58 protein-coding genes and 2 pseudogenes (2 of these 60 running past the window's edge) are annotated in these 57,671 nt (G+C 29.2%); 26 read left to right on the top strand and 34 right to left on the bottom strand.

The window, feature by feature from the left end; translation table 11 throughout:
* The 4 genes in view from MC378_RS09590 to mgtE are tightly spaced (at most 15 nt apart) and all read left to right on the top strand, a layout consistent with a single transcriptional unit that may run on beyond the window.
* Positions 1-1,074: the 3' portion of a tetratricopeptide repeat protein gene (locus MC378_RS09590; protein WP_242178543.1), read on the top strand. The gene continues 687 nt to the left of window position 1, outside the view; only the last 1,074 of its 1,761 coding nucleotides appear in the window; its start codon lies off the left edge, out of view; the stop codon is at positions 1,072-1,074.
* Positions 1,075-1,089: 15 nt separating this feature from the next.
* Positions 1,090-1,419: a DUF4286 family protein gene (locus MC378_RS09595; protein ID WP_242178544.1), complete on the top strand. Its 330-nt coding sequence runs from the start codon at positions 1,090-1,092 to the stop codon at positions 1,417-1,419.
* Between the two features lie 3 nt (positions 1,420-1,422).
* On the top strand, positions 1,423-2,226 hold the full coding sequence (gene rsmA / locus MC378_RS09600) for a 16S rRNA (adenine(1518)-N(6)/adenine(1519)-N(6))-dimethyltransferase RsmA (RefSeq protein ID WP_242178545.1): 804 nt from the start codon (positions 1,423-1,425) through the stop codon (positions 2,224-2,226).
* A complete protein-coding gene (gene mgtE, locus MC378_RS09605; RefSeq protein WP_242178546.1) occupies positions 2,216-3,568 on the top strand; it encodes a magnesium transporter in 1,353 nt (450 codons plus the stop codon). Before rsmA ends, mgtE begins: the two co-directional genes overlap by 11 nt.
* A gap of 234 nt (positions 3,569-3,802) precedes the next feature.
* On the opposite strand, the gene MC378_RS09610 is transcribed toward mgtE, so the two are convergent.
* The 4 genes from MC378_RS09610 to MC378_RS09620 form a co-directional block, all read right to left on the bottom strand.
* The gene (locus tag MC378_RS09610; protein ID WP_242178547.1) at positions 3,803-4,480 is read right to left on the bottom strand and encodes a response regulator transcription factor; all 678 of its coding nucleotides are present in this window, start codon (positions 4,478-4,480) and stop codon (positions 3,803-3,805) included.
* Complete coding sequence (locus tag MC378_RS09615; RefSeq protein WP_242178548.1) at positions 4,470-6,428, bottom strand: tetratricopeptide repeat-containing sensor histidine kinase; 1,959 nt, start codon at positions 6,426-6,428, stop codon at positions 4,470-4,472. Before MC378_RS09615 ends, MC378_RS09610 begins: the two co-directional genes overlap by 11 nt.
* Positions 6,429-6,469: 41 nt before the next feature.
* Positions 6,470-6,601 (bottom strand): hypothetical protein, encoded by a 132-nt coding sequence (locus tag MC378_RS15390; RefSeq protein ID WP_274704120.1) that lies wholly within the window; start codon positions 6,599-6,601, stop codon positions 6,470-6,472.
* 63 nt (positions 6,602-6,664) lie between these two features.
* A complete protein-coding gene (locus MC378_RS09620) occupies positions 6,665-7,192 on the bottom strand; it encodes an RNA methyltransferase (RefSeq protein ID WP_242178549.1) in 528 nt (175 codons plus the stop codon).
* 159 nt (positions 7,193-7,351) lie between these two features.
* On the opposite strand from MC378_RS09620, the gene mutS reads away from it, so the two are divergent.
* The gene (gene mutS, locus MC378_RS09625) at positions 7,352-9,925 is read left to right on the top strand and encodes a DNA mismatch repair protein MutS (RefSeq protein WP_420851008.1); all 2,574 of its coding nucleotides are present in this window, start codon (positions 7,352-7,354) and stop codon (positions 9,923-9,925) included.
* Positions 9,926-9,962: 37 nt separating this feature from the next.
* On the opposite strand, the gene MC378_RS09630 is transcribed toward mutS, so the two are convergent.
* The 4 genes from MC378_RS09630 to MC378_RS09645 all read right to left on the bottom strand — a co-directional run bounded on the left by MC378_RS09630 (position 9,963) and on the right by MC378_RS09645 (position 13,051).
* A complete protein-coding gene (locus MC378_RS09630) occupies positions 9,963-10,682 on the bottom strand; it encodes a 3-ketoacyl-ACP reductase (RefSeq protein ID WP_242178551.1) in 720 nt (239 codons plus the stop codon).
* A gap of 155 nt (positions 10,683-10,837) precedes the next feature.
* A complete protein-coding gene (locus MC378_RS09635; RefSeq protein WP_242178552.1) occupies positions 10,838-11,227 on the bottom strand; it encodes a RidA family protein in 390 nt (129 codons plus the stop codon).
* A 79-nt stretch (positions 11,228-11,306) separates the two neighbouring features.
* A complete protein-coding gene (locus tag MC378_RS09640) occupies positions 11,307-11,741 on the bottom strand; it encodes a hypothetical protein (protein WP_242178553.1) in 435 nt (144 codons plus the stop codon).
* Positions 11,742-11,785: 44 nt separating this feature from the next.
* Positions 11,786-13,051, bottom strand: a complete 1,266-nt coding sequence (locus MC378_RS09645; protein WP_242178554.1) for a D-alanyl-D-alanine carboxypeptidase/D-alanyl-D-alanine-endopeptidase — start codon at positions 13,049-13,051, stop codon at positions 11,786-11,788.
* A gap of 93 nt (positions 13,052-13,144) precedes the next feature.
* On the opposite strand from MC378_RS09645, the gene MC378_RS09650 reads away from it, so the two are divergent.
* Positions 13,145-13,426 (top strand): Sec-independent protein translocase subunit TatA/TatB, encoded by a 282-nt coding sequence (locus MC378_RS09650; RefSeq protein ID WP_242178555.1) that lies wholly within the window; start codon positions 13,145-13,147, stop codon positions 13,424-13,426.
* 21 nt (positions 13,427-13,447) lie between these two features.
* Here MC378_RS09650 and MC378_RS09655 read toward each other — a convergent pair whose 3' ends face one another.
* Positions 13,448-14,089, bottom strand: a complete 642-nt coding sequence (locus MC378_RS09655; protein WP_242178556.1) for an O-methyltransferase — start codon at positions 14,087-14,089, stop codon at positions 13,448-13,450.
* A gap of 370 nt (positions 14,090-14,459) precedes the next feature.
* The gene (locus tag MC378_RS09660) at positions 14,460-15,026 is read right to left on the bottom strand and encodes a sigma-70 family RNA polymerase sigma factor (protein WP_242178557.1); all 567 of its coding nucleotides are present in this window, start codon (positions 15,024-15,026) and stop codon (positions 14,460-14,462) included.
* Positions 15,027-15,235: 209 nt separating this feature from the next.
* Between MC378_RS09660 and panB the strand changes: the two genes are divergently transcribed.
* The 6 genes from panB to MC378_RS09690 all read left to right on the top strand — a co-directional run bounded on the left by panB (position 15,236) and on the right by MC378_RS09690 (position 18,742).
* Entirely contained in the window at positions 15,236-16,054 is an 819-nt protein-coding gene (gene panB / locus MC378_RS09665; RefSeq protein WP_242178558.1) for a 3-methyl-2-oxobutanoate hydroxymethyltransferase, read from the top strand.
* A gap of 63 nt (positions 16,055-16,117) precedes the next feature.
* The gene (locus MC378_RS09670) at positions 16,118-17,056 is read left to right on the top strand and encodes a 2-hydroxyacid dehydrogenase (protein WP_242178559.1); all 939 of its coding nucleotides are present in this window, start codon (positions 16,118-16,120) and stop codon (positions 17,054-17,056) included.
* 26 nt (positions 17,057-17,082) lie between these two features.
* On the top strand, positions 17,083-17,544 hold the full coding sequence (locus tag MC378_RS09675; protein ID WP_242178560.1) for a DUF1801 domain-containing protein: 462 nt from the start codon (positions 17,083-17,085) through the stop codon (positions 17,542-17,544).
* Entirely contained in the window at positions 17,541-17,930 is a 390-nt protein-coding gene (locus MC378_RS09680) for a VOC family protein (protein WP_242178561.1), read from the top strand. The genes MC378_RS09675 and MC378_RS09680 overlap by 4 nt, the downstream gene beginning before the upstream one ends.
* A 17-nt stretch (positions 17,931-17,947) precedes the next feature.
* Complete coding sequence (locus MC378_RS09685) at positions 17,948-18,331, top strand: hypothetical protein (protein ID WP_242178562.1); 384 nt, start codon at positions 17,948-17,950, stop codon at positions 18,329-18,331.
* 12 nt (positions 18,332-18,343) lie between these two features.
* Entirely contained in the window at positions 18,344-18,742 is a 399-nt protein-coding gene (locus MC378_RS09690) for a DoxX family membrane protein (RefSeq protein ID WP_242178563.1), read from the top strand.
* 143 nt (positions 18,743-18,885) lie between these two features.
* On the opposite strand, the gene MC378_RS09695 is transcribed toward MC378_RS09690, so the two are convergent.
* Genes MC378_RS09695 through MC378_RS09710 form a run of 4 tightly spaced genes read right to left on the bottom strand, consistent with a single transcriptional unit; the run spans position 18,886 to position 25,518 of the window.
* Entirely contained in the window at positions 18,886-19,743 is an 858-nt protein-coding gene (locus MC378_RS09695) for a class I SAM-dependent methyltransferase (RefSeq protein WP_242178564.1), read from the bottom strand.
* Positions 19,744-19,800: 57 nt separating this feature from the next.
* The gene (gene mnmG, locus MC378_RS09700) at positions 19,801-21,678 is read right to left on the bottom strand and encodes a tRNA uridine-5-carboxymethylaminomethyl(34) synthesis enzyme MnmG (protein ID WP_242178565.1); all 1,878 of its coding nucleotides are present in this window, start codon (positions 21,676-21,678) and stop codon (positions 19,801-19,803) included.
* 43 nt (positions 21,679-21,721) lie between these two features.
* Positions 21,722-22,135, bottom strand: a complete 414-nt coding sequence (gene ybeY, locus MC378_RS09705) for an rRNA maturation RNase YbeY (RefSeq protein WP_242178566.1) — start codon at positions 22,133-22,135, stop codon at positions 21,722-21,724.
* A gap of 2 nt (positions 22,136-22,137) precedes the next feature.
* Positions 22,138-25,518, bottom strand: a complete 3,381-nt coding sequence (locus MC378_RS09710) for a DUF4175 family protein (RefSeq protein ID WP_242178567.1) — start codon at positions 25,516-25,518, stop codon at positions 22,138-22,140.
* Positions 25,519-25,619: 101 nt separating this feature from the next.
* On the opposite strand from MC378_RS09710, the gene MC378_RS09715 reads away from it, so the two are divergent.
* The 5 genes from MC378_RS09715 (at position 25,620) to MC378_RS09735 (ending at position 30,335) form a co-directional block, all read left to right on the top strand.
* Positions 25,620-26,417 (top strand): hypothetical protein, encoded by a 798-nt coding sequence (locus tag MC378_RS09715; RefSeq protein ID WP_242178568.1) that lies wholly within the window; start codon positions 25,620-25,622, stop codon positions 26,415-26,417.
* A gap of 96 nt (positions 26,418-26,513) precedes the next feature.
* Positions 26,514-28,034 carry a glutamate--tRNA ligase gene (gltX, locus tag MC378_RS09720; RefSeq protein WP_242178569.1) on the top strand — a complete coding sequence of 507 codons (1,521 nt, stop codon included), beginning with the start codon at positions 26,514-26,516 and terminating at the stop codon, positions 28,032-28,034.
* 154 nt (positions 28,035-28,188) lie between these two features.
* Positions 28,189-29,115, top strand: a complete 927-nt coding sequence (locus MC378_RS09725) for an SPFH domain-containing protein (RefSeq protein ID WP_242178570.1) — start codon at positions 28,189-28,191, stop codon at positions 29,113-29,115.
* Positions 29,116-29,136: 21 nt separating this feature from the next.
* Complete coding sequence (locus tag MC378_RS09730) at positions 29,137-29,454, top strand: heavy metal-binding domain-containing protein (RefSeq protein WP_242178571.1); 318 nt, start codon at positions 29,137-29,139, stop codon at positions 29,452-29,454.
* A 2-nt stretch (positions 29,455-29,456) separates the two neighbouring features.
* Positions 29,457-30,335 carry a LytR/AlgR family response regulator transcription factor gene (locus tag MC378_RS09735; RefSeq protein WP_242178572.1) on the top strand — a complete coding sequence of 293 codons (879 nt, stop codon included), beginning with the start codon at positions 29,457-29,459 and terminating at the stop codon, positions 30,333-30,335.
* A gap of 201 nt (positions 30,336-30,536) precedes the next feature.
* Here MC378_RS09735 and tatA read toward each other — a convergent pair whose 3' ends face one another.
* From tatA to rnr, 3 genes are all read right to left on the bottom strand, one after another.
* Positions 30,537-30,734 (bottom strand): twin-arginine translocase TatA/TatE family subunit, encoded by a 198-nt coding sequence (gene tatA, locus MC378_RS09740; RefSeq protein WP_274704121.1) that lies wholly within the window; start codon positions 30,732-30,734, stop codon positions 30,537-30,539.
* Between the two features lie 56 nt (positions 30,735-30,790).
* Positions 30,791-31,480, bottom strand: a complete 690-nt coding sequence (locus MC378_RS09745) for a head GIN domain-containing protein (RefSeq protein WP_242178573.1) — start codon at positions 31,478-31,480, stop codon at positions 30,791-30,793.
* Between the two features lie 111 nt (positions 31,481-31,591).
* The gene (gene rnr, locus MC378_RS09750) at positions 31,592-33,811 is read right to left on the bottom strand and encodes a ribonuclease R (protein ID WP_242178574.1); all 2,220 of its coding nucleotides are present in this window, start codon (positions 33,809-33,811) and stop codon (positions 31,592-31,594) included.
* Between the two features lie 110 nt (positions 33,812-33,921).
* Between rnr and MC378_RS09755 the strand changes: the two genes are divergently transcribed.
* The 4 genes from MC378_RS09755 (at position 33,922) to MC378_RS09770 (ending at position 36,640) form a co-directional block, all read left to right on the top strand.
* A complete protein-coding gene (locus MC378_RS09755; protein ID WP_242178575.1) occupies positions 33,922-34,839 on the top strand; it encodes a diacylglycerol/lipid kinase family protein in 918 nt (305 codons plus the stop codon).
* Between the two features lie 108 nt (positions 34,840-34,947).
* Positions 34,948-35,121, top strand: coding sequence for a hypothetical protein (locus tag MC378_RS09760; protein ID WP_242178576.1), 174 nt, complete (start codon positions 34,948-34,950; stop codon positions 35,119-35,121).
* 602 nt (positions 35,122-35,723) lie between these two features.
* Complete coding sequence (gene rpiB / locus MC378_RS09765) at positions 35,724-36,158, top strand: ribose 5-phosphate isomerase B (protein WP_242178577.1); 435 nt, start codon at positions 35,724-35,726, stop codon at positions 36,156-36,158.
* Positions 36,159-36,199: 41 nt separating this feature from the next.
* The gene (locus MC378_RS09770; protein ID WP_242178578.1) at positions 36,200-36,640 is read left to right on the top strand and encodes a GNAT family N-acetyltransferase; all 441 of its coding nucleotides are present in this window, start codon (positions 36,200-36,202) and stop codon (positions 36,638-36,640) included.
* A 154-nt stretch (positions 36,641-36,794) separates the two neighbouring features.
* Here MC378_RS09770 and MC378_RS09775 read toward each other — a convergent pair whose 3' ends face one another.
* Genes MC378_RS09775 through MC378_RS09785 form a run of 3 tightly spaced genes read right to left on the bottom strand, consistent with a single transcriptional unit; the run spans position 36,795 to position 38,965 of the window.
* On the bottom strand, positions 36,795-37,364 hold the full coding sequence (locus MC378_RS09775) for a pseudouridine synthase (protein WP_274704122.1): 570 nt from the start codon (positions 37,362-37,364) through the stop codon (positions 36,795-36,797).
* A gap of 1 nt (position 37,365) precedes the next feature.
* Positions 37,366-38,163, bottom strand: coding sequence for an alpha/beta hydrolase (locus MC378_RS09780; protein WP_242178579.1), 798 nt, complete (start codon positions 38,161-38,163; stop codon positions 37,366-37,368).
* Between the two features lie 16 nt (positions 38,164-38,179).
* Positions 38,180-38,965, bottom strand: a complete 786-nt coding sequence (locus tag MC378_RS09785) for an aldose 1-epimerase (RefSeq protein WP_242178580.1) — start codon at positions 38,963-38,965, stop codon at positions 38,180-38,182.
* A gap of 105 nt (positions 38,966-39,070) precedes the next feature.
* On the opposite strand from MC378_RS09785, the gene recA reads away from it, so the two are divergent.
* A complete protein-coding gene (gene recA, locus MC378_RS09790) occupies positions 39,071-40,078 on the top strand; it encodes a recombinase RecA (RefSeq protein ID WP_242178581.1) in 1,008 nt (335 codons plus the stop codon).
* 102 nt (positions 40,079-40,180) lie between these two features.
* On the opposite strand, the gene MC378_RS09795 is transcribed toward recA, so the two are convergent.
* Genes MC378_RS09795 through MC378_RS09810 form a run of 4 tightly spaced genes read right to left on the bottom strand, consistent with a single transcriptional unit; the run spans position 40,181 to position 42,034 of the window.
* Complete coding sequence (locus MC378_RS09795; protein WP_242178582.1) at positions 40,181-40,333, bottom strand: PspC domain-containing protein; 153 nt, start codon at positions 40,331-40,333, stop codon at positions 40,181-40,183.
* A 24-nt stretch (positions 40,334-40,357) separates the two neighbouring features.
* Positions 40,358-40,723: a hypothetical protein gene (locus MC378_RS09800; RefSeq protein WP_242178583.1), complete on the bottom strand. Its 366-nt coding sequence runs from the start codon at positions 40,721-40,723 to the stop codon at positions 40,358-40,360.
* A 2-nt stretch (positions 40,724-40,725) separates the two neighbouring features.
* Complete coding sequence (gene dut / locus MC378_RS09805) at positions 40,726-41,157, bottom strand: dUTP diphosphatase (protein ID WP_242178584.1); 432 nt, start codon at positions 41,155-41,157, stop codon at positions 40,726-40,728.
* A 4-nt stretch (positions 41,158-41,161) separates the two neighbouring features.
* Positions 41,162-42,034, bottom strand: a complete 873-nt coding sequence (locus MC378_RS09810; RefSeq protein ID WP_242178585.1) for an alpha/beta hydrolase — start codon at positions 42,032-42,034, stop codon at positions 41,162-41,164.
* A gap of 93 nt (positions 42,035-42,127) precedes the next feature.
* Between MC378_RS09810 and MC378_RS09815 the strand changes: the two genes are divergently transcribed.
* Genes MC378_RS09815 through MC378_RS09825 form a run of 3 tightly spaced genes read left to right on the top strand, consistent with a single transcriptional unit; the run spans position 42,128 to position 45,096 of the window.
* A complete protein-coding gene (locus tag MC378_RS09815) occupies positions 42,128-43,123 on the top strand; it encodes an NAD(P)H-dependent glycerol-3-phosphate dehydrogenase (RefSeq protein ID WP_242178586.1) in 996 nt (331 codons plus the stop codon).
* Between the two features lie 43 nt (positions 43,124-43,166).
* Positions 43,167-43,826 carry a hypothetical protein gene (locus tag MC378_RS09820; protein ID WP_242178587.1) on the top strand — a complete coding sequence of 220 codons (660 nt, stop codon included), beginning with the start codon at positions 43,167-43,169 and terminating at the stop codon, positions 43,824-43,826.
* A 4-nt stretch (positions 43,827-43,830) separates the two neighbouring features.
* On the top strand, positions 43,831-45,096 hold the full coding sequence (locus tag MC378_RS09825; protein ID WP_242178588.1) for an MFS transporter: 1,266 nt from the start codon (positions 43,831-43,833) through the stop codon (positions 45,094-45,096).
* A gap of 56 nt (positions 45,097-45,152) precedes the next feature.
* Here the strand turns inward: MC378_RS09825 and MC378_RS09830 are convergent, their stop codons facing one another.
* From MC378_RS09830 to glpK, 5 genes and pseudogenes are all read right to left on the bottom strand, one after another.
* Positions 45,153-45,488 (bottom strand): hypothetical protein, encoded by a 336-nt coding sequence (locus MC378_RS09830; protein WP_242178589.1) that lies wholly within the window; start codon positions 45,486-45,488, stop codon positions 45,153-45,155.
* Between the two features lie 143 nt (positions 45,489-45,631).
* Positions 45,632-47,278: a glycerol-3-phosphate dehydrogenase/oxidase gene (locus MC378_RS09835; protein ID WP_242178590.1), complete on the bottom strand. Its 1,647-nt coding sequence runs from the start codon at positions 47,276-47,278 to the stop codon at positions 45,632-45,634.
* Positions 47,279-47,283: 5 nt separating this feature from the next.
* Positions 47,284-47,826 carry a pyridoxamine 5'-phosphate oxidase family protein gene (locus tag MC378_RS09840; RefSeq protein ID WP_242178591.1) on the bottom strand — a complete coding sequence of 181 codons (543 nt, stop codon included), beginning with the start codon at positions 47,824-47,826 and terminating at the stop codon, positions 47,284-47,286.
* 83 nt (positions 47,827-47,909) lie between these two features.
* Positions 47,910-47,972: pseudogene (locus MC378_RS15475) on the bottom strand (hypothetical protein); the annotation flags it as partial.
* A gap of 15 nt (positions 47,973-47,987) precedes the next feature.
* Positions 47,988-49,472 (bottom strand): annotated as a pseudogene (gene glpK / locus MC378_RS09845) (glycerol kinase GlpK).
* 92 nt (positions 49,473-49,564) lie between these two features.
* Here glpK and MC378_RS09850 point away from each other — a divergent pair.
* On the top strand, positions 49,565-51,040 hold the full coding sequence (locus MC378_RS09850) for a Na+/H+ antiporter NhaC family protein (RefSeq protein ID WP_242178592.1): 1,476 nt from the start codon (positions 49,565-49,567) through the stop codon (positions 51,038-51,040).
* A 405-nt stretch (positions 51,041-51,445) separates the two neighbouring features.
* On the opposite strand, the gene MC378_RS09855 is transcribed toward MC378_RS09850, so the two are convergent.
* The 5 genes in view from MC378_RS09855 to MC378_RS09875 are tightly spaced (at most 21 nt apart) and all read right to left on the bottom strand, a layout consistent with a single transcriptional unit that may run on beyond the window.
* Entirely contained in the window at positions 51,446-51,841 is a 396-nt protein-coding gene (locus tag MC378_RS09855; protein WP_242178593.1) for a hypothetical protein, read from the bottom strand.
* Positions 51,842-51,850: 9 nt separating this feature from the next.
* Entirely contained in the window at positions 51,851-52,447 is a 597-nt protein-coding gene (locus MC378_RS09860; protein WP_242178594.1) for a TetR/AcrR family transcriptional regulator, read from the bottom strand.
* 11 nt (positions 52,448-52,458) lie between these two features.
* Entirely contained in the window at positions 52,459-53,886 is a 1,428-nt protein-coding gene (locus MC378_RS09865) for an efflux transporter outer membrane subunit (RefSeq protein ID WP_242178651.1), read from the bottom strand.
* Positions 53,887-53,890: 4 nt separating this feature from the next.
* Positions 53,891-57,034: an efflux RND transporter permease subunit gene (locus tag MC378_RS09870; RefSeq protein ID WP_242178595.1), complete on the bottom strand. Its 3,144-nt coding sequence runs from the start codon at positions 57,032-57,034 to the stop codon at positions 53,891-53,893.
* 21 nt (positions 57,035-57,055) lie between these two features.
* Positions 57,056-57,671, bottom strand: the 3' portion of a protein-coding gene (locus MC378_RS09875; protein WP_242178596.1) for an efflux RND transporter periplasmic adaptor subunit. The gene runs 515 nt beyond the window's last position; the window shows 616 of its 1,131 coding nt (coding positions 516-1,131); its start codon lies beyond the right edge, outside the window — the gene reads right to left on this strand; it ends in the stop codon at positions 57,056-57,058.

Raw genomic sequence — 57,671 nt, forward strand, 5'->3', positions numbered from 1 at the left:
AAAAAAGCATTAATACAAGAAAAAGCTCTTTATCAAAGAAACTCAACAGATTTATCTGCGATTTTTAGTTTAGGAAAAAACGCTTTTAACAATAACGATTTTAGCGCGGCAAAAGAATGCTTTGATTTTATCAACCAAAAATCATTCTTAAAAGAAGAAAAAATTGATGCAAATTTATACTTAGCTAAAATTGCTGTTGCTACCAAAAACCCAGAAACAGAAAAGTTCTTTCAAACTTTGTTTACCCAATTTGGTAAAAACACAGCAACAATTAAATTACAGGTAGAATATGCCGATTTTTTAACTTTTCATCAAAACAAACCCCAAAAAGCTAAAGAAGTTTTAGAAGAAGCATTAACCTTTTCGCATTCCAAATTTGACAAAGCAAGAATTAAGTTAAAATTAGGAGATATTTTAGTTTTTACAGGGAAATATAATAAGGCATTGATCTATTTTTCTCAAATTCAAACACAACTTAAAAATCATGAATTGGCGCAACAAGCACGTTTTAAAGTAGCACAAACAAGTTATTTTAAAGGAGATTTTACTTGGGCAAAAGCACAACTAAAAGTGTTAAAAAGCTCTACAACACAGCTTATTGCAAATGATGCTGTAGATTTATTTTTAAAAATCACAGATAATGAACCTTTAGACTCTATTCCTTCTGGTTTAAAACAATTAGCAAAAGCAGAATTATTATCATATCAAAATAAAGATGATGAGGCTTTAGCAGAATTAGATCAATTATTTACAACTAAAGAAGTTTTTGCCAATGGCTTGGTTCCTGGTGAAGCAATTTATGATGATGTATTGCTTTTTCAAGCAAAATTATTTATCAAACAAAAAAAATACGAGGATGCAGTTTTAAGTTTTGCTAAAATTATTGCTGCAGATAATCAAGGTTTCTTAACCGATGATGTATATTATCAAATGGCAGAGTTATATAATCATAAATTAAATAACCCCGAAAAAGCATCAGAATATTATCAAAAGATTATTTTTGAACACGCTTCTAGTATTTATCTAGTAGAAGCTAGAAAACAATACAGAAAATTACGCGGAGATAATATCTAATAAATTAAAGAAAACATGTACATATACAACGTAACTATAAATATTGATGAAACAGTTCATTTAGAATGGCTAAGTTGGATGGAAACTCATATTGTTGATGTATTAAACACAGGAAAGTTTTTATCCGCAAAACTTACCCAAGTTTTGGTTGATGAAGAAATGGGAGGAAAAACATATTCGGTACAATATACAGCAAACAGTAGAGAAGATTTAGACGATTATTATCAATTTGAAGCAGCAAAATTACAAAGTGATGGGTTTAAAAAGTTTGCCGATAAAATGGTAGCATTTAGAACCGAATTAAAAATTGTAAATGAATTTTTTCCAACAGTAGCAAGTAATTAAATTATGAGCGTTAAAGCAAAAAAACATTTAGGTCAACATTTTTTAACAGATGAAAGTATTGCAAAAAATATTGCAGATGCTTTAACAGGAAAAGGTTATAATGATGTGTTAGAAATTGGTCCAGGAATGGGTGTTTTAACCAAATATTTATTACAAAAAAAAGCAAAAGTAACTGTCATGGAATTAGACAGAGAATCCGTAGCTTATTTACATGAAACGTTTCCTTTAGAACATATAAAACTAGATACCACAAAAGAAAAATTTGAAATTCTTGAAGGTGATTTTTTAAAGAAAAATATTCAAGACATTTTTAACAAAAAACAAGTAGCAATCATTGGTAATTTTCCTTATAACATTTCTACTCAAATTGTATTTAAAGCAATAGAAAACAGAGAATTTGTTCCCGAATTTGCAGGAATGTTTCAAAAAGAAGTTGCTAAAAGAATTGCAGAAAAAGAAGGCTCTAAAGTTTACGGAATCTTGTCTGTTTTAACACAAGCCTTTTTTGATGTTGAATATTTATTTACTGTTCCTCCTACAGTTTTTAACCCACCGCCAAAAGTAGATTCTGGCGTAATTAGGTTGATTAGAAAAGATGATTACTCTCTTCCTGTTGATGAAAAATTATTCTTTAGAGTTGTCAAAACAGCTTTTAATCAAAGACGTAAAATGTTGCGTTCTAGTTTAAAATCCTTTAAACTTTCGGATTCTTTAAAAGAAGAGCCTATCTTTGCGAAACGACCAGAACAATTGTCCGTTCAAGAGTTTATTTCACTTACGCAAAAAATAGCATCAAATGACATATGAAATCACTGATGAATTTTTAGAAAAATTAGTTGGTTTAATTTATGAAAACAACGATTCTGAAATAAAAAAATTATTTGAAGAAGTCCACTTTGCAGATATTGCAGAAATTTTAGACGAACTAGACTTTGACGATTCAATCTATATCATAAAACTTTTAGATAGCGAAAAAACATCTGAAATTTTAACCGAATTAGATGAAGACACTCGTGAAGAAATTTTAAAAAACTTATCTGCAAAAGAGATTGCAGATGAAGTTAGGGAAATGGATACGGATGATGCTGCTGATATTATTGGAGAGCTTTCCGAAGAACGTCAACAACGTGTAATTTCTGCACTTGAAGATGATGAACACGCAGCAGATATTAAAGAATTATTATCTTATGATGATGATTCTGCCGGAGCATTAATGGCAAAAGAATTAGTTAAAGTTTACGAAACTTGGACCGTTGCTGGTTGTATGCGTAGAATTAGGGGGCAAGCCAAAGATGTAACCCGAGTTCATTCTATTTATGTTGTAGATAAAGAAGACAAACTTGTGGGTAGAATGTCTTTAAAAGATCTCATTATAGCAAAATCCGATCAAAAAATTGCAGATATCTGTAAAACAAAAGTAGATGCCGTAAACGTACATGAAGATGATGAAGCTGTTGCTAAAATTATGGCAAAGTATGATTTAGAAGCCATACCTGTAGTAGATGATAATGGTGTTTTATTAGGAAGAATTACCATTGATGATATTGTAGATGTTATTAGAGATGAGGCCGACAAAGATTATCAAATGGCAGCAGGTTTTTCTCAAGATGTAGAAGCAGATGATACTATTTGGGAACTTACAAAAGCCCGCTTACCTTGGTTAATTTTAGCCCTTTTTGGTGGCTTTATTTCCGTTTCTGTATTAGGAAGTTTTGATGGTGCCATGAAAAATTTTCCAGAACTATTTTTCTTTACTCCTTTAATTGCTGCAATGGCAGGAAATGTAGGCGTACAATCTTCTGCAATTATTGTACAGGGTTTAGCAAACGATAGCTTAAAAGGCTCACTATTTAAAAGGTTGTTAAAAGAAATTTTACAAGGTTTATTAAATGGTTTTGTGCTAGCAACTTTATTAATGTCTGCAGGAATGTTATTTTTAGGTTTCAATTTAAACTTAGGGATTACTGTAGCAACATCTTTGATTTCTGTAATCATTATCGCCTCAATTATCGGAACATTTATTCCTATCATTTTAGAAAAAAAAGGAATAGATCCTGCATTAGCAACAGGTCCATTTATTACTACAAGTAATGATATTTTAGGAATTTTAATATACTTTAGTATTGCAAAACTAGTTTTAGGATTTTAGGCTTTTTTAGCTTAAAACGAACTAAAGACGATATATCTTCTAAACTATATTTCTTATAACATAAAAAACCTTTCAGTTTCCTGAAAGGTTAGTTTCTTTTTCTTTTTTGAGTTTGTCTAAACAATTCTCCCCTGTAGTATTTGGTTAAATAGTACTCTACAAATGTACTTTGCCTTTTCACTTTTATTACGACAAAAACCGCAACTCAAAATGCGGATTTCCGCAAAAGAAATATTAATCTATAATTCCGAGTTCTTTTGCTTTTAAAATTAAATCTGTATTGTTATTTGCGTTTAAATCTACTCTTAGGTTTGCTAATTTAGTTTCAATAGAACGAAGTTTTAAAATAGAACCATCATTCTTCGTAATAACTCCTTCTAAATTACTAATTTTAGGATGATTTGGAAGCTCTTTTAAGATTTGAATAGCTACGTTATCCATTTGTATTTGAATGATGTTTCTACGCATTATTTTTTGATGAATCTCATGCGTGTAATAATAATCATTTGCTAACATTTTTTGAACTGCAAAACCTATTTCTGTAACATCGCATTTACTTTTTAATAAATAAGCATTAGGATTTAAATTGCTAATTACATTATACACCCTATTGGTTTCTGTATGTCCAGTAATTACACCAATTTTGATATTAAATTCATTATTTTTAATTGCTTTTATTAATTCTTCTCCTCCATCTAAATTGGTATCTTTAGTAGAGTTATCAAAACTTAAATCTGTAAATAATAATTGAAAAGGATTGTTTTTTTGATGAGATTTAATCAACTGAAAAGCATCATCACAATTATTGGTTGTAACTACATCAAAATCGCCCACTTCTTTTAAAGAACATAAAATTCCTTGTATAACTAATTGATGGTCATCAACAATTAAAATTCTTATTTTAGTTGCCATTTTTAGGGGTTTCAATTTTTATAGTTGTTCCTATTTCTAATTTACTTTCCAAAGAAAAAACTCCGTTAATTTCCACTATTCTTTCTCTTAAATTTTTTAAACCTATTCCATTTTTCTTTCCCTCAACATCAAATCCCTTTCCATTGTCGAAAATAACTAAAAAAATTGCTTTCTTGGTTTCGCTAAATGTTATATTTATTTGATCAGCTTCTGCATGTTTTTTAGTGTTTTGAATACTTTCTCTTATTGATAAGAATAAGGTTCTTTTAATAGCATTATTTACTTCGAGCCAATTAACATTATCAATTCCTTCTACTTTAATTTTAAAATTGACATCAAAGTAATCTGAAATTAAATTAATTATTTGATCTTTAAAAGAAACCATTTCAAAACTTTCACTACTTAATTGATGTGATAAAGTTCTAACATTTTCTTTAATAACATTTAACTTTTCTGCTTCATCAAGTTGATTTGCTTTGGATAGTTTTAGATGTAACATCCTTATATCTCCTGCAACCTCATCATGTAAAGATTTTGCTATTTGCTGACGTTCATTTTCTCTAACTTCAACTTGTTGTAACTTGGCTTCAAAAAGCAATTTTTTTCTTCTATTAGAAACAATACTAATTCCAAATCCTATAAATAAAATACTAACTCCAGCAATTAACCAACCTATTATTTTTTGTTGCTTTTCGCTTTCTAAAAGCAGTTGTTTTTTATTATTTTCTTCTTTTAAACTATTATTTTCTTTGTCTTTTTTTTCTGTTTCATACCTAATTTTAGCAAACTGATTTTTTAAATTTCTTTCTCTTTTTGTTATACTATCACTAAGCTGAATATAATCCATTAAATATTGTTTTCCCTTTTCTCCTTTAGTTAATTGAGATAAATATTTTAAGTTTTCTAAAATTCTTCTACTATTGTGTATTTTTAAAGAAATCTGTAACCCTTTTTTGGCGTGAAACAGTGCTTTTTGTTTATCATTATAAAAAATATAAAAATTAGACAATAATGAATGTGAAATACTTTGTCCGTATAAGTTCTTGTACTTTTCTCTAGATAGTAATGCTTTTTTATACCCATTTAAAGCAAGGGTTTTATTTCCTAATTTAAAATTACTATAAGCTAAGTTGTCTGTAAGGGTGTGATATCTTCTGGGATACTCTGTTTCTATACCTTTAATAGATAAGCCTTGTTTATAATACTCAACAGCTTTTTTATGTTTGCCTTCATCTGCATATGATAAACCTACATTGATAAAATAATCAATATTTGCTTTTTTTCTTTCTTTTTCTGTCGGTTTTTTATCGTTTAATTTTTTAAAAATTAAAAAATTTTCTCTTGCTTCTGCAAACCTCTTTGTCTGCGTTAACACCAATCCTAAATTATTATATATATTGGCCGTATACCTAATTTCGTTTAGAGGTTCTATATATTTTAATGCCTCTACAGAACTAATTTCACTCCCTAAATAATCTCTTTGCATTTCTTGATCTCTTGCCATAGAGAGTAACCTTCTTGCAACTTCAAGAGAATCTTTTAAATTTATAGATATTTTTTTTGATTTATGATAGTAATAAAAACTACTATCCTTTATAAATTTAAGCCTAAAAATTAATGCTTTGTAATGGTAATGTTTTGCTAATGCAAAAGAATCTTTTGATTCTAAATATAGTTTTAATAAGTTTTGTTGACTGATAAATAAACTAGTTGTATCTTTTTTAAGATATCCATAGATACCATATTTTATATTAAGCTCTCTTTTTAATGAATCTAAATTTGTTGGTTCAGCAATTAATACCGCTTTTTTTAATAAATTTAAATCTTTATTTTCTTTAAAAGATTTTAAATAAAAAGAAATTGAATCTTTTACGTCTTTATTTTCTTGAGAAAAAACGAAAGTGCTAAATAAAATAAAATAAATAAATAATGTCGTTTTTTTATACATATTAAAAACAAAAACAGTTTAGAATAAAAAAATATGAAACATTAGTCTTTCTCTACGCCTTCGCCTCCTTCACCTTCACCAGTTCCTCCAGTATCTTCTCCTTCTGTTACCGTTCCTCCTCCTGGCAAAAAATTAATGCTTCTTTCTTCTAAGTTGTTTTCTTGTAAATTCATTTTTTTATGTATTTAAAATTAGTCTTGTTAAAAGTAAATTTTTAGATTTAAAAATCAACTGTTTTATTGTAGTTTTTGAAATAAATCCCACAAAACCACTCCTGTAGTTACAGAAATGTTTAGAGAATGTTTAGTTCCTAATTGCGGAATTTCGATACATAAATCAGAGGCGCTTACCACTTCTTGTTGCACTCCTTTTACTTCGTTACCCATTACAATGGCATACTTTTCGTCTTTTCTAGGATAAAAAGTATTTAATTTTGTGCTGTTTTCAGCTTGTTCAATTGCCAGCACTTTTACACCTTCAGTCTTTAATTTTTCAACTAAAGTCAAAGTGTCTTCTACATATTCCCATGCTACAGATTCTGTTGCTCCTAAAGCAGTTTTATGAATATCTTTGTTTGGCGGAGTAGCACAAATACCACATAAGTAGATTTTTTCAATCAAAAAAGCGTCAGAAGTTCTAAAAACAGAACCAATATTATTTAAACTTCTAATGTTGTCTAAAACTACAATTAAGGGAGTCTTCTCAATAGTTTTAAATTCATCAACTGTAATTCTACCTAACTCGTTATTTTTTAATTTTCTCATACTTGAAGCTTTTGGCTTTTTGCATTTGGCTTTTAGTTAGTTTGTATGAAAACTATTGGCTAAGAGCTAAAGGCTAAAGACTTTTTTCTATCTTCGCAAAACTAACTGAAAATTTCCAAAAACTTGGCAAAATCAAAAGCTAAAAAGGTAACTCCTTTAATGAAACAATACAATGCTATCAAGAATAAATATCCTGATGCCATGTTGCTTTTTAGAGTAGGAGATTTCTATGAAACTTTTGGAGAAGACGCTAAAAAAGCGGCTGGTGTATTAGGGATTACCTTAACAAAACGTGGGGCCGGAAGTGAAACCGAAACTGCTTTGGCTGGTTTTCCACATCATTCTTTAAATACGTATTTACCAAAGTTAGTAAAAGCAGGAATGCGTGTTGCCATTTGTGATCAGTTAGAAGATCCAAAAATGACCAAAACCATTGTAAAACGTGGTGTTACAGAATTGGTTACTCCTGGAGTTTCTTTAAACGACGAAGTTTTACAAACCAAAACAAATAACTTTTTAGCGGCAGTTCATTTCGATAAAAAACAACTCGGAATTTCTTTTCTTGATGTTTCTACTGGTGAATATTTAGTAGCTCAAGGAAATGCAGAATACATCGATAAATTGTTGCAGAATTTTAGTCCGAGTGAAGTCTTGGTTCAAAAACAACACAAACAACAATTTTTAGAGCTTTACGAAAACCGTTATTATACATTTTATTTAGACGATTGGGTTTTTCAAAAGGAATATGCCAACGAAACTTTACAAAATCATTTTGAAGTAAAAAGCTTAAAAGGTTTTGGAATTGAAGATGTTAAAAACGGAATTATTGCTGCCGGTGCAGTAATGTATTATTTGTCCGAAACGCAACACAATCAGCTAAAACACATTCAACATATCAGCAGAATTGCAGAAGATAATTATGTTTGGATGGATCGTTTTACGGTTCGAAATTTAGAGTTGTACAATCCGAATTCTATCAATGCTGTTACCCTTTTAAATGTGATTGATAAAACAATATCGCCCATGGGAGGAAGATTGTTAAAACGTTGGTTGGCGCTTCCTTTAAAAAATATTGACGAAATTAAAAACCGTCATGAATTGGTCAAATTTTTTATAGACTCTGATGAATTTTCTCAGACGGTAACCTATCAATTAAAACAAATATCCGATTTAGAGAGGTTAATTTCTAAAGTAGCAACAGGTAAAGCTTCTCCAAGAGAAATTGTCTTATTAAAAGATTCTTTAAAAGCGATTTTACCAATTAAAACATCCGCAGAAAACAGTAAAAATAAAGCGGTAAAACAACTCGGAACTCAATTACATACTTGCCAAGATTTAATTGAAAAAATTAACGAAACCTTATTTGATGATGCTCCGGTAAACATCAATAAAGGAAATGCCATTGCAACAGGAGTTCATCAAGAATTAGATGATTTACGTGCCATTTCTAACTCTGGAAAAGAGTATTTAGATAACATGTTGCAACGCGAAACAGAACGCACAGGAATTAATAGTTTAAAAATTTCATTCAATAATGTTTTTGGTTATTATATTGAAGTTCGGAATTCTCATAAAGACAAAGTTCCGGAAGAATGGATTCGTAAACAAACCTTGGTAAATGCAGAGCGTTATATTACCGAAGAACTAAAAGAATACGAAACTAAAATTTTAGGAGCTGAAGAGAAAATCGCCAAATTAGAACAAGAAATTTTTACTAAATTATTACAATATATCATTCAATTTGTACAAATTGTACAAGAAAATGCTCAGGTTATTGCAAAAATTGACTGTTTACTCGCTTTTTCGGTTTTAGCGATTGATAACAATTATGTGCGTCCACAAATGGATGAAAGCACAGATTTAGAAATAAAAAATGGTCGTCATCCGGTTATTGAAAAACAGTTACCCATAGACCAAACCTATATTGCAAACGATGTGGTGTTGAACAGAAATCAGCAACAAATCATCATGATTACCGGACCCAATATGTCTGGTAAATCGGCAATTTTACGTCAAACTGCACTGATTGTTTTATTAGCACAAATGGGGAGTTACGTTCCGGCTCAAAATGCTAAAATTGGTATTGTAGATAAGATTTTTACCAGAGTTGGAGCAAGTGATAATATTTCTATGGGCGAATCTACTTTTATGGTAGAAATGAACGAAACAGCTTCCATCTTAAATAACGTTTCTGAGCGTAGTTTAATTTTGTTAGATGAAATTGGTAGGGGAACTTCTACTTATGACGGAATTTCGATTGCATGGGCCATTTCTGAGTTCTTACACGAGCATCCAACCAAAGCAAAAACGTTGTTTGCAACGCATTATCATGAGTTGAATGAAATGACTACCACCTTTGAACGCATTAAAAACTTTAATGTGTCTGTAAAAGAATTAGAAAATACCATTATTTTCTTACGTAAATTGGTTTCTGGTGGTTCGGATCATAGTTTTGGTATTCATGTTGCCAAACTTGCAGGAATGCCAAATATGGTAATCCATAGAGCGAATAAAATTTTGGCTAAACTAGAAAAAAACAACAAAAACGGGGATGTTAAAGACGTTTTAAAACAAGAACAGAATGAAGAAATGCAACTTAGCTTTTTTCAGTTAGATGATCCGTTATTAGAAAACATTAAAGAAGAAATTTTAGCCACTAATATTGATACGTTAACACCTATTGAGGCGTTAATGAAGTTGAATGAAATTAAACGAATGTTGATTAAAAAATAACTAGTTGATAGGTTTTAACTGTTTTTTTAATATTTAATTATGGATTTGTAGACCATAAAGCAGCACTTTTAAGCATCGCTCTTCTTGGTAATTTTAATCCTGCCACAATTAACTCTGCAAAATCTTCTGGTTGTAAAACACTATCTTCAGAATCTTTGCTTGCAATACCTAATTCTATAGACATATCTGATGCAATTGTACTTGGAGTTAACGTACAAACTCTAATATTATTTTTACGGACTTCTTTCATTAAAGATTCAGACATACCAATTACGGCAAATTTAGAAGCAGAATAAGCAGAAGTCGTTGCGTTACCACTTAAACCAGCTGTCGAAGAAACATTAATAATATCACCTTCATTTTTATCAATTAAATAAGGTAAAACTTCTTTAGTAACATAATACATACCCATTACATTCGTTTGTATAATTTGACTCCATTGGTCAACTGGCATATCGTTAAAACTTCCAAAAGCTGCAATACCTGCATTATTCACTAAAATATCTACAGATCCTAGGGTATTTACAATACTTTTAATTCCTTTTTTTACACCTTCATAAACACTTACATCAAACACAGCGTAAATTGCCTTAATTCCATATGTTTCTAACTCAGCAACCGTTTCTTTTAAAACAACTTCATTTCTACCTGTTATAGCAATATCAATTCCTTCTTTTGCAAATGCAATCGCAGTTGCCTTTCCTAATCCTCTACCTCCACCAGTAATTATTGCTTTTTTATTTTTTAACGTGCTCATATTTGATTTAAGATTGCTTATTTATAAGTGGTTATTTATAATGTCAAATGTATTGCTTTTAGATCAAACTTCCTGCTACTTTTTAACAGGTTTTGAACTTAAGAAGGAGCACTTACTTTAACCCCATAATAATAAATTATGAATTGGTATGTTTTTTATTTATTCCTGTTTTTTATTGCAGTAACTTGTATTTCAATCTTCATTCTAGGATCTGCTAACCCTGCAGAAAACATTGTTGCAGCAGGTCTAATATTTCTAAATTGTTTTTTTAATGTTGGCCAACATTTTTCAAAATCCGAAGCATTTGGTAAAATATATGTCACCCTAACAATATCTTCCATTGAAGCATTTGCTTGTTTTAGTATGAGCTCTATATTACTTAAACACTGCTCTGTTTGAGAAACAATATCGTCAGAAATTTCCATTTTTTTATACTCAAAGCCAGTGGTTCCAGAAACAAAAATCCAATTTCCCTGAACAACAGCCCTAGAATATCCAATTTCCTTTTCAAAAGATGACCCAGAACTTATTAATTTTCTTTCCATAACTTATACTAATAAATTTATAACGACTATATTATTATACTATTTCTTATTCTTTTACAATTACAAAAGGGAAGATATTTTATTTAAGTTTAATTCCATTTTTCATCAAAATTTCATCCCATGTTAAATCAGGATATTTACGAGTCTTAACCCAAGTTGTTGTAAATTTTAAATCAATTTTATCAGTAAATATGGTTTCTGTAAACGAGCTATCTCCTTCGTATTTATCAAGAATAACTGTTTGCATCAAAGAATCAAATTTGCTTGTTTTATTTATAGTTTCGATCTCATATCCTGAAGTTTTCCAAGTAATCTTAGATAATTTATTTCCGCTAAGATTCGTTTGCGAATACATATATTGATAATCAAAGTTTCTATATAAATATTTTATAGTATTTGATGAAGTGTTTGTTTTAAAAACCCCTTTTTTAAAGTCTTTGGGATATTCTTTAGAACAACTTTGTAAAATTATAAAAAGAAAAAAACCATAGCTTAATAGGGATACTTTTCTCATATATTTGAAGAAATTAATGTATTGATTAATAACAGCGATATCATTTAATAATTATCTCTTAACCACTCAAAAGTAGTTTGCATTTTCTTTTTAACAGCACTATTTGAATGCAGATAATGATTATTCATATAACTAAAAATCAAAACTTTTCCAGAGTTGGTCACTAAGTATCCACTTAAATTATAATTATTTCCTAGTGTTCCTGATTTTGCATGAATATAAGGTTTGTCTATTCCAGAAAACCAATTTTTTAATGTCCCTGATTTTCCTCCAACAGGAAAAAATTGAAACAATCTTTCTTCAGGAATTTTTTTATACATTTTCGTTAAAATATCAACAAAAGAAATAGGCGAAAATAAATTATATCTACTTAAGCCAGACCCATCTACCCAACGTGGTTTTTGCTTTAAATCTTTTAATTGATTCTCTAAAATATATTTTCTAACATTTGAAGAACTTAGCGTATCAGACAATGTAGAAGAAGCTAAAATTAAAATTTGTTCTGCTAAAAAGTTATCACTTACTTCCATCATTCTTTTAAACAAAGAATCTTTCGGAATGCTATAAGCAATTGTAGAAGGGTTGATCTCTGCTTGATTAATTATAGAAACTTTATTTGGTACAATATTATCCCAAAGATTAATAATTAAAGAATCACTCATAATCATTGGAATCTCTGTTTCTTTTGTTCTATTTTCTCCATAATAAAACGTGTTGCTATATTCATCTCTTCCATAAAAACCATCTGTAATATTTAAAGATTTTTTATACACTTTTGGAAACACTTTTAAAGAATCTTGACGGCTAACAGTAACTACATTTCCATACATAGGAAAAGCACTTCTCTCGGCGCTAAAATAACTATCAAAATCTTCCCAAGCCCAACCTGGTCCATATCTTTTATCTAAAATATTATCTATTATTAAATTTACTTTCTTAAAATTTTTTATCTTTTTAAAAGCTGTACTGTCTTTAAAATAAGGATGAAATAATGTTGGATCACCTGTTCCTTTAATGATAATTGTATCTTGGTTTATTGCATATTTAAACGCAGGAATTGAGTCTGGTAATAATTCTAAACCGGTAAAAAGTGTTGCTATTTTAGTGTTGCTTGCAGGAGTAAAATATTTTTCTCCATTTAAATTATATAGTACTTTATCTGCCTCTACATCATATATATATATCCCTGTAAATTGATTTTCAAAAAAATCTGATTGTATCTTTTTGGTAATAGTTCTAGAAATTTTTGTGGATTTACATTGACTAAAAAATAAAACAACCAATAAACTTACTAGGATTTTTTTTAACATAATAATTTATTCTTAAAAATTCTTTTCTCTAAATTACAAATATTTTTATTTGTAAAGTTTATATATTGAATAAATATTTACCTTTGCAGTAATATGAATGTACCTTTTTTATTTATTGGCGCTCCAGAAATATTTGTAATTATATTAATTGTAGTTATGGTTTTTGGTGCAGATAAAATTCCTGAAATTGCTAAAGGTTTGGGTAAGGGAATGCGTCAAATAAAAGATGCAACAAACGACATTAAAAAAGAAATTAACAACAGTGCAGAGAAACAAGGTATTGACACCGATTTTGTTAAAGGCATCAATAAAGAAGTTGCTGAAGTAAAAGAAAATATTGGTGATTTAACAGGGCCAATTAAAAGAAAAATGTAATCCTTTCTTTAGGGTTAGCTCTTATTTTACCCTACTTATAGTTAAGCCATCTCTTATAGGCAACAAAACAGTTTCTATTCTAGTATCTTCATTTAATAGTTTATTATACGCCAAAAGTGCTTTTGTATCTTTATCTTTTGGATCTAACTTTTCTACAACTTTACCACTCCATAGTACGTTATCAGATAAAATAACACCACCTGAGTTCATTTTATCAATAACTAAATGAAAATAATTGGTATAATTAGATTTGTCTGCATCTATAAAAACTAAATCCAATTTTTCATCAATACTAGGAATGATTTCTAAAGCATTTCCAACATATTGTACGATTTGATTTCTAAATCCAGATTTTTCAAAATATTTGTTTTGTAATGTTTCTAATTCTTCATTCTTATCAATAGTTATGATTTTCCCTGTTGATGATATTCCTTCTGCTAAACACAATGCAGAGTATCCTGTATAAGTGCCTATTTCTAAAATATTTTTGGGTTGTATTAATTTAGAAATCATCGATAAAACCCTTCCTTGAAAAGCGCCACTTAACATTCTTGGGTTTAATACTTTTTGCCAAGTTTCTCTACTTAATTCTTGTAAAATAATTGGTTCTTGTTGAGAGTGTTCTACAACATAATGATCTATCTTTTCTGGTAAAAAATGCATCTGTTCTTATTTGTTTCAAAAATACAAAAAAACGGAATCTATATTTCTATAAACCCCGTTTCAATCTAACAAAAAATCAAAAAATGTAGTTTTATAAAAACTACAAAATTATTTATGTCTTTAGTTTATGTTTAAGATCTTCTTTCTCTTCTTTTGTTAAACAGTGTTTTTTTTCTTTACACTCTTTAGAATAATTCTTGTAAATTTTACTTAAGAAGACATTTTGTTTTGAATATACTCCACAAATTCTACATCGAATAAAATGAATATTTAACTTTACTTTTTCTAACAAAGTTGCCTCACCGTACTGATTTTTATCGCAAATAGTAGTGGCTTCGTCACATGTTATTCTTAAATTTTTAAACATTTTTTAATTATTAAACCAATTATCTTCCATACATTTTCTAAGCTGTGTTCTTGCTCTATGTACGATAACCCATAGGTTTGACGGTGTAATTTCTAACTCCTTACAAATCTCCTCGGTTTCAAAACCTTGTATAGTTTTCATTTTAAAAACCATTGCATATTTTTCTGGTAAATTGTCAATACACCTTTCTATTTGCTCTTTTAATTCTTCATTTTCTATATCTCTCTCTGATTGATTGTCCCAGCTCTGTGGTACGCGTTCTTCAATCCAATCTCCTTCATTTTCTCCATCATTATAAAAGTTCATTCTAACTTCTGCTTGTCCTTTTTTAGAATTAATCTTTCTATAATAATCGATTACTTTTCTTTTTAAAATAGAAACCAACCAAGTTCTTTCTGTAGATTTTCCTTGAAAATTTTTAGCAGATTTTAAGCCTGCAAAAAAAGTATCTTGTACTAAATCTTTTGCCAAATCACTATTGTTAACACGAGAAACAGCATAATTATATAGATAATCTGCGTAATTATCTATCCATTTATCTGTATTTAGTGTAATTTTTTCTTGCAACATTTTAAAAATAAAAAACCAAATATAATGCTATTTTTTTCATTTATTAGGTTTACAATTTTGTCTTCTCTACATATCAGACAAAAAGAGGTTTTTATTCGTTCTGATATTTTTAAATAACTAAAATAAATTCATTTAAGATTAGCAAAAGATTAACTTGTGTAATATCTATTGATATTTCTTACTTTTACCCCGTTAATAAAATAAAAAACATGTCTGTAGCAAAAAAACAGTATAAAAGAGTAACCGTTAAATCCTTGGTAGAAATGAAAGCAAATGGAGAAAAAATTTCCATGCTTACAGCTTATGATTATACCATGGCAAAAATTTTAGACAGCTCTGGAATTGATGTTTTACTTGTTGGTGATTCGGCGTCTAATGTAATGGCGGGTCATGAAACTACACTACCTATTACTTTAGATCAAATGATTTACCACGCAAGCTCGGTAGTAAGAGCAATTGAGCGTTGTTTAGTTGTTGTTGATTTGCCTTTTGGAAGTTATCAATCTGATCCAAAAGAAGCTCTACGATCTGCAATTAGAATTATGAAAGAAAGCGGAGGACATTCTATAAAATTAGAGGGAGGTAAAGAGGTTAAAGAATCTATAAAACGTATTTTAAATGCTGGAATTCCAGTAATGGGGCATTTAGGACTAACTCCTCAATCTATTTATAAATTTGGAACATACACCGTAAGAGCTAAAGAAGAAGAAGAAGCAGAAAAGCTTATGGAAGATGCTTTGATGTTAGAAAAAATTGGTTGTTTTGCTGTTGTTTTAGAAAAAGTACCTGCAAAATTAGCAAAAAAAGTTGCTGAGGCTATTTCTATACCGGTTATCGGAATTGGAGCAGGAAATGGTGTAGACGGACAAGTATTAGTGACTCATGATATGATTGGAATGACACATGAATTTCACCCACGTTTTTTAAGACGATACTTAGACTTATATAAAGATATGACTGGTGCTTTTGAAAACTATATTAGCGATGTAAAAAGTGGTGATTTCCCTAGTGAAAAAGAACAATATTAGAATAGATATTTAGGTTATTGATACAAAAGGTTTTGAAATCTTAATAATATATTATCTCAAATAATGAAAATTCTCCACCTCGATTCAAATCATCCTCTTTTACTAAATCAGCTAAATATTTTAGATTTTACAAATGATGAAGATTACACATCATCTAAACAAGAAATTGAAAATAAAATTCATTTGTACGATGGTATTATTATACGAAGTAGGTTTTCTATTGATAAATCTTTTTTAGATAAAGCAACAAACCTAAAGTTTATAGGTAGGGTTGGTGCCGGTTTAGAAAATATAGATTGCAAATATGCAACCTTAAAAAACATCGAATTAATTGCAGCTCCAGAAGGAAATAGAAATGCTGTTGGAGAACATGCTTTAGCAATGTTACTATCCCTCTTTAATAAATTAAACAAAGCTGATAAAGAAGTTAGAAAAGGAAAATGGTTACGTGAAGAAAATCGTGGAATTGAACTAGATGGAAGAACTATTGGATTAATTGGTTATGGAAATATGGGGAAATCTTTCGCTAAAAAACTTCGTGGTTTTGATGTTGAAGTTCTTTGTTACGATATAAAATCAAATGTAGGTGATAAAAATTGCAAACAAGTTTCTTTATCAGAATTACAAAAAAAAGCAGATGTTTTAAGTTTACACACGCCACAAACAGATCTTACTAAAAACATGATAAATGCTAATTTTATCAATGATTTTAAAAAACCTTTTTGGTTGATAAACACTGCACGTGGAACATCAGTGGTAACTAAAAACTTGGTTTCTGCTTTAGAATCTGGTAAAATATTAGGAGCCGGTTTAGATGTTTTAGAGTATGAAAAATCTTCTTTCGAAAATCTTTTTTCTAAGGATAAAATGCCTAAAGCATTTGAATATTTGATACATGCAGACAATGTTATTCTATCACCTCATGTTGCCGGTTGGACCATTGAAAGCAAAGAAAAATTAGCACAAACAATTGTAGATAAAATTAAAATAAAATTTTGTTAACTTGTAGGCTTTTAATTCATTAAAGAATGCCCGAAAAAGTTAACTCAATAAAAGAATACATTGCTCAAGCTCCTAAAGAGCGTCAATTTTTTTTAAAAAAACTTCAAAAAACAATAAAAAATAGTTTACCAAAAGACTTTGAAGAAGGTATAAAATATGGCATGATTGGTTATTATGTTCCACATTCAATTTATCCAAAAGGTTATCATTGTAACCCATCTGAAGCATTGCCTTTTATGAGTTTTGCTTCTCAAAAAAACACTATAAATTTATACAGCAGTGCTATTTATGCTATTCCAGAAATTAACAATTGGTTTATAAATGAATACACAAAACACAGTACCAGAAAATTAGATATGGGAAAGAGCTGTATTCGTTTTAAAAAATTAGAAGATATCCCATTTGATTTGATTGCAGAATTATGCAAAAAAATTACCGTTAAAGAATGGATCTCTATTTACGAATCATCAATAAAAACAAAAAAATGAAAAAAGGAAAAGTCATAGGAATTGGAGGTGTTTTCTTTAAATCTGAAAACCCAAAAGATACTAAAGATTGGTATAAAAAACATTTAAGCTTTAATACTGACGATTGGGGAGCAACTTTTTGGTGGAAAGACAAAGATGGAAAAGACGCAACAACACAATGGAGCCCGTTTGCAAAAGACACGACATATTTTGAGCCCTCAAAAAAAGACTTTATGTTTAATTATAGAGTAGAAAATTTAGTAGAATTACTAGAAGAACTTAAAAATGATGGAGTCACTATAATTGATGAAATTCAAGAGTTTGATTACGGAAAATTTGGTTGGATTTTAGACAATGATGGAAACAAAATAGAACTTTGGGAACCCATTGACAAATCATTTAAATAACTTATAATCAATTTATTATGATAGATAAAAGTAACAATATAGAAAAGAAAATCACTTCAAAGTCATTTACTGAAGAAGTAAAAGAAAAAGCTTCAGAGCTAAAAGAAGAAGCTAAAGAGGTTATAGAAAATGCTAAAGAAAAACTTCATGAAACTTTTTCGGAAGAAAACATAGAAAAAGCAAAACATAAAGCTGAAGAGTATTCGGAAGTTGCGAAAGAAAAAGCTTCAGAATTTCTTGTTGATGCCAAAGAAGCTTTTGATGTTGTAAGTGAAAAAGGATCTGAACTTGCAGGAGATGCTGTAGAACATATAGCGGATTTTGCTGAAGAAGCAAAAGAAGATATTAAAGAGGGAAAAGAAAAAGCAAAAAACTTTTTACATCGATTATTCGGAAAATAAAAAAAACAAACCATGAAACTACTTTCAAATCACCCAACAGAAATTTTAATTTTACTTTTTTTAATTGTTACTTTTTTACAATCCGGTATTGATAAATTATTAGATTGGAAGGGAAATGTTTCTTTTATAAAAGATCATTTTAAAAATTCTCCATTAAAAAATAGTGTTCCTTTTTTACTCGCTGTTATTTTAATTATAGAGATTATTGCCGGAGTCTTAATGATTATTGGTGCATATCAATTATATACTTCCGAATTAAAAGAAATTGCTTTATTAGGAGTTGAGCTTTCTGCAATCACTTTAATCTTTTTATTAATAGGACAACGTTTGGCTAAAGATTATGCCGGAGCGATGTCATTAGCAGTTTACTTTATCATTACACTTTTAGGTGTTTACCTGTTAAATAGTTAAATCTTATTTAAATAAAAAATAAAATAAATAATATCTATTTAAAAACCACTTAAAACATTCGTTTTAAGGGGTTTTTAAATTATTTTAATACAACCACACCATTAACCTCTTAAAAACAAAAAAAAGCCACTTATATGGCTAAATTAATTGTTTTTAATCACATAAATTAACGAAGAATACTGTGTAGTGCTTCTTGCTTTGATATTAGAAAGAAATCCCCTATAAAAACCATTAAAAGGATTATTCTTACCTGATTTATATTTTTCACTCAATAAAGAAACATAATAAGAATCAAACTTCATAGGAAGTGTTTTTTCAACTCTCATTTCTTTTTCTGAAAATAATTTATGTATAGAATTTTGAGAGAAGTGCCATAAATGTCTTGGCACATCAAAAGCGGCCCAAAACTCTTTATAATAATTAGCGTCATAACTTTTGTAATTCGGAACCGCCACTATAATTCTTCCGTCTTTAGAAAGTAATTCTTTTAAACTAGAAATGTATTCGTTCAAATTACCAACATGTTCTAAAACATGCCAAAGTGTAATTACATCAAATTTTTGATTTTCGATTTCGTATAGGCTTTCTTTTAAAAAGATTCCTTTCTGGGCAGCAATATTAATTGCATCAATACTTGGTTCTACCCCAATCGTATTCCAATTATTATTTTTACATACTTTTAAAAAATCCCCTGTTCCTGCACCTACGTCTAAAATATTTTTATTAGATGTTTCAAAAGAATTTATTAATTGAAGTTTTCTTTTTAAGGTATACTTTTTTACCGTTTGATAAATTTTTTCAAACAGCGTTTTTTTTGAATCTGTATGAGAAATATAGTTTTCGCTTTTATAGTAATTTTCTAGATCTACAGGCACAGGAGATGTTACCAACATCTCATACTTTTGATTTAGCATTACTTCATATGTTTCTCCTGAGACAGTATAATCTTTACAATTTAAAAAAGGTTGCAAACCTTTATAGAGTTCTTTTTCTTTCTCCATAATTTATTTTTTTTACAACAATGTTCCTCGTGGAACAATTGCTGTTTACTCTCTTTATTATCTTCCCATATAAACTAAAAGAACAGAAATATCACTAGGGGAAACACCACTAATCCTACTAGCTTGTGAAATGGATGTGGGTTGAATTTTACTTAACTTTTCTCTAGCTTCATAAGAAAGAGATTTCACTTTTTGATAATCAAATTTAGAAGGAATAACAACATTCTCTAATCTATTTAATTTATCTGCATTATTCTTTTCTTTTTCAATGTATCCTGAATATTTTAAATGAATAACAGCTTGTTCGATTATTTCATTATCAATTGCATTATCTACTAAAAACAGTTTTAATTTTTGAACATTATCAAAATCAGAAAACTCTAATTGTGGTCTAGCTGCAATTTTATAAAGCTTCATCGATTGGTTAATTAAAGCTAAATTTTTAGCTTCCAAAATAGGGTTAATTTCCTCTTGTTTAACACTGGTGTTTTGTAAAAAATTAATAAGCAAATCTGTTTTTCTTTGCTTTTCAATAACACGATCTAATCTTTCTTTAGAAGCCAAACCTAATTCATATCCAATAGGCGTTAATCGCAAATCTGCATTATCTTGCCTTAACAATGTTCTATATTCTGCTCTAGAGGTAAACATTCTATAAGGCTCTTCTGTACCTTTTGTAATTAAATCATCAATTAAAACACCAATATAAGCTTCATTTCTTTTTAAAATAAAAGGGTCTTTATTTTGTGTTTTTAAAGCAGCATTTACACCAGCCATTAAACCCTGAGCCGCTGCTTCCTCATAACCAGTTGTACCATTTATTTGTCCTGCAAAAAACAAATTCTCTATTATCTTTGTTTCTAAAGAATGTGTTAATTGAGTAGGTGGAAAATAATCATACTCTATAGCATAACCGTATCTGAAAAATTTTACATTTTCAAAACCCGCCACAGAACGAATTGCTTTATCTTGAACATCTTCCGGTAAAGAAGTAGAAAAACCATTAACATACATTTCACAAGTAGTCCAACCCTCAGGTTCAACAAAAATTTGATGTCTTTCTTTTGTAGCAAAACGATCAATTTTATCTTCTATAGAAGGACAATATCTTGGACCTGTAGATTGTATTCTTCCATTAAACATTGGAGACCTATCAAAACCTGTACGTAATAAATCATGTACATCTAAATTGGTATACGTTAAATAACAAGAACGTTGTTTAACCAATGGTTTTGATGTTGGTAAATAAGAAAATTTTTCAGGGTTTTCATCACCAGGTTGTTCAATCATTTTAGAATAATCTAAAGATCGACCATCAACCCGTGGAGGTGTTCCGGTTTTCATTCTACCCGATTCAAAACCTTTTTTCACTAAATCTTCTGTAATTCCAGTTGAAGCTCCTTCACCAGCTCTTCCTCCACCAAAACTTTTATCACCAATATGGATCAATCCATTTAAAAAAGTTCCTGCAGTTATAACAACTGTTTTTGCTTTTATTTCTAAACCTAAAGCAGTTTTAACTCCAATAATTTTATTTTCATCAAACAGCAAACCATTAACAGAATCTTGATAAAAATCTAAATTATCTGTTTGCTCTAACATCGTTCTCCAACATTCTGCAAACTGCATCCTATCAGATTGTGCTCTTGGACTCCACATAGCAGGTCCTTTAGATTTGTTAAGCATCTTAAACTGAATAGCTGTTTTATCGGTAACTATAGCGCTATAACCACCCAAAGCATCAATCTCTCTTACTATTTGTCCTTTTGCAATACCTCCCATAGCAGGGTTACAACTCATTTGCGCAATATTTTGCAAATTCATTGTAATAAGCAAAGTGTGCGCGCCCATATTAGCAGCAGCAGCAGCAGCTTCGCTACCCGCATGACCACCACCAACTACTATAACATCATATGTTGTTGAAAATAAACTCATATTTATAGTTCCACGTGAAACTTATTTTTTATTAAATTGATTATCAGTTACTTATAACAGAAAGAGCTTTGTTTTCAGCATTTCTCATTTGAATTTTATCATCAACAGATTTATCTTTAAAACCCATATAATGTAAAACACCATGAATCATTACCCTGTGTAATTCATCCTCAAAAGAAACCTTAAAATCTTTAGAATTATCCTCTACTCTTTCTACAGAAATATAAATATCACCATTGATTAATTTACCTAAAGAATTGTCAAAACTAATAACATCTGTTAATGTATCATGTTGTAAAAATTCAACATTTAACTTGTGTAAATAATCATCATCACAAAAAATATAATTGATTTCACCTAACTCAAAATTTTTATCTTCTATTACGGTAGTAATCCATATTTCTAAGGATTCTTCGTCCTTTAATTTAAAAGAGGTTTCATAATTGAATGTAATCATATTTATTTCTGCTTTGATTCGGAAAAATACTCTCGAACTTTCTTTTTGTAATTTTGCTGCAAAGGTAATGATTGTCTATTTAATATCTCTATCTGATTATAAAACTGCTTTTTAAACTTTAAAGCTTTAATAGAGTTCTTTTGAAAATCTTTTTGATTGGCTGTAGACTTGCGTTGTTTATCTTTACCTTGTTCTAATGCTGCTTTATCTAATTTTAATAGCTCATAATTTAGGTTTTGCATTTTTTGAAGGGTGACAGAATTGAAACCTTGTTCAAGAATTTCATTTTCTAGTTGCTCCATCGTTTTTAAAGCTTTTTTTGCAGCTACATTATTACCTGGTTTGCCATTTTCTGATTCTTTAATAGCATCTTGTAATTGTTGTCTTAATTGAGATTGTTGTTTATAAATTTCATATAACTCGCCATCTAAATCATTATTAGAATTTCCATTACCTTCACCCTGTTTCTCTCCTTCTTTGCCAGATTTTCCACTCTTTCCTTTTTCTCCTTTATTTCCGGGTTTACCATTTTTATCAGGCTTTTGACCTTTATCACCTTTCCCTTTTTTTTCACCTGGCTTCTTCCCTTTCTTCATTCCATCTTTCATTTTTTTAGATAGACCTTCTTGCTTTTTAATAATATCAGGCAAACTAAAACTATTACCCTTGCCTTTACCTTTACCCATCTTCATAGACTTAGCGTTTTGCATATTATTTAAAATATTACTTAAATAATCTGCTAAATTATTAACAGAAGTCATAACATAGCGTTGATTGGATAAACCGTTTTCAAATCGATCTTCAGAAAAATTTTCTAAAGATTGATCTAAATTATAATGTGTAGAAGATAAATCGTCTTGAATTTTAGAAGAAATCTTAGGAAGCCTCATTGACAAAACATACAAACTATCATCAATATGCTCGAAGTACGTTTTAAGTTCATTTTGCTTTTTTAAATCATTACCAAAATCTGGATGTGAAGTTGAAATATCACTAAACTTATACATTAAGTTTTCTTGTTGAAAAGAAAAAATAACCAAGTTTTCTAGAATTTTACGAAGATCTTCTATGTTTTCTTCAATAGATTCACCTTCCATCTCCATCATCGCTTTCTGCATTTTTGCACTCATCTCTTTCATCTTTTTAGATGATTTTTTTTGACTGTCTTTTGCAGATTTTTGATCTTTTTTATCTAAACTTTCTTCTGATTTATTCAATTCTTTATCAATCTCAGATTTTTCATCTTCAATATCTGGATGCTCCATAGGTTCTTTTAGCTTCTCATTATCTTTATTTAATTCTTCTAACTCTTTTTTAATATCATTAAAGTCTTTTTTAATCTCTTTTTGCTCAGCTAAATTACTGTCTTCTTTTTTCTGAAGAGCTTCTTGTTTTTTAGAAAGTTCTTCAATTTTATTTGCAATTTGCATTGTTTTTTGTTCAACATAAAAGCGTTTAACCAATTCTAAAGTTTTTTCTAAACTTCTTCTTTGTTGTTTATTTTGCTGAGCTAACTCTTTGGCTTTTTTTACTAAATCTTCCTTATTTAGTTTATCTGCCATTTTTTTAATCTCCTCTAATAACCTTTGTTGTTTGTCTAGTTTTTTTAATTCTTCGATTCTTTTTTTTAACTCTTCTTTTTTATTTTGAATATTTTCATTTTCTTCTTTATTTTCATCAATATTTTCTTGCAACTTATCCGTTTGACGTTGCATCATTTCTTTATATTGTTCTTGACGTTTTATAAAACTTTGAACTTTCTTTTTATCATTCCAATTAATGTTCTTTTTATTTTGAAGTTCTTGTTGAATAGTCTCTAACTCTTTTTGTTGTTTTTGTTGTTTTTGAATAGAGTTTTCTAAATTATTGATGGTTTGTTTTTGTTCTTGTAACAGTTCTTCTTCTACTTCTTCTTCTGTTTTTTGACGGTAATGAAAAGTTTTACTTTTTGCTTTTTTATTTCCATTAAGTGCATCGTTATCAAAAACCTGAAAATAAAGTTGGTAATTAACTCCGTTTTGCAGATTTAAACCATCAGGAAATTGATAAAAAAAAGTTTGAATATTTTCATTTGTAATCTGTAAATCAAAAGTTTTAAGAGAATTCGGATTTTCGTCATCATAATAAACCAACTGTAATTTATTGAGTCCATAATCATCAGAAATTTGACCAGCAAATTGTGCTACTCCACGCGAAATGCTATCAATATTTGAATTAACTGAAATTTGAGGAGTTTCATCTTTAATAACATTTATAGAAAATTGTAAATTCTCAAAATCTTTTAAATTTTTATTTGATGAAGAAATTTGATAATGAATAGCATTTTTAATTTGATTAGAAAACTCAAAATTATCATCTGAAACTTCTTTAAATAAGTTTCGTTTGTTATTATTGATAAAAGCAACAGAATCCGTTTGACTTGTATTTACTTTCCAAATAATTTTAGTGCCCTCTGGAACCGTGATATCTCCAGTGTTCTGTATGATTTCATTGGATTTTAAAATATATCTAGGATATTGTAATTGCAAAGAAATATTATTAATTGTTGGAGTATTGATAACCTGAATTACATAGTCTTGAGATTGAATTCCATTAGCATCTATAAAGAAAGTAATAGGTTTTTGTACATTTACAAAAGTGTAAGAAAAAGTTCCGTTATTATTTTTTTGAAGATAATATTGTTGATTTTCAAAAATAATTTTTGCTTCAGTTGGTAAAACAGTCCCGTCGGCAATAATATCCACTTTTATAGATTCTCCTTGAATAACTTGTAAAGATGTATTTACTAATAAAAAAGAAAATGGTGCTGGAGGGTTGTAAGAAGTTCTATGATGCACAACACGTTCTAAACTTTCTGTAAAAACACCTTTATTCCCTGTAAATAAAGTAATTAACAAAATTACAACAGGTACAATAGCAAACTTTAAATATTTTTTATTAGTACCAAAATCAATTGCTTTTACAAACGGAATGGGTTGTAATTCTTTAGATTTTTGATGAATACTTGCTAATAATAAATCCGATTGAGAAGAGCTTTCTTTTAACTGTAAAACATTCAACAGTTTATCTTTTACTTCTGGAAAGTGATTTCCAATAATTTTTGAAGATTCTGTAAAAGAAATCCCTTTGCCTAAACCAATTAATTTAAAAATAGGAAAGGCTATAAATTTAATTAATAAAAAAACCTCTACCAAAACAAACAACCAAAAAAGAATGGTTCTAGCAGTGGGTTTAAGCCATAAAAAATATTCTAAGAATAAGGTAAATAAAAGATACAAAAAACCTAAAGAAAAGAATAAAATTCCACCTTTTATCAATTCATTTGTATAAAATTTACGAGTAAATTGATGTAGTTTGTCCTCTATGCTTTTAAATCCGTTCATAATAACTAATAAAAATACTATTTTTACATTGATATACAATCAAATAATTGTTAAAACGATTTTTATAAGTATTTATAAACTTACTACAACTAAGTTGAAAAATGAAAGAAGTAATAAAATTACTATTTTTACTCATCGGTGTTTCAACCTTTTCACAAGGTCCTTGGACACAAAAAAAGGGAAAATTTCACTCACAATTATCATTTACAACAATTCCTAATTATGACGAATTATTTGGTAAACCTGATTACCATATAAATGGAAAAATATCTGATAATACAATTCAGCTTTATAATGAATATGGCCTTACTAACAACATAACTTTGTTAGTAAATATTCCATTTAAATTAATTTCATTTGAACAAAAAAAAGAAGCATCCTTAGGAAATATAGAAATAGGTTTAAAACATAATTTCTATAAAAAAAACTGGTTACTTTCTGGGCAATTTTCTATAGAAACAAATACAGGATCTTTTAATAAAAATTCAGGAATACGAACTGGTTATAATGCAATCACATTTACCCCGAAGTTTTTAGCTGGAAAAAGTTTTGACAAAGCCTATCTACAAACTTTTATAGGAACTAAAATTAGAGCAAACAATTACAGTTCAAATTTTAAAATTGGTGGAGAATATGGAAGCAAAATTTTTAAAAATATTTGGTTGATTGGATTTTTAGATATCGAAAAATCTTTTAAAAATGGTACTGTAAATTTACCTGCATCTAATCTAGCAACGGGGTTATATGTTGATGATCAAGAATATGGTGTTATTGGTATAAAAACGATTGGTGAAATTTCTAATAACTTTGGAATAACAGCAAGTTTACCAGCTGCTTTTTTTGGTAACAATGTTGCCAAACAAGTAGCTTTATCGGTTGGAATTTACAAGAAGTTTTAGAAAATAGATTATATAAATATTTCGTTAAAAGCCTTGTATTAAGGCTTTTTTTTATGCCTATAGAAAACTATCTTTGCAATCTCAAAATAAAAAAAAATGGAATCTAATGTTCGTGTTCGTTTTGCACCAAGTCCTACAGGACCTTTACATATTGGTGGTGTAAGAACCGCTTTATACAATTATTTATTTGCTAAAAAACACAACGGAACTTTTATTCTTCGTATAGAAGATACAGATCAAACACGTTATGTTGCAAATGCTGAACAATATATTATTGATGCTTTAGATTGGTGTAATATTCCTTTTGATGAAGGCCCAGGAAAAAATGAAAAATTTGGTCCTTACAGACAATCAGAACGTAAAGAAATATACAAACAATATGCAAATGAATTAATAAATTCTGGTTGGGCTTATTACGCTTTTGATACTTCAGAAGCTTTAGATGCAGAAAGAAAAGGGCATGAAGCAGAAGGAAAAACCTTTATTTATAACTGGCATAATAGAGCAAAAGGACGCTTAGTAAATTCTTTAGTTTTAACGGATGAAGAAGTAAAAGAAAAACTAAATGCAGGAGAAAATTATGTAATCCGTTTTAAAAGTCCACAAGATGAAACTTTGTTAATGCAAGATGAAATTAGAGGAAATATTAAAATTGAAACCAATACATTAGACGATAAAATTTTATTTAAAAGTGATGGAATGCCAACCTATCATTTAGCAAATATTGTTGATGATCATTTAATGGAAATATCGCATGTAATTCGTGGTGAAGAATGGTTACCATCAATGGCATTACATATTTTATTATACAAAGCTTTTGGTTGGGATGCTCCAAAATTTGCTCATTTACCCTTAATTTTAAAACCTGTTGGAAAAGGAAAGTTAAGCAAACGTGATGGTGATAAATTAGGTTTCCCTGTATTTCCTTTAGAGTATACAAATGAAGTTTCTAGTGATGTTTCACGTGGTTATAAAGAAGATGGTTATTTTTCTGATGCTTTTATAAACATGTTAGCTTTTTTAGGATGGAATCCTGGAACAGAACAAGAAATTTTTTCATTAGAAGAATTAGTACAATCTTTCGATTTAAAACGTGTAAGTAAATCTGGAGCAAAATTTAGTCCAGAAAAAGCAAGTTGGTTCAATCAACAATACATGCAAACGAAAGATGATGCAGCATTGACTGAGTTATACTTGCCTATTTTAGCTGAAAAAGGAATTACAAAAGACAAGGAGTATGTTTTAAAAGTAGTTGCATCAATAAAAGAAAGAGCTGTTTTTGTAAATGATTTTTGGGATTTATCTAGTTTCTTTTTTGAAACACCAACAGAATATGATGCAAAAGCTTCTAAGAAAAACTGGAAGGAAGGAACATCAGAATTAATGAAAGAATTAATAACTGTAATTTCTTCTGTTGAAGACTTTTCATCAGAAAATACAGAAAAAGAGATTAAAGAATGGATTACCGCTAAAGAAATTGGTTTTGGTAAAGTAATGCAACCCTTAAGATTAAGTTTGGTTGGAGCTTTAAAAGGGCCTCATTTGTTTGATATCATTGCAATGATTGGCAAAAAAGAAACAATAAAAAGATTAGAAAACGCGATTGAAAAATTGTAATCATTCATTAAAATAAATTAAAACCTCTCAAATATTTTTGAGAGGTTTTTTGTTTTATAACTGTAACTTTTTTAATTTATACCGTCTAATTATTAAATACTGAAATTCAGTATCTTTACAAGAAATCAATTATTCACTTTTAAAAAAAACTACTATGCCACCTATTTTACCAATTATTATTGTGCTAGGAGCACTTATTATTTTTGCTGCCTTTTTTATGGTAAAGCAACAAACTGCAGCTATTATAGAACGCTTTGGAAAATTTCACAGCATTAGACAATCTGGGCTTCATTTAAAAATTCCTTTTGTAGATAAAGTTTCAGGAAAATTAAGTTTAAAAATTCAACAATTAGATGTAATTATAGAAACAAAAACCTTAGATGATGTTTTTGTAAAACTAAAAGTTTCTGTTCAATACAAAGTAATCAAAGATAAGGTTTATGATGCTTTTTATAAACTAGATTATCCTCATGATCAAATAACTTCTTATGTTTTTGATGTGGTAAGAGCAGAAGTACCTAAAATGAAACTAGATGATGTTTTTGTGAAAAAAGATGATATTGCATTAGCTGTAAAAGCTGAGTTAAATGATGCAATGATGGATTACGGTTTTGATATTATAAGAACCTTAGTTACAGATATTGATCCAGATGCACAGGTAAAAATAGCAATGAACAGAATTAACGCTGCAGATAGAGAAAAAACAGCAGCACAATATGAAGGTGATGCACAACGTATATTAATTGTTGAAAAAGCAAAAGCAGAAGCAGAAAGTAAGCGTTTACAAGGACAAGGTATTGCAGATCAAAGAAGAGAAATTGCACGAGGTTTAGAAGAATCTGTAGATGTATTAAATAGAGTTGGAATTAACAGTCAAGAAGCTTCGGCATTAATTGTTGTTACGCAACATTATGACACATTACAATCAATTGGTAGCGAAACCAATAGTAATTTAATTTTATTACCAAATTCACCCCAAGCAGGTAGTCAAATGTTAAACGATATGGTAGCTAGTTTTACAGCAAGTAACCAAATTGGTGAAGCAATGAAAAATGCAAAACCAAAGAAATTAAAAGAATAATAGAGTGTAAAAAAAAAGAATATGATTATTACAACAACACCTAGAATAGAAAACAAACCTGTAACAGAATACTTAGGAATTGTAACTGGTGAAACCATTATTGGAGCAAACATTTTTAAAGATTTCTTCGCTGGAATTAGAGATATTGTTGGTGGTAGATCAGGTTCTTACGAAAAAGTATTACGTGAAGCTAAAGATTCCTCTTTAAAAGAAATGCAAGATATTGCTCAATCTTTAGGAGCGGATGCAATCGTTGGTATAGATTTAGATTATGAAACTGTGGGTCCTAAAGGAGGAATGTTAATGGTAACAGCTTCTGGGACAGCTGTAAAACTATAAAAATGAAATCGATTACTTCTTGGTTTTCTATACCATATTATTTCAATCCTTCCCTAAAATTTAAGTTTAGAGTTAGCTTGATTATTAGTGTATTTGTATTTCTTTTTCTGTTTTTTTTTAAGCCTTTTTATTTAGTTACTTTAGGTGACTTAGTTTTAAAATACACCGCAGGAATTGGGTTTGTTACCTTTTTTGGGGTGTTTTTTATGTTGTATGTTCCTCCATTAATTTTTAAAGATTACTTTAATGAAGGGAATTGGACAATTGGAAAAAATTTTATTTTTATTACAGTTGGTATTCTTATAAATGGAATTATTTTATGGTTGATAAGTAGTTATTATAATAAAGATTTTAACCTTGAAAATTTAAGTTTATTACAATTCTTAATATATACTTATTTAGTAGCTACTATTCCTATTATCTTCTTTGTTGTAGTAAACGAAAAATATATTAGAGAAAAAAGAGAAAAACTAGCAGAAGAAATTAATAAACACAACAAAGAAAAGTTATTAAAGAGAGAAGTAAAAATAAATGAAGAAGTAACTGTATATTCTGATAATAAGAAAGAACAACTAAGTTTTAAAATTTCTGATTTGGTTTATATTACTTCACAAGGAAATTATGTGAGTTTTTTTATAAGAAATGAGAATACTATTCTAAAAGAAAAAATTTTAAGAGTAACTTTAACCAAAATAGAGAATGAATTAAAAGGTTTTTCTAATATAATTCGCTGTCATAAATCATATATTATAAATTCTAAATATATTAAAGATGTAAGTGGAAATGCAAGAGGTTATTTATTAAAATCAGATTATATTCCTTTTGAAATTCCCGTTTCTAGAAGTTTTAGTAAACAATCTTTAATGAGTTTAGTAAACTAAACACCCTTCCCTTTCATCCCAAAATTAATAAAAATCTTCCTATTTATAACAAATAGTTTTATTTTAAATTTAGGTAGTTTATATTTGTAGTCTATTCGAATAAATTAAAATAATTGGGGGATTTTTTTAATTTAGAAAAAAGAAAGCTCAGTTTGTAAAATTACAAATTGAGCTTTTCTGTTTCTTATAAGATCTAGTTTCTTATTTTTTTTCTTCTAACTTTTCTTCGTTTTCAGTTTCTTCTTTTGTGGCTTTTTTAAATTCTTTAATTCCTCCACCTAAACCTTTCATAAGTTCTGGTATTTTTTTACCGCCAAACATTAATAAAATAGCAATAGCAATAATAATCCAAGAACCACCACTAGGCATTCCTAATAAAAAAATATTTAAAGTATTCATAAGTTCTTTATTTTAATGTTACAAAGATACAAAAAAGCATATTACACTAACAGTTGTTAATTTCTTTTTTGGATAATACCACCAATAACTTTTTTATCTTTTATCACTTCTGGGTTTCCTTTATAGAAAATAGATCCTCCAAAACTAACTTTAGCATTTAAAGTTTCACCAGCTAAAATTTCTGCTTTTGCCCCTGTTCCTGCTTTCACATTAGAATTTCCTGCTACTTTTAAACCAAAACCATGATATATACCATACAAATCTAAATCTACTTCTTGATTAGCTGCAGATCCAGAAAGTTTTACAATACCACCAGAAGAAGTTCTAACTTTTAAATATTTAACTTTTAAGGTTAAATTAATAAAAGCTCTTTCTTGAGCGTTTACTTCTATTTTATCTTGATTAAGATCTTTACTAGTAAGCGTAGCTCCTTCATTTACATCAATTTTATTAATATTTTTATTATAAAATAATTTTATTAATATTTTACCATCTGCAGAATTATTTTCTGGTTTTAAAGAGAAAGGTAAAGATAATTTAAGTGTATTATTTACATTTTTAATTTTTACTTTTTTAGATTTTTCGCCAGTAATTTCTAATTTTTGTTCATCAGATTTTATTAACTCTACTTCTATTCCGTTGTAAACTTTTAAGTTCGAGTAATCTCCTAAATTTTTAGTTATTGTAGATTGTGCAACTAATGAAAAGCTAAACAGTAGTGTACATATATAAATTCTTTTTTTCATTATTTTAAATTTTGACTATTATAATTAAATCAATAAGTATACCAATATAAAAATATTATAACGTTTTTATATTGGTAAAATTGTTAATTTTTATTCTAAAAAACTAGAAAATTACTCTTCTATTAAATTAAAATCTAAATGTTTTCGTTCTAAATCTGTTTTTTTAACTTGTACTTTTACATCATCACCAAGTTGGTATAAATGTTTTGTAGATTGACCAACAATAGCATATTGTTTTTCATCAAAAATATAATAATCACTTTTTATATCTCTAATTCTTACCATTCCTTCACATTTATTAGAAGTAATTTCTACATAAATTCCCCATTCTGTTACACCTGTAATTACACCTTCAAAAATTTCATCTTTATGATCTTGCATGTATTTTACTTGCATGTATTTTATTGATGAACGTTCTGCTTTAGAAGCTAGCTCTTCTCTATTTGATGAATGTTTACATTTTTCTTCATATAAAGCTGCTTTTGGGCTTTCTCCTCCATCTAAATAATGTTGTAGTAATCTATGTGTCATAACATCTGGATAACGTCTAATAGGTGACGTAAAATGACTATAATAATCAAAAGCTAAACCATAGTGACCAATATTTTGAGTTGTATACACCGCTTTAGACATGGTTCTTATGGTTAAAGTCTCAATCATATTAGACTCTGCTTTACCATGCACATCACTTAATAATTTATTTAAAGAATCTGATGTACTCTCTTTTGTATCAGTATTAATTTTATAACCAAATTTACGAACCATCGTTTGTAAAGATGCTAATTTTTCTACATCGGGTTCATCATGTACTCTGTAAATAAATGTTTTATTCGTTGCTTTTCCTTTAGAAAAACCAACAAACTCTGCCACTTTTCTATTTGCTAATAACATAAATTCTTCAATTAATTTATTAGCATCTTTAGATTCTTTAAAGAAAACTCCTACTGGGTTTGCTTCTTCATCTAAATTAAACTTTACCTCAACTCTATCAAAAGAAATGGCACCAGCTTTCATTCTTTTTTTACGAAGAATTTTAGCTAATTCATCTAATTTTAAAGTAGCTTCTACAATTTCTGGAGTTACAGTATATGCTGTATCAATGATAGAAATATCTTCTTGCATTGTATATGGCTGAATATCGTCAGATAGTTTACAGTTTTCAATGATAGATTGTGCTTCTTCATAAGCAAAACGTTGGTCGGAATACGTTACTGTTCTACCAAACCACTCGCCTACTATTTGGGCTTTTTCATTGATTTCAAAAACAGCAGAAAAAGTTAATTTTTCTTCATTTGGTCTTAAAGAACAAACTCCATTTGAAAGCATTTCTGGTAACATAGGTACTACTCTATCTACTAAATACACAGAAGTTGCACGTTTGTATGCTTCATCATCTAAAATCGTTTTTGGTTGTAAATAATGCGAAACGTCGGCAATATGAATTCCTATTTCATAATTTCCATTTTCTAATTTTGTAAAAGATAAAGCATCATCAAAATCTTTTGCATCTTTTGGATCTATGGTAAAAGTTAAGTCTTTACGCATATCTCTACGTTTAGAAATTTCTTTTTCTGTAATTTCTATTGGTAAATTTTCTGCTTCTTTTTCTACTTCTGGTTCAAATTCATACGGTAAATCATATTCTAATAAAATAGAATGCATTTCTGTATTATGATCTCCTGGTTTACCAAGAACTGTGGTAATTTTTCCAAACGGATTTTTAGAATTTTGTGGCCAGTCAGTAATTTTTGCTTGTACTTTATCCCCATCTTCAGCACCATTCATTTTATTTTGAGAAATAAAAATGTCTGCATACATTTTATTATTATCACAAATTACAAAACCAAAATTTTTATTTTTTTGTAAAACACCCACAAATTCAGTTTTAGAGCGTTCTAATATTTCTACAACGTCTGCTTCTAATTTTTTTCCACTTCGTTTTTTATACACATACGCTTTTACAGTATCGTTATGTAAACCTTTTCCAAGATTTATATTTGGTATAAAGATATCATCTTCATAATCGTCAGTTATAAAATAACCATTTCCATTTGATGTGATATCTAAAGTACCAATAGAATATTTTCTATCAGCATTAATTTGAAACTTACCTCTTTCTACTTCTTTAATTTTTTTAGTAGCAGTTAATTCTGCTAATTTCTTTACAATTTGGGTTTTTCCGTCTGTATCAGAAATTTTTAATTTTGCAGCAATTTGTTTATAGTTATAAAACTTTTCACTGTCTTCATTTAAAATTTTAAAAATATTTTTAGTTAAGTCTTTTACAACATTACCTTTCTTTTTAAATATTTTTTTATTCTTTTTTGTCATTAATTCTTACTTCTTTATTTATTACTAAAATACAACTTTTTACAATAATTCTATATTAAAAAACAGTTATGAAACTATTATTGTACTTTAGATATTTTTAATTATTATTTATGTCTAAATCTTGGTTTATAATTGCAAATCCTATTGCTGGAAATCGGAAATTTTCTAAACAGTGGAAGGAAATTAAACAATTACTTAACAACAAGAATATAGACTATTCTTTTGTTTTTACACAGTTTTCTAAACACGAAATTGAATTGGTACAAAACGCTATTCAACAAGGTTTTAGAAATATTATTTCGATTGGTGGAGATGGAACACTACATAACGTAGTTAACGGAATAATGCTGCAAAGATATGCAAAAACTTCTGATATAACTATTGCAGTCATTCCTCTAGGTACTGGAAACGATTGGATTAAAACTTACAACATCCCTAATAACATAGAAAAAGCGATAGAAATTATTTCTAAAAAGAAAACAATACAACAAGATATTGGGGTTTTAGAAACAAGCGATAAAAACATTTCTTATTTTAACAATGTAGCGGGTTTAGGTTATGATGGATACATTGTTTATAAACTAAAAACTTTAAAACGTTTTGGATCTATTGCTTATTTATTAAGTGGATTGGCCGGTTTATTATTTTATAAAAAGTCAGTTTTTAAAATTATTTTTGATGATAAAATAATAGAAACTAACTGTTTAATGACCATTTTTGGAATTTGTAAATTTTCTGGTGGCGGCATGCAATTTACCAAGAGTGTAAATACAACAGATGGATTCTTAGATATTACGATTGCTAAAAACTTGACTATTTTCGATTTAATCATCAATATTAAAAAATTATATTCTGGTGAAATTGTACATCATAAAAAAATAGAAACCTTTAAAACCAAAGAAATTACGGTAATTCCACAAATTACTAAACCTTTTATTCAAGCTGATGGTGAATTAATTGGAACTGGAAAAATAAATGTAAAAATTATAGAAAAAGCTATAAATTTTGTTATTCATTCTACTTACTAAAAATAGATTTTGAGATTTATTTAAAATAAAAAGTTAAAGAAATCACAATTTTTATGTAACATTTACTAAAATAATGCGTCTTTATAATAAGAATACCTAATTATTAAGATGAAAAATCTACGTAAAGTTTTTATTTTATTTGCTTTTATATTTATTACAGGGATTATTATTACTGTAATAAGTGTAAATTCTTCTTTAAATAGAATTGATACAACAGAAAAAACAGTAGATATTCAAAAAGATACTTTATACCTTTTAAAAGCTGAGAAAAAAACAGTTTAGTTGATTTAAACTTCCTTATTAATTTTCTCAATTCCTTTTTTCTTTCAAATTTTTAAAATTAAATTTCACTTTACTAACAGTTATCAACATTCTATATTATAATTATTTTTCTTTTATAAATTTTTAAAAAACTATGATGTTTATAATAGTATGTGAATAGCTACTATAAATTTTTATCTTTTTATTTTAATATATGAGTTATTAAAAAACATCTACATTTTATAAGATATATAAAAGCTTAAAAATCAACTAAAAAATGTAGTTATTAACAATAGTTATAAAAAGTAATTCACTAAAAAATCTTAATAGTTAACAAACCAATCTATGTAAATAAATTGTAAATTTTATGTTGATAAACTTTTATCAAAAACTCATAAAAAAAGTTGCATATATGATAGACTGTATTGTATTGTAATAATTTTTTAAATCACCAAAAAAAGTTGTAAAACTTTACCGATACTTCTTAACATTAACATAAACTAGGTAAAGAGTTAAAAATTAAACTGTTATTAAAAAAGGTAAAAATTAAGTTGTTTATAACTGTTGATAACCGTTAATTTCTATATTTTTGTAGCATACAACTAAATTAAAATCAATCTATTATGACAATTGCAATTGGTAATGATCATGCAGGTACAGCATACAAATTCGAAATTATAAAACATTTAGAAGAAAAAGGATATAAAGTTTTAAATTTTGGAACAGATACAAATAATTCTATGGATTATCCAGATGCAATACATCCAACTGCAGATGCAGTAGAAAGTGGTAAAGCAGCAATGGGTATTATTCTTTGTGGTTCTGGAAATGGCGCACAAATGACTGCTAATAAACATCAAGGTATTAGAGCTGCATTGTGTTGGAATAACGAATTGGTTACTTTAACAAGACAACATAATAATGCAAATATATTAGCAATTCCTGCTCGTTTTGTGTCTTTACAACAAGCTCTTGGTTTTGTAGATATTTTTTTAAATACAGAATTTGAAGGCGGACGTCATGCAAATAGAGTTGAAAAAATTTCTTGTGCTAAATAAATTTATAAAAGAACTTTCTTAAAAAATTATTATATTTTTTTATGGAATTTACAGTAAAATCATTTTCTGAATTAAACCTATCAGAATTGTATGAAATATTACAATTACGCTCTGAAGTTTTTGTAGTAGAACAAGATTGTGTATATCAAGATATAGATTTTAAAGATCAAAAATCTTTACATGTTTTTGGTTTTAAAAATGATAAAATTGTAGCATACACAAGAATTTTTAAACCTGGAGATTATTTTGATAATGCAAGTATTGGTAGAGTTGTTGTAGCTGCAACAGAACGCAAATACGGTTATGGACACGATTTAATAAAAGCTTCTATAAAAGCGATAAAAAATCATTTTAAAGTTGATGAAATTACCATTTCTGCTCAAAAATATTTAAAGAAATTTTATAAATCCCATAACTTTATTCAAATAGGCGAGGAGTATTTAGAAGATGGAATTCCGCATATTAAAATGGATAGAAATTAATCTTTATCACCTTTTTTAGTCATCTTATAAATTAAATAACCAAACCCTACAAGAAAGTGTAAAATGATTACTACTGCTACAATATATAATGTGGTATTAGAATTATTCATGTTACAAAATTACTAAGATAAAAACTTTTTTAATGTGATATTTGTCACATTAAAGATGTCATTTCTTTCACTTCACTAACTTTAAGTTCTCCTAAATTTATTTCACCAATTCTAACACGAATTAAACGTAAAGTTGGAAAACCTACAGCAGCCGTCATTTTTCTAACTTGTCTAAATTTTCCTTCTCTAATGATAATAGAAATCCAACTAGTAGGGCCATGTCTTTCATCTCTAATTTTCTGACTTCTTAACGGAAATTTAGGATCATCAATTATAAAAGCTTTCCCCGGTTTAGTCATGTATTTTTTACCATTAAAACCAATTTCTACTCCTTTTTTTAATTGTTCAATTTCTTTTTCGGTGATAATTCCATCAACTTGTACGTAGTATTCTTTTTCATATTTACTACTTCTTATTTCTTCTGAAACTTTGCCATCGGTTGTTAATAAAAGCAATCCTTCAGAAGGAACATCTAAACGCCCAATTGCCATGGTTCCTTCCGGAAAATCATACAATTCACCTAATAATTTTTTCTTCCGTTTAGCGGGATTTATAAACTGAGAAATCATTCCCCAAGGCTTGTGAATGATAAAATGACGGTGTTTTTTTTCCAATTTATAATACTTTTAAGGAAGATAAAAAACCACCAAAAGCAGTCCAATAGGTTTCATTACCTTCTGTCGTTTTCCACAGTGCTCTAGAACCGTGTATCCCTTTTACTTCTGGTATAAAATGCGTTACATAACCAGGGTTTATACTATTTACTAAAGTAGTTACGCCTGCACTTTCGCTTTTAGAAGATGTTACAAAAACAGGTTTTTTATAGGTACTTATTGCTTTGTTGATATCGATATCTTTAAAATATTCACCAGGACTAAAGGCTGCCACTGCTTTAATTTTAGAATTATTATTTCCTATTAAAAGCGCTAAAGAAGCCGAATAAGAACTACCAACTAACAAAATTTGTTTGCCTCCATTTTGATTGTATATATAATCTATAGCAGCTTCAATGTCTTGTTTTGCGTCTAAATACGTATCGCCCAAACCTTTTGAGCGAGCAGCTATTGCTGTTTGATTATTTATATTATTAACTGTTTTACCAGAACGTTGATCTATTGCCATTACAGTATATTCTAATTTATTGAATTCTAGAGCAGTATCTTTATATTCTCCTCTACTATAACCCGCTTGATGGCATAATAAAACAGTAATAGGTGCTTCTTTAATTTTATAAATATCTGCAGTAATTGGTAAACGATCTTTAGAAGGAAATGTAATGGTTTCTTTTTCTAAATTTTGATCTGTTTCTTTTAGTGTATTCTTACTTTCTGAAACAATATTGGTTTGATTTGTAGGTTTATTTTTACAAGAAAAAAGGATGACTACACTAAGAATTAAGGTATATTTTATCATTTTATTTAAAGTTTATTTATAATATTTTAATTGTTACTAAAAAAGTGTTTTTTCCTTCAGATAAACTCATGTTTTCTTCAGAGAATCTTTGATCTGTATAAGACGTGTATTGTGTAATTGGTTCTATGCAAAGCATGTTATCTACTTCTGTCCACAACATAAAATTATGAAAACCTTTTGTAGTAATTTCTAAATCGTTTCTATTAATATTTTTTAAAATAATTTTATCAGAATTTAAAACAGGATAAGCATTTGCACCTGCTTTATAAACATCGGCTAAAGTAATTTCTGTATCATTAGAAATTAATGTTTCGTTACCAGTATTAGACAATAAAAAAGCCGGATGATACCCCAACATAAAAGGCATTTCTTCATCAGAGTTGATGATAAATTCTATGTTTAAAACATTATTTTCTAAGGTATAATTCTTTTCAAACGAAAAATCGAAAGGCCAAGAAAGGTTTTCTTCTGTAGATTTTTCAGGGAACTTACTATTGTTAACAACTGTATTTTTTTTATATATTTTTATAAATTTAGCCGAGTTTTCATCCGAAGAAACTAAAGAATATGCTAACTCGCGTAACAAACCATGTTGATCTAAAATAGCATCACCTTTTTTGGTATGTACTCTATAATTATTTTTTGAAGTGGGTCCAATTATAGGAAACATTTCATCATCAGCTTTTCTCCACCCTTTATTTTCTTTTTGATGAATGTATTCTTGGTTGTCTATTTTAAAATTAATTAACTCCCCTTTATCAATTATAACTTCGCTATTTGTATTCTTTAAAAAAACTTTCATTTTTTTTGGTAAAAATAGGATAAAAATGTAGTTTATTTTTTAGGAAAAAAGATTTATATTTTTGTAACTTGTGGCACTTATTTAAAAATAAAAATAGCAAGATTTATGGCAGCAGATAAAGAAAAAACAGCAAAACTAAAAGCGTTACAACTTACTTTAGATAAATTAGATAAAACTTACGGAAAAGGGGCTGTAATGAAATTAGGTGATGTAGTTACTGAAGATATAGACTCAATTTCTTCTGGTTCTTTAGGATTAGATTTAGCTTTAGGCGTTGGTGGTTATCCAAGAGGAAGAGTTATAGAAATTTATGGACCAGAATCTTCTGGTAAAACAACATTAACATTACATGCAATTGCAGAGGCTCAAAAAGCTGGTGGAATTGCAGCTTTTATTGATGCCGAACATGCGTTTGATAAATTTTATGCAGAAAACTTAGGAGTAGATATCGATAACTTAATTATTTCTCAGCCAGATCATGGAGAGCAAGCTTTAGAAATTGCAGAAAACTTAATTCGTTCTGGTGCAATTGATATTGTGGTTATTGATTCTGTAGCAGCATTAACTCCTAAAAGTGAAATTGAAGGAGAAATGGGAGATTCTAAAATGGGTTTACATGCTCGTTTAATGTCTCAAGCATTACGTAAATTAACAGGGACTATTTCTAAAACAAAATGTACCGTTATATTTATTAACCAATTACGTGAAAAAATTGGTGTAATGTTCGGTAATCCAGAAACTACAACCGGTGGTAATGCATTAAAATTCTATGCGTCTGTGCGTTTAGATATTAGAAGAAGAACACAAATTAAAGACGGAGACAGGGTTATTGGAAACAGTACCAAAGTTAAAGTTGTAAAAAATAAAGTAGCTCCACCATTTCAAATTGCAGAATTTGATATTATGTACGGACAAGGAATTTCTAAAGTTGGAGAGATTTTAGATATTGGTGTAGAATTAGGAATTGTAAAGAAAAGTGGTTCTTGGTTTAGTTATGGTGACACCAAACTAGGTCAGGGTAGAGACGCTGTAAAAGGGTTGATTAAAGACAATCCGGAATTAGCAGAAGAGTTAGAAGGAAAAATAAAAGAAGCTATTGAAAACCAAGATTAAGTATTAAAAGTTCTAACTATTATTATTAACTGCTGTAGAAGTAATCAATCTACAGCAGTTTTTTTATGATTTAAATATATCAGAAAACAAACCTTTATTAAGTTACTCGTTAGACAATATTTTTACTAACCAAAGAATTAAATATGCACCAACACCAAAACCAGCCAATAAAACCAATAAGACAAATAATATTCTAATATTTTTTGTTGAAAATTGTGTTTTTGTACTTAACCATTCACATACTCCTAAAATCATATTTTTTATTTATTAAATTATTTTTTATCTTTTTAAAGGAGGAGTTTCTCTTACTAACCTCTCTATTTCTTTTACAATTTCTATTCTACTTTTTGATGTAAATTCGTAATATAAATTTTCCCAATCACCATCATAAGTAATTTTTTTTGTTTTAAGGTTTAGCACCTCTGTTAAATTAATAACTCTTAGATTAAAATATCCGTTTACATCATTTTCTGGTTTGAAATCTAAATTTATAGCTCTCATTAAGCTATAATTATTCAAGTGCAAAAGAGAGCTAGCATCTAAATAATGCATCGTTTTTTCAGAAGGATCGGCTTCATAAAAAAGATTCCATTCAATATTCCATCCAGAAGTAATTCTTAAGGGTTGTAGTTCTATCTCATCCATAATTATACACCTGTAGAACCAAAACCTCCAGCACCACGTTCTGTTTCATTTAAAACAGTTACTTCCTGCCAATTTACACGTTCGTGTTTTGCAATGATAAGTTGCGCAATTCTTTCTCCATCATTTATTATAAAATCGTCATTAGATAAGTTGACTAAAATTACTCCAATTTCTCCTCTATAATCTGCATCTACAGTTCCAGGAGAATTTAAAACAGTAACTCCTTTTTTAGCAGCCAAACCACTTCTTGGTCTAACTTGTGCTTCAAAACCAACTGGTAGAGCTATAAATAAACCTGTTTTTACGATAGCTCTTTCTAATGGTTTAAGTGTGATTGCTGCATCAATATTTGCTCTTAAATCCATCCCAGCTGCACCTTCTGTTTCGTAAGCTGGTGTTGCATGTTTAGATTTGTTAATTATTTGTACGTTCATAAGTTTATAAATTATATAAAAATGTTATTACTTCTAAAAATTCTGCTTTCCAAAAAGACTCAGAATGTTTTCCATCAGCAACAATTTTTGTGTGAATATTTTTTTTCGAAAAACCGGTTTCTAACAATAGTTTTTCCATGTTTTGGGTATCAGGAACCATAGAATTTCCTTCTTTTTGGCCAACTAATAAAAAGAGTTTGGTATTTTTCTGATTTCCATTTTCTTTGGCAAAATCATTTACCTTATCAGAAAACCAAAAAGACGTAGAAAGCGCACCAATTTTACCAAAAACATTAGGATGTTTCAATCCTCCATAAAAAGAAATTAATCCACCTAATGAACTCCCAATAATCGCTGTTTGATTTGCTTCTTGTTTTGTTCTGTAGTTTTTATCGATATAAGGTTTTAATTTGTTTATTAAAAAATTGATGTAAATATCTCCTTTTCCGCCACCATATTTTTTGTGCTTCCATGGTGTATATTCTTCAATCCTTTTTTCTCCGCCATTTTCTACGCCAACCACAATAAAAGATTTTCCTGTTTCTTTGTATAATTTATTTAAAGTCTCATCTATACTCCACTCACCAACAAAGGAAGTTTTATCATCAAATAAATTTTGAGCATCATGCATGTATATTACAGGAAAACTCTCTGAAGAGGTTTTATAATTTGGAGGTAAATACAACCAAACTTTATGAGAAATATCATTTAAACCTTCAATAATAAATTCTTTTTTTAAGATAGAAACATTGGTTGCTTTTGTAGATTTATTTTCTATTGCTTTCGGTTTTATTTCTTCTTTTTTTTCTGTAACTTTTTCTTTGCAGGAAAAGATCAATAAAAGTAAAGAGAAACAAAGGAGGATATTTTTTTTCATAAAAAAATTGAATAATTACAAATATAATAAATCATAGAAGCATTCCTTAAAAGTTAATAGTTTTCTTACTTTTGATGTATAAATAGAAAAATTATGAATGAACAACCAAAAATAGCCGTTTTAGGTGGTGGAAGTTGGGCTACAGCTATTGTAAAAATGTTAACAGAAAACCTTAATACTGTTGGCTGGTATATGAGAAATGCTGCTGCAATAGATCATATAAAACGCAATCATCATAACCCCAAATATTTAAGTTCTGCAGAATTTAATCCTACTCAATTAGACTTAACAAAAGATATCAATAAAATTGTTGCTAAGTATGATATTTTAATTTTTGCAATTCCTTCTGCTTTTTTAGTAAGTGAATTAGAGAAATTAACAAAACCTTTAAAAGGAAAAATAATTTTTTCTGCGATAAAAGGAATTGTTCCAGAAACAGGATTGATTGTCGGCGAGCACTTTCATAAAAATTATGATGTTCCTCTTGAAAATATTGGTGTAATTACAGGTCCTTGTCATGCAGAAGAGGTTGCTATGGAGCGCTTATCTTACCTAACCATTGCTTGTCAAAATCAAGAGAATGCTAAATTAATGAGCAAGTCTTTAAAAAGTTGGTATATAAAAACTAAAATTTCTGATGATATTATTGGTGCAGAATATGCATCTATGTTAAAAAATATTTATGCGGTTGCTGCTGGTATTGCCCATGGTTTGGGATATGGAGATAATTTTCAAGCGGTGTTAATGAGTAATGGAATTAGAGAAATGAAACGTTTTATAAAAAAAGTTCATAAAATGAAACGGAACATTAATAATTCTGCATATTTGGGAGATTTGTTAGTTACTGGTTATTCGCTTTTTAGTAGAAATAGACAGTTTGGAAACATGATTGGTAAAGGTTATACGGTAAAATCTGCACAAATGGAAATGAGTATGATTGCAGAAGGGTATTATGCAACAAAAAGCGCCTTTAAGATGAAAGAAGAAAATGGTGCTAATACACCTATTATAGATGCTGTTTTTAATGTTTTATACAATAATAAAGATGCTAAAAAAGAATTTAAAAAACTGACAAATAAACTAGATTAATTGTTTAATTTTGAACATTATTATGTTTTATTAAACAAAAGAGATGAAAACAATACAAGAAGTTGTAGAAAGTACCATTAGAAAAACTCCTTTTATAGAAGAAGCTTTGCATGAAAAATTGATAAACGTTTCTTCTTTAGCAAGAATTATTTTACCTGAAGTTTCTGCTGTTTTAAAGAAAGATGTAAAAGTTGGTGCAGTTATGATGGCAATTAATAGACTTTCTCCAGCAAGTGAATTACGTATTAGAAAAAACATAAAAAAACTAGCGTTAGATTTAGGAGATGTTATTGTGCGTTCAGATTTATGTGATTTTACTTTTAAAAATACTCCTTCTTTATTAAAAGAAATTGCAAAAATTTTAACAAAATCATCTGAAAATTCAGATTATTTTTTAACAGTTTCACAAGGTATTTTTGAAACAAATATAGTAACCAGTAAAAATTTACAACCTTTTGTTCAAGAAATTTTTGAGCAAGAGATTTTGATTTCTAATGTGCTAGATTTGGCTTCTATTACTATAAAGTTACCTAAAGAAAACACAGAACAATCAGGTATATATTACTTTATTTTAAAGCAATTGGCTTGGGCAGATATTCCTTTACAAGAAATTATTTCTACCACAAATGAAATGACAATTGTGGTAAAAGAAAAAGATATTAATCAAACTTTTTCTATTTTAATGGATATGAAATTAAGCTAATAAGATGGCTAAAAAAGATCCTTATGCGGCTTTAAGAATTAAAGAATTTAATCTTTTTTTGCTAGTTCGTTTTTTTCTGGTTTTTGGGTGGTCTATGCAGTTTATTATTGTAGAATGGCAAGTATATAGTATTACTAAAAACCCACTATCTTTAGGCATTATAGGTTTAATGGAGGTTATTCCGGCCGTTTCTATGGCTTTATTTGCAGGTCATATTGTAGATCAAAAAGAAAAAAGAAATTTATTTGCGTTAATTACAGCTGCTTTTTCATTAATTAGTTTAGGTTTATTCTTTTTAACACTTCCTAGTTTTATTGAAGGTTGGTCTCAAAAAGCAGTTCTTTATTCTATTTATGCTTTGGTGTTTTTTGGTGGATTTTTACGTTCTTTTTTTGGACCGACAATTTTTTCTTTAATTGCATTAATTGTTCCTAAAAAACTTTACCCTAATGCTGCAACTTGGAGTAGTTCTACATGGCAAATGGCATCTGTTCTTGGTCCTGCTTTTGCGGGGTTTACAATTGCGTGGATTGGTGTTCATTGGTCTTTATGTGTTGTTTTTGGTTTGGTCTCTTTATCATTATTATTAATATTTTTTATCAAAAGAAAACCAATTTTAAATCCCAAAATTGGAGAACCGGTTATGCAAAGTTTAAAAGAAGGAATTCTGTTTGTACGTAAAACAAAAGCAATACTTGGTGCAATAACCTTAGATATGATTTCTGTGCTTTTTGGAGGCGCAATAGCTTTGTTGCCAATTTATGCTCAAGACATTTTAAAAGTTGGTCCAGAAGGATTTGGTGCATTAAGAGCTGCTCCTGCAGTAGGTGCCTTTTTAACAATGTTAATAACTGCATATATTCCTATAAGTAAGAACGCAGGAATGAAACTATTAATAGCCATTTTTGGTTTTGGTTTGTGTATTATAGTCTTTGGACTTTCTACAATTTTTTGGATTTCTCTTATTGCTCTTTTCTTTAGTGGAGTTACTGATGGTGTTTCTATGGTAATCAGACAAACAATTTTACAATTAAAAACTCCAGATAATATGAGGGGTAGAGTTGCATCTGTAAACTCAATGTTTGTTGGTTCTTCAAATGAATTAGGAGCTTTTGAAAGTGGTATAACAGCTAAATTAATGGGAACAGTAACAGCTGTTGTTTTTGGAGGAACAATGACATTAATTACGGTTATATCTACAGGTGTTGTAAACCCAACATTAAGAAAATTAGATTTGACAAAAGATTTAGAAGCTCATGAAAACGAATAAAAAAACCGTTTTCAAAAATTTAGAAAACGGTTTGTACTATTTAAAATAAGCTTAAATTATTCTATTAATTTAAGTTTAGTGATAGATTTTACTTTCTTTTTTTCTCCTGTTAATTCCCCTTCATCATCTGTTATTTCTATTTCTTTTTCTACCCAAGTTATAGAGAATTTTTTTCCAATGAATTCGTCTTCATATAAGCTAATTTCTATTTCTTCATTAATATCATAGAATAAAATTTCTTTTTTATTATTGTCAATAAATTTATAGTAATCTTCTTCTGTAACTTCTTTAAAAGTTGCTGTTAATGTGTTTTCTTTTACAACTGTTTTTGAAGTGAAAGAAAGAGATGCAGAAATAAATAGCACGAATGCTACAGTATAAATTGTTTTCATTATTTTTATTTTAAGGTTATTTTTTATTAAATATAGTAGCTATTCTTTTTCCCTAAAAGAAACTGCTTTTTGTTGAAGTAAAACGAACTATATTTTCATAAGCCTTAAGATTAAAAATAGGTATATCAAATATATATTATTTTTTAATTGAATGTTACAATTGATGTTAATTTTTTATTTAATTCCTCTCTATTTTTTTGTTGGGTAACCTCATCGTAATTTAGTTGATTTTCAAATAATTGTATTACATATTCTTTGTACAAATCTACACTTGGTTTGTCAAAAAATAAGCGTCCAGTTCTACGCATAAAAAAATCGGTAGGCGTACAAGTCATTTCGTAATTTATGGTAAACCAAACTTCTGCTTTTATCATTTTTTCTTGCTGATTTTCATCCATCAATTCATCAAACTTTTTTAAGATAATATCAGTTTGTTTTCCATAATTATGCACCAAATATTCTGCATCTTTTTGATCGAAATCTACTTCTGAAATTCTATTGTAAATGGCGTCTGTATAACTTTGTACTTCGCTAGAGTTTTTAAATTCTCCTCCAGAAAGCACTATTTTTTTGGTTTTAATTTCACTAAATTCTTTGTCAAATCTACGTTTGTATTTTTTACTTACTAAGTCTACAATACGTTCTGCCATTTTTCTGTAACCGGTTAATTTTCCTCCAGCAATAGAAATCAATTCTGTATCAGAAACAAAAATTTCATCTTTTCTAGACAATTCTGAAGCCGATTTTCCTTCTTCATGAATTAAAGGACGTAAACCAGCCCAAGAAGATTGTATATCATCTAATGAAATATTTATATCAGGAAACATATTATTAACTGCAGAGATTAGGTAAGTTGCATCTATTAAATTTACCTCAACATTGTTTTTATCTTTTTGATAATTGGTGTCTGTAGTTCCAAAATAGGTAACTTTTCCACGCGGAATGGCAAACATCATTCTTCCATCGGGAATATCGAAATAGACAGATTGTTGTACCGGTAATTTTTCATGAGCAACAACCAAATGAACTCCTTTTGTTAAATGTAAACGTTTGCCTGTTTTAGAGTGATTTAACTGTCGTAATTCATCTACCCAGGGTCCACAAGCATTTACTACATATTTGGCTTTAATATCGTAATTTTCATTAGAAAACCCGTCTTTTACTTTGGCGCCAACAACCCTGTCATCTTTATAAATAAATTGGGTTGCTTCTGTATAATTCATAATTTTTGCATCGTAATTTAAAGCTGTTTTTAAAACCTCGATGGTCAAACGTGCATCATCTGTTCTGTATTCTGCATAATAACCAGCGCCATTTAAAATCTTTTTAGGTAGTAAAGGTTCTTTTTTTAAGGCTTCTTTTTTGGTGAGCATTTTACGTTTATCTTCACCCTCTACAGAAGCCAAAATATCATAGACTTTTAAGCCAATTGAAGTTAACCAAGATCCATAGGTTCCACCATCAATTAAGGGTAAAATCATTTTTTCTGGAATTACTAAATGCGGAGCCAAGTCATGTACAATGGCGCGTTCTGTACCTACTTCTTTAACCAACCAAAAATCGAATTGTTTTAGGTAACGCAACCCCCCATGAATTAGTTTTGTGGATTTACTACTTGTACCAGAAGCAAAGTCGTTTTTTTCTATTAAAGCAACTTTCATACCTCTTGAAGCTGCGTCTAAAGCTATTCCTGCACCTGTTATTCCACCGCCAATTATTAACAAATCAAACGCTGTTTCTTTTAATTCTTTGGTGATGTTTTCTCTTTTGAAATATGAAAATTTGTTCATGTTTTTTAATCTAAAATATGAGTTGGTAAACCATCAATACTTGTTTGATTTTTGTTTTCCCAGTAATTTTTGATGCCTTCTTTACCTTGTTCTGTTGCCCAATCATTCAGTTCGTTTCTTTCTCCTTTATAATCGAAAAACGGAATTGACATTCCACAAGAAGTTTGAGCAGATTCAATAGCAATATCAAATATTTGACGTGTTCCTGGTGTTTCTGGAAACAAGGTGATTAAAGCATCCCAAGAAGCATCTCCTTCTTTAAGCTCTGTTCCTTTTCCGTACAAACGCAAGATATTTGGAGCGCCCTCAAAAGCACAAAACATCATGGTAATTCTATCGTTTTCTAATAAATGAGCTGCGGTTTCATTACCACTACCAGTTACATTTAACCATAAAACACGGTTTTCGTTTATCACTCTAAAAGAATCCATACCTTTAGGAGATAAGTTAATTCTACCAGAATTGGGTGCCGTTGCTACAAAGAATATTTTTTGAGCTTCGATAAACTTTTGAAGCCTAGAGGTGATTTTTGTGTAAAATTTAGACATAATTACGAGTTAAAAAATTCAAGAAAAGCTTTCTTATATTTCTGATCTAAAGGTATTTTATTTGAATTAATAATTACCAAATTTCACTCAATATAATTGATTTTATTTTTATTAATGACAAACGATTTATGAACTTGTATAAAGTTAGATTTTTAAAGAAATTAATCAATCCAATTTTTAGAACGTTCTACGGCTTTTAGCCATTTTTTATACAAACGCTCTCTTTTTTCGGCTGTAAAATTTGGTAAAAACTCTTGATCTATTTTTCTGTGTGATAAAATATCTTCTTGTTTCCATAAACCTACGCAAATTCCTGCTAAATAAGCTGCCCCCATAATGGTAGTTTCGGTAATCTTTGGACGTTCAACTACTGTGTTTAAAATGTCTGCTTGAAATTGCATTAGTAAGTTATTTGCGCTTGCTCCTCCATCAACCTTTAAAGAAGTTAAAGGGATTTATGCATCATTTTGCATGGCAAGTAATAAGTCTTTAGTTTGATATGCTAATGATTGTAATGTGGCTTTTATTAAGTGATTTTTGCCTGTATCTCGTGTTAAACCAAAAATAGCACCTCTTGCATACATATCCCAATAAGGAGCGCCTAAACCAGCAAAAGCTGGCACTACAATTACAGGGTTTTCTTCTGCAACTTCTTGTGCAAAAAACTCGCTTTCTTCTGCCGATTTTATAATTTCTAATCCATCTCTTAACCATTGTATGGCTGCTCCTGCAACAAAAACACTTCCTTCTAAAGCATAATATACTTTGTTGTTAATTCCCCATGCAATTGTAGTTAGTAAACCATTTTTAGAAAACTGAAGTTCTGTTCCTGTATTCATCAATAAAAAGCAACCTGTTCCGTATGTGTTTTTTGCTTCTCCTTTTTTAAAACAAGCTTGTCCAAAAAGAGCTGCTTGTTGATCGCCAGCAATTCCTGCAATTGGAATTTTACATCCGTCTAAGATAAAATCACCAAAATGATAAGAGGAAGGTTTTACTTCTGGTAACATTGACTTTGGAATGTTTAATGCGGATAAAATTTTGGTATCCCAGCACAAGTTTTTAATATCAAAAAGCATTGTTCTTGAAGCATTGCTGTAATCTGTGGCATGGATTTTTTTATCGGTTAAATTCCATAATAACCAAGAATCGATGGTTCCAAAAAGTAGGTTTCCTTTTGTAGCTTCTTCTTTTGCGTTTTCTACATTTTCTAAAATCCAATGAATTTTTGTACCAGAAAAATAAGCATCAATTACTAAACCCGTAGTTTGTTTTATATGGTTTTCTAAGCCTTTTTGCTTGAGGTTTTCGCAAATATCTGCCGTTCTTTTATCTTGCCATACAATGGCATTGTAAATGGGTTTTCCTGTAATTTTATTCCAAACAACAGTAGTTTCTCTTTGATTTGTAATTCCTAAACCAATAATTTCTGATGGACGTATTTTTGCCTTTTTTATTACATTTTTAAAAACGAATAATTGTGCTTCTAAAATTTCTTCGGCATTGTGTTCTACCCAACCAGGTTTAGGAAAAATTTGTTGTAACTCTTGTTGTTCAATTGAAATAATTTCGCCTTTTTGATCTACAACTACAGCTCTAGAACTTGTGGTTCCTTGATCTAAGGCAATAATATATTGTTTTGTCATAGCATAAAAAGCGTATAGAAAAGCAATTTACAAAATAAGACTAATATAATATTGATAAATTGTTACCTTTAGGCAAATTAAATTTTCTTTTTATGGAGTATGGATTTTTATCAGTAATACCACCAATTGTTGCAATTATTTTAGCATTAAGAACAAAGCAAGTATACATTGCTTTGTTATTTGGAATTTGGTTTTCTTGGTTAATTATTAAAGGATGGAATCCGTTAGACGGTACATTGGCAATGATTGAAGGGATGGTAAACGTTTTTCAATCTCAAGGAAATACTAGAACTATCATGTTTAGTGCTTTGGTGGGGGCGTTGTTAATTTTTATTCAATATTCTAGAGGAGTAGAAGGGTTTATTAATATTTTAAATAAAAAACTGGTAAAACTTGAAGAAAAAAAATCAGGTTATAGTAGAGTAATGGTTCAGTTTTTAGCAACCATAACAGGTTTGTTATTATTTGTAGAAACCAGTATTAGCTCTTTAACTGTAGGTACTTTATATCGTCCAATTTTTGATAAATTAGGGATTCCGCGTGAAAAACTTGCTTATATAGCAGATTCTAGTTCTGCACCTTCTTCTATTTTAATTCCCTTTAATGCTTGGGGAGCTTTTATAATGGGACTTTTGTTAACTCAAGGAATAGAAAGACCATTTTCTATGATGATGAGCTCTATTAAATATAATTTTTATCCATTGATAGCTATTGCAATTGTTTTTATTGTAATTTTTACGAAAAAGGATTTTGGCCCAATGAAAAAAGCCGAAAAAAGAACGAAAGAAACAGGAGAGTTGATGAATCCTGGTTCTAAACCAATGGTTTCTGATGCGGTTACTTCATTTCCACCAAAAGAAGGTATTAAAGCGAAAGCCTATAATATGATTGTACCGCTTTTGGTAATGGTTTTAATGATGCCTATAAATTTGATTTATACGGGTTGGAATTCTGTAGAAAATGCAACATCCTTTTTTAATCATGCTTCAGAGGCTATAGGACAAGGTTCTGGTTCTTCTTCTGTTTTATATGCTGTAATTACAGCATTATTGGTTGCTATGGTTATGTACTTTATACAAGGAATTATGAAGCCAAAAGAAGCTGTTAATTTAACCTTAAAAGGAATTAGCGAGTTAATGCCATTAGCCTTATTAATGTTGTTGGCATTTGCCATTGGTGATGCTTGTAAAGAATTAGAAACAGGAGTTTATGTTGCAAATGTTACTAAAGATTGGTTATCTCCCGAATTATTACCTGCAGTTGTGTTTATAATTAGTTCTTTTATTGCTTTTTCTACAGGAACTTCTTGGGGAACCTTTGCTATTATGTTAGCAATTTCTGTACCTATGGCAAATATTCATGGAGCAGACGTAACTATTGTGGTTGCTGCTACCCTAGGAGGAGGTATTTTTGGTGATCATTGTTCGCCAATTTCTGATACTTCTATTATATCTTCTATGGCTTCTGCTAGTGATCATATAGATCATGTAAAAACACAGTTACCTTACGCATTGGTTGGTGGTGTTATTACGACTGTTTTGTATTTGATTATTGGATTCTTAGGATAATTTACCCACTGTAAAGTTGCTTTTTACTTTATTAAGGAAGGTGTTTTACAAAATTTATTTACTTAGTAGTTAAGCAGGGTTGCTTTGTGCTTGAGTTAGCTTGCATTTTGATTTATTGCAGTTGCAATGTGTTTAAGTGGGCTTACATTTTGATTTATTACGGTTACAATGTGTTTAAGAGGGCTTGCATTTTAATTTATTGCAGTTACATTGTATTAAAGCGAGCTTACATTTTGGTTTATTGCAGTTACAATGTGTTAAAGTGAGCTTACATTTTGGTTAATCTTGATTGATTTGCGTTAGATTGTAATGAATTGTTATTGAATTTAGAAGGATCTGTTATAAATTAGAGTTGAAAGGATGTTTAATAAAGAAATTGCTTTCCTCTTTGATTGTTGGTAATGACTAACTTGCTAAAATTCCACGTTTTTTTAGTTCAGGAATCATGCGTAAAGCGCCTTCTTTAACCGTGTCTTTATTGAAGAGAAATGTTTTTTCGTGTAATGTATTTCCTTCAAAAAAAGTAACCTGAAAACGATTGTTTAATTTGAATAATTCTGGTTGCATAAACTCGATCTTAGCAAAAGAATTTGCAGGAAGTTTGTCTAATTTTTTACGTAACAAAGAAGTTGTTTTTGTATCAGAAAAACCTTGAGAAACAATAACCATCATTTCTAAATCAACTTTTTTGTTGTTGATAATATAAACGTTCCAATCGTTTGTATTATAAACATCATTAAATTCATAAACAATAGCCATTTCTACATGGGTAACTTCTGGAATTATAATATCTTTTTTCATAAAAAATAACTAAGAAAATAATTTGTTGGCATCTTTGTATTTTGGGGTGATAAAACCTCTTAGAGTGTTTACAATTAGATGTTCAAAAACGAGATCTACACTATAAACATCAAAAAGATTTTTAGGTTCAAAAATTAAGTTTTTGAGATTTGTAAAATACAAATAGCAAAACAAATCTGAATTTAAATCTTTGCAAAGATACTCTTTTTCTATAGCCTCTTCTAGTAGAGGTTTTAAGTGATCTTCTATAAAATTATCTTTAAAACTTTTTAAAACCGTATCTGCATTTTGATAATACTTTTTAATTCCGAATAAAAAAGCTGGTTGAAAATAGTTTAAATATAGAAAGGTTTTTTTTTGAATTAGGATAATTCTTTGAATAGGGTCTTTTGTGGTTTTTAGAATTTTATCTACTTCGTGTAAAAATTTATCAAGAATAAAACGAACTCCTTTAGATATGAGTTCGTCTTTGTTTTTAAAGTGTTTGTATATGGTTTTTTTAGAAATACCAAGTTCAGAAGCAAGTTGATTCATAGAAAAACGCTTGCTTCCAAACTTGATAAAGTTTGTAATAGAACACTCTAAAAGTTCTTGCTTACTAACCATTTTAAAAATAATTATTGTAAGCCTCCACCTAAAGCTTCATATAAGTTTACAATAGTTAATAACTGTTGTAATTTGCTGTCAATGATGTTTAATTCTGCATTTAAAGCACTTTGTCTGGCAGTTAATAAATCTAAATAAGTAGCATAACCATTTTTAAGTAATTCGTTAGAATTTTGTTCTGCTTTACGCAAAGCTTCTACTTCATTTAATCTAAAAGTATATTTTTTAGTTTCAGAATTATAAGCAAATAATGCATTAGAGACTTCGCTTCCAGCTGTTAATAATGATTTTTTAAAGTTTAAAAGCGCTTGTTCTTGTTGTGCTTTTGCAACTTCGTATTGTGTTTTTATTTTTCTACCATTTAAAATAGGTTGAGTAATACCTCCGGCTAAATTTGCAAAGAACGAATTTCCATTAAATAAATTATCAAAATTTAAACTTTGTAATCCAGAAGAAGCCGTTAAAGTTAATGAAGGGTAAAAATTACTTTTAGCAACATTTGTTAATTCAAAAGACTGAATTAATTGATATTCTGCCGCCATAACATCTGGTCTATTACTTAATAAAGTAGCAGGAACACCTAGTTTTAATTCTGTTTCTATTTTTTGGTTTGTTAAGCTACCTCTCTTAAAATGTTGAGGTGATTTTCCTAACAAGATACTTAATGTGTTTTCTGTTTTAAAAATTGCAGTTTCTATATCTACCTCTAAAGCTTTTGCACTATTGTATTGAGCAATATTTTGATCTACAGCCACTTGGTTTGTTAACCCAGCCTCTTTTAATGCTTTAATAGTTTTTACACTGTTTTTTCTAGCTTCAATAGTTTTTTGGGTAATTTCTAATTGAGAATCTAATGCTAAAAGTTGATAATAAGTAGTAGCAATACTAGAAATTAATTGTGTTTTTACTGCTTGATGTGCAGCAACACTTTGTAAATAACTTGCAGCAAAAGCACGTTTATTACTTCTTATTTTCCCCCAAATATCAGCTTCCCAAGAAAGAGCACCAGAGACTTCAAATTGATCAATATGATCGGTTCCCAAACTACTTAAAAGAGCGCCTTGTTGCCCGTTATTAGAAATATAAGATCTACTAGCAGAACCTGTTGCGTTTAGAGTTGGTAAATAACCCGATTTTCCTTGTTTTAAATAGGCTTCTGCGGCAATTATTTGTTGAATAGCAATTCTAATATCGATATTATTTTGAAGACCTTCTTCTATATATTGATTTAAATATGTGTCTGTAAATAATGTTTTCCAAGACACATCTGCCATAGAAATACTATCCGATGGCAAATGATCTGTTCTGTATAAATGATCTGTTATTTTTAGTTCTGGTCTTGTATACTCTTTAGCCACAAAACAACTTTGTAATGTAAAAACCATTACAGTTAAAACGAGACCTTTTTGAAGGTTTTTATTTTTTATAATTGAAATCATATGATTATTCTTCATTTTGTTGTGCGATAACTACTGGTTTACTAGAAACTTTTTCTTGTAACCATTGAAATAAAATAAATAGAATAGGAATTACAAAGACTCCTAAAATTGTTCCGATAAGCATTCCTCCTGCAGCACCTGTACCAATAGAATTGTTTCCAGCTGCCCCAACACCTTTAGCTAACACCAATGGCATCAATCCTAAAATAAAGGCAAAAGAGGTCATTAAAATTGGACGTAAACGTGCTTTTGCCCCATGTATAGCAGCCTCTACAATTGTTTCTCCATTTTTACGTCTTTGAAGTGCGAATTCTACAATTAAGATGGCGTTTTTTGCGAGCAGACCAATAAGCATTATTAAGGCAATTTGGAAATAAATATTATTTTCTAATCCAAAAAACTTTGTGCTTATATAGGCACCAAATACACCAAAAGGAATAGAAAACACTACTGCAAATGGTAATAAATAACTTTCATATTGTGCACTTAATAAGAAGTAGACAAATAGAATACTTAATATAAAAATAAATGTGGTTTGATTACTTGCATTTACCTCTTCTCTAGTTAAACCAGAATAAGCAACGGTATAATTACTTGGTAATTTGGCAACTTCCTCTTCAATAACTCTAATAGCATCACCAGTACTAAAGCCATCATTTGTAGCACCAGTAATGGTGGTAGAATTAAATAAGTTGAAACGCGTTACCGATTGTGGACCATAGACACGTTTTAAGTTTACAAACTGTGTAATTGGTGTCATTTCACCAGAATTTGTTCTTACATACATGCTATTTAAATCATCTACACTTGCTCTATCATCTGGTAAAGCCTGGATATAAACTCTAAACTGTTTTCCGAATTTAGAAAAATCAGAAGCATAGATCCCACCAATATAACCTTGTAAGGTAGAGAAGATACTGTTAACAGGTACTCCTTTTTCTTTGGCTAGAGGCACGTTAATTTCCATTTCATATTGAGGATAATTGGTGCTGAAAGAAGATTGTGCATATTTAATTTCTGGGTGACTCATTAAAGCCATTGCAAACTCTTTATTTGCTTTGTCTAAATCTTTAAAATCTCCTCCAAATTTGTCTAACAAATTCACTTCAAATCCGGCAGAATTACCAAAACCACGAATACTTGGTGGCGAGAAGAAAATAATATTTGCCTCTGGTATGGTTGCTGCAATACCGAATAATTTTCCAGTAATAGCTTGTACCGATAAAGATGGATCTTTACGATCTTCCCAATCTGCTAATTTTATAATTCCAAAACCATAGTTACTACCAGACCCACTAATTAAACTTCTACCTTTAATCATATTAACGGCTACAATACCCTCAATACCATTTATTTTACTGTATAAATCTCTTGCAACTCCATCTGTTCTGTCTAAAGATGCACCAGCAGGCAATTCAATATTAGCAAAAAGAATACCTCTATCTTCATTAGGGACAAAACCTGTTGGTGTTGTTTGTGAAGCCCAATAAATACCAGCCCCTGCAATAATTAATAATATTACAGAGACAAATTTTCTTTTGTATAAAAACTGAAGTGATTTTCCGTAGCGTTCTACAGTTGCATTAAACCCACGGTTAAACAAGGTGTAAAATCGTTTTAAAGGTCCTTTTCCTTTTAGTTCTTCATCCTCTTTATGAGGTTTTAGTAATAAGGCACATAATGCAGGACTTAAGGTTAATGCATTTACTGCAGAAATAAGAATTGCAATAATTAAAGTGACACCAAACTGCTCATAAAAAACACCCGTTGGACCAGAAATAAAGGTTACCGGAATAAATACTGCAGCCATTACCAATGTAATTGATATAATTGCTCCAGATATTTCATTCATTGCTGTAAGTGTAGCCTTTTTAGGATTCTTTTCTCCTTCATCTAATTTAGCATGCACAGCTTCTACGACCACAATAGCATCATCTACCACAATACCAATGGCGAGCACTAATGCAAATAGTGTTAGTAAGTTAATAGAATATCCAAAAACACTTAAGAAAAAGAAGGTACCAATAATAGAAACCGGTACAGCAATTGCCGGAATTAATGTAGAACGAAAATCTTGTAAGAAGATAAACACCACTAAAAACACCAATAAAAAGGCTTCTAATAAAGTACTAATTACTTTTTCTATAGAAGCATTTAAAAACAAACTTGTGTCATAAGGGACAAAAATGTCTAATCCTTCTGGAAGATCTTTTTTAACCGATTCTAAGGTTACTTTAATGTTTTCTATAATTTCTTTTGCGTTAGAACCCTTTGTTTGGAAAATACCCATAAATACAGCAGGGTTTCCCTTACTCATCGCATTAGCAGAGTATGATTGTGCATCAAGTTCTATCGTTGCTATATCGTTAAGTCTAAGAAACTGTCCGTTTCCTAATGCTTTTATCACAATATCACCATATTGACTTTCATTTTTAAAACGACCACTATATGTTAATGTGTAAGAAAAAGCTTCACCATTATTTTCGCCTAAAGAACCAGCCGCAGCTTCTAAATTTTGTTCAGCCAAAGCCGCAGAAATATCAGAAGGAATTAAATTATAAGCTGCTAGTTTTTCTGGTTTTAACCAAATTCGCATTGCATAATCTTGTTGAGAGAATACACTCACATCTCCAACCCCACTAATACGTTGCATAGCAGGAATAACATTAATTTTTAAATAATTCTGAATAAAAGTTGCATCATAATTGTCACTTTCAGAATACATAGATATAAACATTAAAGCACTAGTTTCTTGCTTTTGTGTTGTAACCCCTGTTTGAATAACTTCTTTAGGTAATAAAGGGTTTGCTCTTGAAACACGGTTTTGAACGTTAACCGCAGCAATATCTGCATCAATTTCTTGATTAAAATACACTGTAATTTCAGCAGTTCCATTATTAGAAGCAGTAGAGGTTATGTAGGTCATTCCTTCTACCCCATTAATTTGCTCTTCTATAGGAATAATTACACTCTCTAAAACAGTTTCTGCATTTGCACCTGCATAAGATGCCCTTACTTTAATTGTTGGTGGCGCAATATCTGGATACTCTTCTATAGGTAAACCAGTAATGCTTATAACTCCTAATATAACGATGATAATGGAGATTACTGTTGAAAGAACGGGTCTTTCAATAAATGTTTTTAACATGCCTAATATATTTGTTAGTTATTAGTTTTTAAATAATGTTGTTATTGGTTTGATGGCTTCATCAAAAGAGATCTCTTTAGGAGAAATAGTCATACCATTTCTTAATTTACTAACCCCAGATGTTATAATTTTATCTTTTAAATTGACCCCAGATGCTACAACATAAAGATTTCCTATAGTTGCTTTTACTTTAATAATTGATGTTGTAACCTTGTTATTATCACCTAATTTAAACAACATAATATTTCCTTGTTGCTCGTAAGTAGCCTGTTGTGGGATAACAATTACATTTTCATAAACTATTGGAATTTGAATTTTACCACTATTACCATTAGATAATAACTGATTTTGGTTATTAAAAACAGCACGTAAACTTACTGTTCCGGTACTTTTATTAATTTGTCCTGTACTGGTTTCAATTTTTCCTTTTTCAGAATACATATTTCCGTTAGCTAGCATTAAGTTTACTGCAGGATAATTTGCTAATTTTTCTTTTAGGTTTTTACCTTTTGCATTTTGTAAAAAGTCTAAATACTGACTTTCATTTAAACTAAAAAAAGCATATACCTTACTAGTATTACTTACTGTTGTTAAGGGCATTGTATTTGTAGGGCTAATCAAAGCACCTTCTCTAAAA

It is taken from the genome of Polaribacter marinus (assembly GCF_022662535.1).
GTDB classification, from domain to species: Bacteria; Bacteroidota; Bacteroidia; order Flavobacteriales; family Flavobacteriaceae; genus Polaribacter; species Polaribacter marinus.

Coding starts and splice junctions, on each gene's coding strand:
- MC378_RS09595 (WP_242178544.1), top strand. CDS start 1,090: ATGTACATATACAACGTAACTATAAATATTGATGAAACAGTTCATTTA.
- rsmA (WP_242178545.1), top strand. CDS start 1,423: ATGAGCGTTAAAGCAAAAAAACATTTAGGTCAACATTTTTTAACAGAT.
- mgtE (WP_242178546.1), top strand. CDS start 2,216: ATGACATATGAAATCACTGATGAATTTTTAGAAAAATTAGTTGGTTTA.
- MC378_RS09610 (WP_242178547.1), bottom strand. CDS start 4,480: ATGGCAACTAAAATAAGAATTTTAATTGTTGATGACCATCAATTAGTT.
- MC378_RS09615 (WP_242178548.1), bottom strand. CDS start 6,428: ATGTATAAAAAAACGACATTATTTATTTATTTTATTTTATTTAGCACT.
- MC378_RS15390 (WP_274704120.1), bottom strand. CDS start 6,601: ATGAATTTACAAGAAAACAACTTAGAAGAAAGAAGCATTAATTTTTTG.
- MC378_RS09620 (WP_242178549.1), bottom strand. CDS start 7,192: ATGAGAAAATTAAAAAATAACGAGTTAGGTAGAATTACAGTTGATGAA.
- mutS (WP_420851008.1), top strand. CDS start 7,352: ATGAAACAATACAATGCTATCAAGAATAAATATCCTGATGCCATGTTG.
- MC378_RS09630 (WP_242178551.1), bottom strand. CDS start 10,682: ATGAGCACGTTAAAAAATAAAAAAGCAATAATTACTGGTGGAGGTAGA.
- MC378_RS09635 (WP_242178552.1), bottom strand. CDS start 11,227: ATGGAAAGAAAATTAATAAGTTCTGGGTCATCTTTTGAAAAGGAAATT.
- MC378_RS09640 (WP_242178553.1), bottom strand. CDS start 11,741: ATGAGAAAAGTATCCCTATTAAGCTATGGTTTTTTTCTTTTTATAATT.
- MC378_RS09645 (WP_242178554.1), bottom strand. CDS start 13,051: ATGTTAAAAAAAATCCTAGTAAGTTTATTGGTTGTTTTATTTTTTAGT.
- MC378_RS09650 (WP_242178555.1), top strand. CDS start 13,145: ATGAATGTACCTTTTTTATTTATTGGCGCTCCAGAAATATTTGTAATT.
- MC378_RS09655 (WP_242178556.1), bottom strand. CDS start 14,089: ATGCATTTTTTACCAGAAAAGATAGATCATTATGTTGTAGAACACTCT.
- MC378_RS09660 (WP_242178557.1), bottom strand. CDS start 15,026: ATGTTGCAAGAAAAAATTACACTAAATACAGATAAATGGATAGATAAT.
- panB (WP_242178558.1), top strand. CDS start 15,236: ATGTCTGTAGCAAAAAAACAGTATAAAAGAGTAACCGTTAAATCCTTG.
- MC378_RS09670 (WP_242178559.1), top strand. CDS start 16,118: ATGAAAATTCTCCACCTCGATTCAAATCATCCTCTTTTACTAAATCAG.
- MC378_RS09675 (WP_242178560.1), top strand. CDS start 17,083: ATGCCCGAAAAAGTTAACTCAATAAAAGAATACATTGCTCAAGCTCCT.
- MC378_RS09680 (WP_242178561.1), top strand. CDS start 17,541: ATGAAAAAAGGAAAAGTCATAGGAATTGGAGGTGTTTTCTTTAAATCT.
- MC378_RS09685 (WP_242178562.1), top strand. CDS start 17,948: ATGATAGATAAAAGTAACAATATAGAAAAGAAAATCACTTCAAAGTCA.
- MC378_RS09690 (WP_242178563.1), top strand. CDS start 18,344: ATGAAACTACTTTCAAATCACCCAACAGAAATTTTAATTTTACTTTTT.
- MC378_RS09695 (WP_242178564.1), bottom strand. CDS start 19,743: ATGGAGAAAGAAAAAGAACTCTATAAAGGTTTGCAACCTTTTTTAAAT.
- mnmG (WP_242178565.1), bottom strand. CDS start 21,678: ATGAGTTTATTTTCAACAACATATGATGTTATAGTAGTTGGTGGTGGT.
- ybeY (WP_242178566.1), bottom strand. CDS start 22,135: ATGATTACATTCAATTATGAAACCTCTTTTAAATTAAAGGACGAAGAA.
- MC378_RS09710 (WP_242178567.1), bottom strand. CDS start 25,518: ATGAACGGATTTAAAAGCATAGAGGACAAACTACATCAATTTACTCGT.
- MC378_RS09715 (WP_242178568.1), top strand. CDS start 25,620: ATGAAAGAAGTAATAAAATTACTATTTTTACTCATCGGTGTTTCAACC.
- gltX (WP_242178569.1), top strand. CDS start 26,514: ATGGAATCTAATGTTCGTGTTCGTTTTGCACCAAGTCCTACAGGACCT.
- MC378_RS09725 (WP_242178570.1), top strand. CDS start 28,189: ATGCCACCTATTTTACCAATTATTATTGTGCTAGGAGCACTTATTATT.
- MC378_RS09730 (WP_242178571.1), top strand. CDS start 29,137: ATGATTATTACAACAACACCTAGAATAGAAAACAAACCTGTAACAGAA.
- MC378_RS09735 (WP_242178572.1), top strand. CDS start 29,457: ATGAAATCGATTACTTCTTGGTTTTCTATACCATATTATTTCAATCCT.
- tatA (WP_274704121.1), bottom strand. CDS start 30,734: ATGAATACTTTAAATATTTTTTTATTAGGAATGCCTAGTGGTGGTTCT.
- MC378_RS09745 (WP_242178573.1), bottom strand. CDS start 31,480: ATGAAAAAAAGAATTTATATATGTACACTACTGTTTAGCTTTTCATTA.
- rnr (WP_242178574.1), bottom strand. CDS start 33,811: ATGACAAAAAAGAATAAAAAAATATTTAAAAAGAAAGGTAATGTTGTA.
- MC378_RS09755 (WP_242178575.1), top strand. CDS start 33,922: ATGTCTAAATCTTGGTTTATAATTGCAAATCCTATTGCTGGAAATCGG.
- MC378_RS09760 (WP_242178576.1), top strand. CDS start 34,948: ATGAAAAATCTACGTAAAGTTTTTATTTTATTTGCTTTTATATTTATT.
- rpiB (WP_242178577.1), top strand. CDS start 35,724: ATGACAATTGCAATTGGTAATGATCATGCAGGTACAGCATACAAATTC.
- MC378_RS09770 (WP_242178578.1), top strand. CDS start 36,200: ATGGAATTTACAGTAAAATCATTTTCTGAATTAAACCTATCAGAATTG.
- MC378_RS09780 (WP_242178579.1), bottom strand. CDS start 38,163: ATGATAAAATATACCTTAATTCTTAGTGTAGTCATCCTTTTTTCTTGT.
- MC378_RS09785 (WP_242178580.1), bottom strand. CDS start 38,965: ATGAAAGTTTTTTTAAAGAATACAAATAGCGAAGTTATAATTGATAAA.
- recA (WP_242178581.1), top strand. CDS start 39,071: ATGGCAGCAGATAAAGAAAAAACAGCAAAACTAAAAGCGTTACAACTT.
- MC378_RS09795 (WP_242178582.1), bottom strand. CDS start 40,333: ATGATTTTAGGAGTATGTGAATGGTTAAGTACAAAAACACAATTTTCA.
- MC378_RS09800 (WP_242178583.1), bottom strand. CDS start 40,723: ATGGATGAGATAGAACTACAACCCTTAAGAATTACTTCTGGATGGAAT.
- dut (WP_242178584.1), bottom strand. CDS start 41,157: ATGAACGTACAAATAATTAACAAATCTAAACATGCAACACCAGCTTAC.
- MC378_RS09810 (WP_242178585.1), bottom strand. CDS start 42,034: ATGAAAAAAAATATCCTCCTTTGTTTCTCTTTACTTTTATTGATCTTT.
- MC378_RS09815 (WP_242178586.1), top strand. CDS start 42,128: ATGAATGAACAACCAAAAATAGCCGTTTTAGGTGGTGGAAGTTGGGCT.
- MC378_RS09820 (WP_242178587.1), top strand. CDS start 43,167: ATGAAAACAATACAAGAAGTTGTAGAAAGTACCATTAGAAAAACTCCT.
- MC378_RS09825 (WP_242178588.1), top strand. CDS start 43,831: ATGGCTAAAAAAGATCCTTATGCGGCTTTAAGAATTAAAGAATTTAAT.
- MC378_RS09830 (WP_242178589.1), bottom strand. CDS start 45,488: ATGAAAACAATTTATACTGTAGCATTCGTGCTATTTATTTCTGCATCT.
- MC378_RS09835 (WP_242178590.1), bottom strand. CDS start 47,278: ATGAACAAATTTTCATATTTCAAAAGAGAAAACATCACCAAAGAATTA.
- MC378_RS09840 (WP_242178591.1), bottom strand. CDS start 47,826: ATGTCTAAATTTTACACAAAAATCACCTCTAGGCTTCAAAAGTTTATC.
- MC378_RS09850 (WP_242178592.1), top strand. CDS start 49,565: ATGGAGTATGGATTTTTATCAGTAATACCACCAATTGTTGCAATTATT.
- MC378_RS09855 (WP_242178593.1), bottom strand. CDS start 51,841: ATGAAAAAAGATATTATAATTCCAGAAGTTACCCATGTAGAAATGGCT.
- MC378_RS09860 (WP_242178594.1), bottom strand. CDS start 52,447: ATGGTTAGTAAGCAAGAACTTTTAGAGTGTTCTATTACAAACTTTATC.
- MC378_RS09865 (WP_242178651.1), bottom strand. CDS start 53,886: ATGATTTCAATTATAAAAAATAAAAACCTTCAAAAAGGTCTCGTTTTA.
- MC378_RS09870 (WP_242178595.1), bottom strand. CDS start 57,034: ATGTTAAAAACATTTATTGAAAGACCCGTTCTTTCAACAGTAATCTCC.